Origin of the sequence: Lactonifactor sp. BIOML-A5 (assembly GCF_009677585.1) — a bacterium.
Lineage (GTDB): Bacteria > Bacillota > Clostridia > Lachnospirales > Lachnospiraceae > Lactonifactor.
Genome location: NZ_WKYV01000021.1, coordinates 1 through 57671 on the forward strand (window position 1 = coordinate 1; position 57671 = coordinate 57671).

Below are 57671 nucleotides of genomic sequence, written 5' to 3' on the forward strand. Positions count from 1 at the left end.
ATAATTTTCAGGGGCAGGCGTGATTCGTATGAATCACGCCTGCCCCTGTGTAGGGCTATCTATTTCCCGACAGCCCCAAAATCATCTCAGGGTGTCCCAAAACAAAGATGCCCTGTCCCTAATCACTTTTCCAGCACTATTTCCTCCGAATATAACGCACATGCGGCGGCCTTTTCCTGATCTTTTGCTTTGATGGCCGTAATATCATCTACAATTACATACAGAGATAACTTCGTAATTTCTTTTTCCTTCAGTGCATAGGTTTCATAGACTCCCATATCCTCTACCCAGCGCACTCTCTGTCCATCCTGATCGAAAACAGCAACTCCTATATGAAGAGGCTCGGAACTGTCCAGATAGGCCTCTGTATAGAATTCTTCCGCCTGTTCTTTTCCCAATGCCTCTTCTGCCTGTTTTTGGGCATCGTCATATATCTTCTTGATCTGCTCTGACGGTATTTCAGGTTCTATGGGTTCTACCTTTACCTCATAAGGGGTAACCATAACTTTGCCTATGCCGATACCATCCTCATTGGTGTTGTTTATTTCATATGTCTGAACATTGTCTGAGGTAACAGATACTGGTATGGTAAGATCCCATTCCCCCCGAAAGAAGCATATCCCTTCATTGCCTTCCCCTGCCACATCACTATCTACGGTACCTGATTTATCGCCCCAGTTAATTGTATCCCAGGACACTTTCAGTTCGTAAGGCGTATCTATTGCATGTAATTCTTCCATCAGGTTAATTTTCACGACTCCCAGAAACGTAGTTCCGTTTACCTGTTTCCCCTCCAGGCTGAAATCGTAATCCTTTTCCTCTGAACCGTTAATGGAATAGCTGCCCAAAAGCTGTACCAAATCAGCCTCTCCGGCTCCATCTCCCCATCCTGCATACTGATTATCATACCCCCACATAACTCCCAGAGAATCTTTTCTTTCCATTGCTATTGTGATAAACAGTGAAGTCCCGTCGCAGTATACTTCTGAGGCTGTCAAAGTGATATCTCTGTCTGTGGCAGAATAAGCCTGTGCAGATACCTCCAATTCCTTCTCCCCGCCTTCTGCACCCGGGTCATTGACGGTATTCTCTTCAGGGACCAGCTTTTGCGCTTTATGGGAATAATCGCCTGAAAAAGAAATATCCTTTTCCACTTGTGCAAAGATATCCCCGAGCAGTGGCAGCTTACTGGCCATCACCGGGTTGGCAATGCAGACTACAACGATACAGACAAATACAGCCGCCAGACTCCCCACGCTGACCATGGTATATTTTTGTATCTTCCGCCTCCTTTTCCTTTTTAAAATACCTATACTTTTCTCTATGGTTTTGTCCAGTTTTTCTTCCGGAATCGGAATCTTATGAAATTCATTGTACATATATATAATCCTCCCTGAGATACTCTTTCAGCTCTGACTTTGCTCTGTGCAGATAGGACTTTACGGTTCCCTCAGGAATCTCCATGGCATAAGCAATCTCCTGTATCTGCATTTCGTTAAAATACTTCAAGATAATAACTGTTTTGAATTTTTCCGGCAGAGCATCTATTGCATCGTATAAATCCCATTTTTCCTCCAGTCCCAGCCCTTTTTCCGCTTCTCCTGTATACGAATCCTCATACTTTTCATATCTGTCACTTTTGCGCAGGTGATCCACTGCTGTATGGATTAGAATTCTGGTCAGCCATGTCTTAAAGTATTCAGGCTCCTGTATGTTTTTAACTGATTCAAACCCCTTTAAAATGCAGTCCTGGACAATATCCAGTGCACTCTGCTCTTCTTTTGTATATGTATAAGCCATACGGTATAAATACTTCTTATATATCTCCACCAACTGTCCATAGGCATTCACGTTGCCTCTTGCGGCCTTTTTCACCAGCTTTAACTCTTTCTTATCTATCACCTTACTGGCAACCTTCCTTTCTGCAAGCTCCCGGGTAAGCTTTTGCTTTTTCATTGTACAATAATTAGACGGTACAGGGAGTGTAAAGGTTGCAGAAAAAAAAGATTTTTGCTTCTTTCTGTTAAAATTAACGCCATTGACCCCAAAAGCGTGATGTGATAGGATGTTATAAGATTGGAGGAAATAAAATGCAAATCAGAAAAATTACTCAGTGCTATTTTAGTCCGAGAGGTACTACAAAAAAGGTGGTTACCGCCATTGCCCGGCAATTCAGCGGTCCTAGTGTATCCTTTGACCTGATGGAGCAGCCCTTGACTAAGCAGGAGCAATTATCCAGTGATACCCTACTCATTATCGGCATGCCTGTCTATGCCGGAAGGATTCCCAAGATGTGTGCAGAAATGCTTAAAAATTTGAGAGGTTCCAATACGCCCGCAATTGCAGCTGTGGTATACGGAAACAGAGATTACGATGATGCCTTAATAGAATTAAGAGATCTGCTGAAGGAAAACGGTTTTTCTCTTATCTCCGCCGGTGCTTTTATAGCACGCCACTCCATATTTCAGGATGTGGCTCCCAACCGTCCGGACACCAAAGACAGACGAATCTTAAAAGAATTCAGTGAGAAATCCTCTGTCATTCTAGATAAATTTAAGGAAAATACCGCCACAGACCTTCAGGTGAAGGGGAATTCTCCTTACTGCCAGCCTGGAAATGTACCATTAAAGCCCAGTGGAGATAAAAAATGTACAGCCTGCGGTCTTTGTGTCAAAGTCTGTCCAACTCATTCCATAGATATTGCCAATCCAAAGAAAACAAAAAAAGACACCTGCATCTCCTGCGGTGCCTGCATCCAGATTTGCCCGAAAAACTCCAGGGGATATCATGGACCTTTATATAAAATTGCGGCCAAAAAATTCGGAAAAAAATGTGCGGAATATAAAAAGCCGGAATTATTCTACCTTACATAATCCGGGGGTTAAAAAAGGGGACGTGTTCTTTTTAAAAGGAACACGTCCCAAATTCGATCCGGCCTGTCCCCAATTCAAATTGACCTGTCCCCGGTGCTGTCTTCAAACTTCTTTTCTATCTCCTGAAGCATCTTGGCATAGGATAAGAACTCTCCTGCCATCTTCTCTTTGTCCTCACACGTTCTCTTATAGCAGATTCTGTGCTCCATACTTGCCCAAAAATCCATAGACATTGTACGAAGCTGAATCTCTACGGGGAAATACGCCATACCGTCTTCATAGTATACCGGTACCCCCAGAACAAGGTGATAACTTCTGTATCCGTTGGGCTTTGGTTCTCTTACATAGTCCCTCTCTTTTATGAGCACCAAATCTCCCTGCTTTTTAATGGTGACAACAAGATGGTATATATCCTCTTCAAAATAACAAATCACCCGGATTCCGGCGATATCCTGCAGGTTTTCTTTTGCGTCCTCGGGATGGGATTTTAGCTTCAGCCGCTTTAATTTTCCTTCGATACTTTCCTTTTTCTTAATCCTGTGCTGAATATAGTGAATCGGACAATTCTGGTACTTTTCTTCCAGATTGTGATTCAATGCCTCCAGTCTGGACATCAGAATCTGGCTGGCATCCATATACGGCTGTACTAAATCGTTATACTGCTCTATTGTCATAAATACTCCCCTTTATATGTATATCCAGTGTCCTCACCACAACCACCACTTTATCCCAGAATTGTGTCTATTCTGTGATAAAAACTTAAAACTACTATTAAGAAAAGGCAGGTGCTGTCATACCAAACAGCTCCTGCCTTTCTTCTCAGTAAATGCTAAATCACCTGGATAAGATTCAGTTTGTCATCCACAAGTAACAGATCAGCCTCTTTGCCGACTGTCACTGATCCGGTTCTGTCATAGATTCCTATGCTTTTGGCGGGATTTCTGGTGGCGGCCAGAACTGCCTCTTCCTCCGGTACTCCGAAGGATATTGCCTTTCTCATACAATCAAACAGATTGGTAGCCGAACCTGCTATAGTACCGCTGTCCAGCACTGCTTTCTGATCTTTCACCGTAACTCTTTGGCCACCCAGTTCATAGGTACCATTCTCCATACCGGTTGCCATCATAGAATCACTGATAAGTGCCACACGCTCCGGTCCGAACATCTTAAAGGTTGCTCTCACCACTGACGGATGAATGTGGATTCCGTCACTGATTAACTCCACAACACACTGTGGATCATCCATGGCTGCCCCGATAAGACCAGGTTCCCTATGGGTAAATGGCTGCATCGCATTATACAAGTGAGTGATATGATGCGCTCCCCGCCTCATTGCTTCTCTGGCCACCTCATAATCTGCTGAAGTATGGCCAAGGGAAATACATACTTCATCTTTTACATGATCAATAAACTCCATAGCCCCCTCTGCGGTAGGTGCCAGGGTCACCAAACGAATCAAATGACCACACTTCTCATTACATTCCCTGAAGAATTCCACATCAGGCTTAACAATATATTCCTCTACATGGGCGCCCTTTTTTTTCACATCAATAAAGGGACCTTCCATATTAATTCCCGGAATAGAGGCACAGCCTTCTTTTCCCTCCACTTCTGCTGCTGTACCAAAGATAGCAAGCAGCTGATCTTTGGGCAGTGTCATAGAAGTCGGGCAGTAAGACGTAATTCCATGTTCCCTCTGATACTTTAGGATTATTTCAAGACCTTTTGCATCTCCGTCGGAAAAATCATGGCCATACGCACCGTGGCTGTGGATATCTATCAGGCCCGGAATCACCTTCCTTCCTGACGCGTCTATCTCAGTTACATCTGTCACTTCCTCCCGGGAAGCTACAATTTTATGGTTCTCAATATAAATATCCCGAACCGTGTATTTTCCATCTTCCCCGAAGACAGAACCATTTCTAATTATCATTCCTTACAGCACTCCTTTTTCTCTGCATAAGGAGAGAGCTGCTTCATCTGCAATAATTACTACATCCGTGTGCAGCTGCAGAGCGGAAGCAGGTACTTGAGGGGTAATTGGTCCAAAACAAGAATCATAAACAGCCTGGGCTTTTCCTTCGCCGGAAGCTACCAGCAGAATTTTTTTGGCTGCCATTATATTGCCTACTCCCATGGAATACGCATATTTCGGCACATCATCAATGCTGTCAAAAAATCTGGCATTAGCCTGAATGGTGCTCTCTGTCAATGCAACGCAATGAGTTCCCTTTTCAAATGCATCTGACGGTTCGTTGAACCCAATATGACCGTTGCCGCCGATGCCCAGCAGCTGAAGATCCACGCCGCCTGTGGCTTCTATCACTTTATCATATCTGCCGCACTCATAGACAGCATCCTTTTCCAGTCCGTTTGGCACAAAGGTTTTTTCCTTATTAATATTTACATGGTCAAAAAGATTTGTATTCATAAAATACCGGTAACTCTGATCATTATCGCCCGGAAGTCCTTTATATTCATCCAGATTAACCGTAGTCAGTTCGGAAAAATCAAGATCTCCCTGCTCATACCATTTTACCAGCTGCTGATAAGTCCCTACAGGTGTAGAGCCTGTGGCAAGCCCTAAAACCGCATCAGGCTTCATAAGAATCTGCGCCCCAATGATACTGGCCGCCTTTTTGCTCATTTCCTCATAATCCTTAACTGCATAAATCACCATATTACCCCAATCTCCTTTTCATCATTATTTATTATGATCACCTTTGTAATCATCATTATAAAACCTGTTGATTTTATTTTCAATATTTTATCTTATTTTGAAAATACTTTCAAAATTTGTGCATAATACACGTAAAATATGTAATATAAAGAAATAAAAATAGGCTGTTTTACTTTCTCTCTAAAAGTATTTTCGGCCCGGTTCTACAGATTTTATATTCGTATAACAGTGTAAATATATCATTTTCCTGTGCAAAAAACAAGAAAAAAACTGGCAGGCAGGATTCACTCACCGAAGGGCGGACGTTTAAACAGCCATATTTTACTGAAGAAAGGGCCTGACAATACGCAAGAGGGTGCGGATGTGTCCTTAATGGCAAGGTGCTTACAGGCAATTACGCCCTAGCCTTAACATTTTCGACTGGGTTACTATCTGCCCATTTATTTATGGAATAGTACAACATAACAAGTGCTGTACTGAGCATTATCCCGCCTACAATATCAGTAATCCAGTGAGCACCGGACAGACCCCGTCCAATGACCGTATAACTTGCATAGATGCCACAAACAGCATTTACTATATTCTGCTTGAAATTATGCAATAGAATTGCATCAGAGACGTAGGCATAATGCCCAGCATATCTACTACAAGCAGCGTATGAAAATGTTGGTTGACTTGTGAAAACCAACTGATGAACCCTGTGGGCCGATTGGACGTACATCAATTAACCTAATCACCACTATATATAGGATGAACAAAGCCCACAGCCCTACAGTTACAATAAAATTGCTTTAAATTTTATTCTTTGTTTCTTTCATTTGTCTACTCCTTTTTGTTTAATATGAATGGCTCTTACCTAAACATAATTTAACTTCAGAGTGCAAAAAATGAAAGAATTTCACTGTCACATCTATGATACGCTTCATGTCATAGGCGTTTTAGCAATGGGATAAAAAACAACATCACAACAGAACAATCTATTAATCCAAATACTAAATCACATATATGCTATGTTTTTTGGTTACTATCTTTTTCGGCGATGCAAATCAGTTCTCTATTGGATAACAACGTCCTTATTCCCATTTTGATATGGCAGTCCTTGAAACAAATAACATTTCAGAATACTCTTCTTGTATTAATTTTTTTGTTTCCTAAGAGCTGGCAGCTTTTCATGAAACTCCATAAGCGTTACACCTTGATTTTTAAATACGGCTACAACTATATTTGGTCTTTCAATTTATGGAATAGGGGCAGTGCATACAAAATCTAAACCGCCCTAACTGACTCCAAAGGCCCCTTGCTGAGTTCTCTATTCTACTCGTAACTTAAGCTCCCCTGAAAAATACTTTCCGCTGACACCGATATAGTTGCTGGCTGTCGGCAAGGTGACAGAAACCTGTTTTTTCTCCTCCGTGTTTACCAACACCTGTTTTTCCTCATCCCCAGAGATAAAAAACACTTCTGCTTTTCCGTTCTCAATAGTGAGTTCACAGGTTACCGTCAGTTCATCGCCGTCCTCACGCTCTCTGGCCGACGTCCCTCCAAAGAGCATCTCTGTTCCTGAAAAATCCTCATACACTGCATGATAAGTTCCCACATAACTATCCAGACCTTCTTCCCTTTCCCCTTTCAGCAAATTTGAAGCCGTAAGCTCCAGTGCACCTATTGTTTCTACAGCACTGTGATATTTGTTTAGTGCTGCCTCTTTAGTACAGCCAATAAAGGTGAGAGGCAAAACGGCAAGTACTGCGCCTCCAAGAATTATTATTTGTATCTTTATTCTATTGATCATATGGATTCTCCTTTGTTCTTATATCTCGATGTATGATATACCCAAAGGCGCCTCTTCTCCCACACCCTTTAAGGGACGTACGACATACACCGAACGTTTAAATATATTATAGAGAATCCATTTTTGTTCTGCCATTGATTTTACTTACAATTAGAAAGATTGGCTTACATTTTCGTAAGAAATGTCCCAATTATCTATCTTCAAAAAACTATAATACCGCTCTGATTTCATCCCAACTATTGGCGGTGAAGAAGTTTCTTTTTCAGTACTTTGACTTTATTTATGTGTCTGCTTGTATACATTACAGCCGTTATTAATGCACCCAGGGCCAGACCTTCGCAGAAGTCCGCAAATGCCCCCGGAACTCTTCCCTCTGCCATCCCTGTGCAGTCCAAAGCTAAGAAAATAAGAAAAGATATAACACCTACCCAGGCAAAAACATGCAGTTTTTTCATCAGCTTTATCTTCTCATCGCTGCTATAGTCTGCAACCTTCAAAACCGTCTCTTTAATTTCTTTATCCATAATCATCCCGCCTTTCCTTTCTCCATCAATCAGTTCCCCTATCTCTACCTCATAAAAATCTGCTATCTCAATAAGGAGATCTAAGTCCGGCATATTACTGCCTGTTTCCCATCGTGATATAGTCCTACCTGATACATTTAATTGTTCAGCCAGTTGTTCCTGGGTCAGTCCTTTTTCTTTGCGCAGTTCTTTAAAGAAACTGCCAGTTTTTTTCTGATCCACGGCAAAGCCTCCTTTCAGCCATATAGTAACATTTCACAGTAAGCAATATACACGACACAAAGCGGGAAAAGTCATATATTTGCTGTAAAAAGCGGGTAGACATGGAATGTCTGGTGATACTTTATCCCCTCTCCGACAAAAACGCAGTAATAACCCTCTCATATCCCTCTGTCTCCAGCAGCATGGCCAGATGCCCTCCGCTGATATCTCTGCGGATCACAGGCTCTGGCATGATATCTTCCAGGGCTTTTTTCACAGTATGGTTAAATGTAGTATCTTTCTCTGACAGCATCAGCAGAACCTTTCCTCTGTACTTTAAAAAATCCTCCGGTGTGTGATCCCAGCAATTCTTAAGATCCAGAACCAGCCTGCAGACGTGTTCCACATAGGAGACCGGCAGTTCCTCCATAAGCACACGTACAAACTGTGCCACATACTCTTTCTGGCCCTGGCTGTACCCTGTCAATTTTTTATTCACCATGGGCCAGAGAGCGGATTTTATAAGTCCCAGGGGAACATGCCGGAGGACCTTGGTGATCTGCTGCAGTTCTCTGATCAGAGCCTCCATCCCTTCTTTGCCTTCTCTGTCCATGTCCTTGGCCAAGGTCCCTGTATTTGTCAGGATCAGACCTTCGACTGCCTCAGGATGATTTTTAGCCAATACCTGTGCCATCAGTCCCCCGTAGGACTGTCCGAACAAATAGTTTCGATCCGCTCCGAGCCTGAACAGCAGGGCAGCCACTGCGTCTGTCAGTTCCCGGCAGGTTGCGTACCCCTCCTGATAGTCAAAAGCCAGTACGGAGTATTCGGAAGACAACGACTGAAAAAGCTCCCAGAACAATTCTGTTTTTCCAATTCCTCCTGTAAATAATACGATGGTAATTTCACCGCCGCTGTGATATCTGTAAAAAAACTCTTTTCTTTCTATCTCTGCTCTCTGCAGAGGATATGCATTATGAAATTTTCTTAATTCGTCCTGTATACTCATAAAATCTCCTCACCTGATCCGCTGTCTATTAGATAGTATGATTCTACCACGGAAAACGTCTTCTTAATACCCATATTTCTTCTTATACTTTTCAAAAAAGAAAAAGGACAGCACTGCCGCCATCAGTTCCGAGACCGGCACTGCCAGCCACAGCCCATCCAGTCCCCACAGTACGGGGAGTGTCACGACTGCTCCTATCAGGAATAGAAATGTTCTGCTGAAAGAAATGACTGCAGAAATCAGGCCATTGGACAATGCTGTGAAAAGCATGCTGGAAAAAGTATTAAAACCCACCAAGAGCAGTGCAGCGGAAAAAAGTTTATTACCTCGTATGGCTAACAGGTATGCTTCTGTTCCCGGATGTGCAAATATACCAACCAGACTCTCTGAACCGGCAACTGCACATATTGTTGTAACTGCAGCAACCAGGCCGATAAAGAATAAGCTGATGTTTCTAAGCTTCCTCAGTTTTTCCCTGCTATTCCCCCCATAGAAATAACTGAGAAGAGGAGATACTCCAAACATATACCCCATATACAAGGCACTCATGAACCCGAATACATAAAAAATAATAGTGCTGGCGGCAACTCCAGCCTCCCCTGCGTATCTGAGCATACACTGGTTAAAAAGCAGCATTACAACGCCGCTTACCAGATTTCCTGAGAATTCGGAAAAGCCGTTAGAAGCTGTCTTCAGAAGTATTCCCGGCCGGAATCCGGGCATAGCAAAATGAAGCATATGCTTTTTACGCATAAAGTATACTGTCATAGTGAGGCAGGGAATCATCATTCCCATGCCGCTGGCAATGGCTGCCCCTTTCATTCCCATGGAAAACACTTTTATCAGCAGATAATCAAATAGAATATTAAAGATTCCCCCAAAGATTGAGCTGAACATGGCAAGGCCGGATCCTCCCGAAGCGATAACATACATTTCAAGATTAGAAAACAGCAGATGAAAGACTGCAAAGAACATATATGAAAACAGATATTCTTTGCAGTAAAGGGAAACCTCCGCGGAAGCATGGAAAACGCCCGACAGCTGCCCTGCAAAAACAGTTCCCGTAATTGTAAAAATGCCGCCTATCAGCAGATTGCAGAGCATCAGCATGGTAAAGTCCTCACATGCCTCCCTGTGACGCCCCTCTCCCATCTTTTTCATAACAACAGCGCTCCCCCCGGAGGCAAACATCGCGGCAACTGCTGTGAGTATATTAAAGTAAGGGGAAATCAGGGTCAGCGCAGACAGTGCCGACTCACCTATCAAATTTGCCACAAATATACCATCAACCATAGAATACAGCGACTGCACCAGTGTCATTACAATTGTAGGCAGTGTAAACTTCAGTACACTGCCCATACGAATGGGTTTTTTATAAATTTCATGAATCATTGCGAATAATCCTCCCTGCCTTGACTTGAGTTTTTGGAAACCTGTGCCCTCCCGCAGTACTTGCATTGGGGAGCGCCCTTTGGGTATAATAAAGGATACAGTAACTGTAATGTCAAGAAGAATTTTTTACGGAGGAGGATGCCAATGACCCCCCAAAAGCAATTGTTTACCGCCGGGGAATTCGCCCGGCTGACAGGCGTAAATAAGAGAACGCTGCACTATTACGATGAGATCGGCCTGTTCTCTCCTGCCCAAAAGGGCAGCAACGGATACCGGTACTATACTTATGAACAGAGTCTGACACTGGAAATGCTTCTGGCCTTGCGGGAAGCAGGTATGTCAATCAATGAAATCCGACATTATATGGACCACCGTTCCGCCAGGCTTTTCCACGAGATGGTTCGGCAAAAGACCTCTGAAATTGATGCCTCTGTCAGGAGACTGAAGGCCATAAAGGAGATTCTGGAAGAAAAGGATAAAATGCTGTCTCTCTCCGAATCGGCAAAGCTGAACCAGATAACCATAAAAGACTGCCCGGAAGAATATCTGGCATTAAGTCCGGCGGTCTCTGATCCAGAGCAGGAGATGGCTGCACTCATCCGGCACATGAAGGAAATAACAGCCTATACTCCCTACCGGAAAAGCTTCGGCAGTATGTTGTCGGCAGAGAAGATACAGGCAGGCAATTACACGGATTATGACTATCTGTTTACACGAATCAGCAGGCCCAAGACTAAAAAAGGCCTTTACAAAAAGCCCAAAGGCAGGTACCTTCAGGCTTTCTGTAAAGGAAGCTGGGATGATATCCCTTCTGTATATCAAAAACTTATGTCTTACGCGGATTCCCACGGGTTACTGCTGCGGGGGTATTCCTATGAGATAGGCTTAAATGAGATGGCCATCACCCGGATGGACGAATATGTGACTCTCATATCTATTCTGTGTACAGAGCGTATGGATGCCTGACCCCTACACCTGCAGTATTCTTGCCAGATCTTCTTTCGGGGTACTGATAGGCGCAATGTGATAATTCTCTACCAGATAGTTCAGTACATTTTCAGAGACAAAAGCAGGCAGACTTGGCCCCAGATATATATTCTGTATTCCCAGATGAAGAAGGGTCAGAAGGATACATACTGCTTTTTGCTCGTACCAGGAGAGAATCATAGACAGAGGCAGCTCATTCACACTGCAGTCAAATGCCTTTGCCAATTCCACTGCCACCATAATAGCGCTGAAAGCATCGTTGCACTGCCCCATATCCAGGATTCTGGGCAGCCCGCATACCGTTCCCAGATCCATGTCGTTAAAACGGTATTTTCCGCATGCCAGAGTAAGAATCAGGCTGTCCTTAGGCGCCTCCTGTACAAATTCCGTGTAATAATTTCTTCCTGTTTTCGCCCCGTCACAGCCTCCTACCAGGAAGAAATGGCTGATCTTTCCGGATTTGACACCTTCAATCACAGTGTCGGCAGCGCCTAAGACAGCGTCTTTCCCGAATCCGGTAGTCACCTGGGTACCTCCGTTTATGCCTGTAAAGGTCATATCCTCCGGATATCCACCCAGCTGCAGGGCCTTTTCTATTACAGGTGTGAAATCCTTCTCCCCGCCGATATGGGTCATTCCCGGATAGGCAACTACATCTGTAGTAAACACTCTGTCTTTATAGCTGTCTCTTGGCGGCATAAGGCAGTTCGTGGTAAACAGTACCGGTGCAGGCAGATCTGCAAATTCCTTCTGCTGGTTCTGCCAGGCGGTTCCGTAATTTCCTTTCAGGTGGGAATATGCCTTTAATTTGGGATACGCATGCGCCGGGAGCATTTCTCCATGTGTAAAAATATTGATTCCTTTTCCTTCTGTCTGTTCCAGAAGAAGCTGCAGGTCACGGAGATCATGTCCGCTTACTACAATAAAGGGGCCTTTCGGGACAGAAAGAGGAACGGTTACAGGAGAAGGAATCCCATAGGCAGTTGTATTTGCCCTGTGGAGAAGCTCCATACATTTCAGGTTAACCTCGCCCACCTCCAGGACCAGAGGGAGCAGCTTCTCCATGGGGAGTTCCGCTCCCACCGCAAACATTCCTTTGTAAAAGAACTGGTTTACCTCTTCGTCCGAATATCCCAGCACCATAGCATGATAGGCATAGGCCGCCATTCCTCTTAATCCGAACAGCAGAAGGGATTTTAGGGAACGAATATCCGGTTCCTCCTTCCATAGCTTTTCCATATCGTATTCGTCATTTCTCCCGCAGGGCGTCCTGCACACAGAGCACTGTGACACCAGAGCTTCCTTCTCTCTTCTCACTTTTTTAATTTGTGACTGAATGGATTCCTGGTCAAAATTTACATTCGTCAGTGTGATAAATAATCCCTCAATCATAGCACGGTGGGTACTCTCCTGAGGCATAGTTCCCTCCGCCGCCCTGGACAAGGCTATGAGTGCTCCTGTCAGTTCATCCTGCAGTTTGGCAACATCTGCACTTTTTCCGCAGACTCCGGCTTTTCCTGTACAGCCGGTACATCCGGCTGTCTGTTCACATTGATAACAAAACATGTTTCCCATAGTATTGATCTCCTTTTCTCTATCCCGTTAACGGGTTGTTTTACTTCAGAATGTTACCCTTAATTCCAATTGTTACGGTGTGTACCTGTAAATTTTTCCCGCTGTTTTTCACAGCATCCTCCACTGCCTGCACCATTCCCCGGCAGCAGGGCACTTCCATGCGCACAACCGTAATATCTTTAATCTCATTTTCCATGAGAATAGATGCCAGTTTCTCGCTGTAATCTGTACTGTCCAGTTTCGGGCAGCCGATCAGCGTTACCTTATCCTCCATAAATTCCCGGTGGAAATCTCCGCAGGCATAAGCCGTACAGTCCGCGGCAATCAGCAGCCTTGCGTTCTGGTAATAAGGGGCTGACAGGGGTGCCAGTTTAATCTGTACCGGCCACTGCCGCAGACATCCGTTTAATTTCTGAGGCTGGCTGCCCGGACATCCCTGGAAAGGGGCTGCCTCTCTCTCTTCAAAAGATATGGCGCCTGTAGGACAGACCGGAAGACAGTCACCCAGGCCGTCGCAGTAGTCTTCCTTCATCAGCCTGGCTTTGTTATCTACCATTTCTATGGCACCTTCATGGCAGGCTTTTGCACACAGACCGCAGCCATTGCACTTTTCTTCATCAATTTTAATTATTTTTCTCAGCATAACTTCAGCCTCCCTGAGTCAAAATGTATCGTTACCTTTGGTTTCTTGACTATCTGAGGAAAGCATACTATACTTGCAGTAGTAAATCGGTTGTTTTTACAACAAAAAGAGGGAAAATGAAAAAACAAATAGAAATTCTAAAAGATACACCTCTGTTTTTCGGGGTGCAGGAACATGAGATCGAGGAAATGCTTGGCTGCCTGTCCTCTTCGGAAAAGACTTATAATAAAGGCTCTTATATTCTTACCGCACAGGATCCTCCTGTTAATGTGGGGATTGTACTGGAAGGCAGCGTTCATGTGATCAAAGAAGACTTTTGGGGAAACCGGGCTATCCTGGCCAGAATAGGAGCAGGAGGCATGTTCGGGGAGGCTTTTGCCTGTGCACAAGCGGACCATCTTCCGGTAAGTGTGGTAGCCAGAGAAGACACGGATGTACTTTTCATTGACTATAAACGGATTATTACCACCTGCTCCTCTGCATGCCATTTTCATAGCCGTCTCATAGAGAACATGCTTCACATCCTGGCAGAAAAGAATATCCTGCTCACCCAGAAAATGGAGCATATTGTCAAACGGACAACAAGAGAAAAGCTCCTGTCCTACCTCTCCTGGCAGGCAGTGCAGGCCGGTTCCTCTTATTTTATGATTCCGTTTAACAGACAGGAACTGGCAGACTATCTGTCCGTAGACAGAAGCGCCTTGTCCAGTGAACTGGGAAAGCTGCAAAAAGAAGGAATTCTGGAGTATCACAAAAACCAGTTTAAGCTGATTCATGCCTGAGGTTTCCTCCCGGTCTCTCAGGCATGAACACGCTGCATTATGTGCCAAAATTAGGGAATAAAAGGTATGCATATACCATGGACAAAACGCAGTAAACGATTGTCATAATAATAAAAGCTTTAATAGTCCTTTTAAAAACTTCTCCTTCGGCATTCTTTAATCCCAGAGTTGCATTTACCGCAATAATATTATTCGGACAAATCATATTGCCCAGGGAACCTCCCGCGCTGCTGCTCGTAACCGCTACTATCTGGTTGATGCCAAGTGTAGTTGCCGCTTCCAGATGGAGCATGCAGAACAATTTATTGGATCCCAGGCAGGATCCCGTAATAAACGCTCCGATTGCACCGATAAGGACAGAGACTGCAGGATAAAACTTCCCGGCCAGGTCAGCCAGAAACTGAGCAATCTGGGAGATCATACCCGAACTGTTCATCAGGTTTGCCAAAGCGTAAAGGGAACACAGTGTGATAATAGGTTTGATTAATTTTAAAATTGCATTCTTCTCGCACAACAAAAATTTATCTGCGCACCCCATAAAAAATGAACTGATGAGAACTACAATATGAATAACAGCCCCAATCCAGGTGGCATAGCCGTACTTCGTAAGTGCACTCAGCGGAAAGCTAAAGCGCACCGCAGGCAGTAAAATCAGGAGCAGAAGATAGGGCAAAAAGGCTTTGAAATTTGACTGATTTGTTTCAAACTCTGTGGAAGAATCATTTATGTATGCAGCATTTTCCCTGACGCCCACCAGCTTTAAATAAGCGACGGATATAATCACGCCCACTACACCGGATATTAAATCTGATAGTTCGGCTCCGATAAAGTTAGACACTAAAAGCATAGCTATACTCATGCCTATACATACCGTCGCCAGATATCCCCACATACCTTTTAAACTTTTGGTCCCATACAAGACAATCAAAAGAACAATTGGCACCACCAGGCATCCTACCGCCAGAAATCTTCCTGTCATGGCAACAATATCCTCCAGCGGTACGGTCCCTGTAATCGCGCTCATGCCGGCAATTGTAGGAACTCCCGCACCTCCAAAGCACGGCGGCACCCCATTGCAGATCAGGCAGGCGGCGGCAGCCACCAGGGGCTGAAATCCCAATCCCAGCAGGAATGGGGCCAAAATTGCGGCCGGCGCACCATTTCCTGTGGCTCCTTCAATAAATACTCCCAGACAGAAAGCAATGAGTACAATTTGCACGCGGCGGTCTCTGGTGAGAGAACTAACCGTTGTTTTTATGCGATTCATGCCCGTGCTGACCTGCATTAATTCTAACAGAGAAAATGCGCCCCATACCAGAAATGCCACCTGCAGGGCAGCTATCACACCGCTCCTGGAAGTATCAAGCATACCGGCCGGTTTTCCGGAAAATGCTGTGACTGCAAGTAAAAATGTAATGGCGACGCCTATCAGAGCGACTATCCAGGCCGGTTTTTTCAGTATTACAATTCCAACTAATACGATTAAAATGGGAATTATTGCTAATAATAGAGACAATAAACTTCCCCCTTTCTGCAGAATGCCTGTTCACTAATAATTTGCACTTGCTATCATACCGCTTATTTTTTCCGCAACCTTGTCCAGTTCGAGTCTCCTCTCTGGGGTGAGCTGTGGAATAATCACTTCCTTCACGCCTCCACTTCCCAGTTTCACCGGCAGGCCCATGGCGCATGAGGAATACCCCAGATGCTCACAAAGCGGCGTCGAACATGGGAGGATAAGATCCCTGTCCTTCACAATAGCTTCCACCATCATTGACATTGTTACTCCGGAAGTATAGCCGGTAGTCGTGCCCGTCTCCAAATCCGTCCAATGCCTGAACCATTCACCGCATTCCCTCTCTATCTGCGACTGCTCTTCCTGGGTAAGTTCCAGGGGAACACCTCCATAGGTCATGGACTCATACAGCCGAAGAGCTCCGCCCCCGTGTTCACCGATACACAGTGCGCCGATATTTGCATATTCTTTTCCTGTAATCATTTCAGTGGCCCATTTGAGGCGAATCGTATCATTGCCTGCCAGACCCAGAAATTGTTTTTTATCCCAACCCAGCAGCTTTTGGTAGATGTAGACAAAGACGTCCACCGGATTTGCAGACACAATGACAACCGTTGTCGGCTTACAATGTTTCTTTAATTGTTCACAGATGGGAGCTATAATTTCTACATTCATCTGCAGCTCCTGCGCCCGGTCTTTGATCTCCTTAGAAAACGGCTTTGCTGCAGCACTTAGAATGATGTCACAGTCAGAAAAATCCGAATACTCTTTTGCCAGAGAAACCTTTGTCCGGCTCACCGGAAGAAATGCCTGGTTCATATCCATCACATTAGCTGCCGCAAAATTCTCCTTCACATCCATTAATTTTATTTCTTCCACACAGTCCCGCAAACCCACACAAAAAGCGGTTGTCGCTCCCAGGCGCCCCGCGCCTCCTATTACACCGAATTTCATATTTCTGCTCCTTTCTATCCTTCACTCCATTCCTTATTCTGCCAGCCTCATAAGTATATGGAATCTCTGATCCGCTATCTGCTGAATACTGTAGATATCTTCATCTGTAAGATTCTTGAATTTTCCAATCCCCTGTATAAAATCCTTTACAGATATAGGTGTTTTATTGCTCACATTCATGTGATACCCGTCCTCGTCCATCTCCCATAGAGGAAACATGTTAGACCTTACGGCATTTCTGGCTACCTCAATGGCTTTTTCCGGGGAATATGCCCATCCCGTAGGACAGGGAGAAAATACATGCAGATAGGCAAAGCCTTTTTTGCTGGCCGCCAGCCCTTTCTCTACTTTTCTCACAAAGTCTGCCATGTGGGACGGTGACGCCGTTGCGCAGTAGGTCAGTCCATGCATGGACATAATCAGAGGAAGATACTTCTGCTGCTGCTGTTTGCCGTTTATCACCGTTCCTATGGGGGTTGTGGATGTCCTGGAACCCTTAGTCGTTGTGGAGCTTCTCTGATAGCCGGTATTCATGTACCCCTCGTTGTCATAGCAGACATAGAGCATCTTTTCATTTCTCTCCGCAGCTGCTGAGAGACTTTGAAATCCGCAGTCGGCTGTGGCTCCATCCCCTGCGATTCCTATAATATTCACCTCTCCCCTTCCTTTCCGCTCATACATCTGACTCAGCCCGGTAAGGAAGGATGCTGTATTATCCAGCAGAGGGATATGCACAGGAATCTTAAGGCCGTTGGCGTAATTCCACCCTACCACACCGGCTCCCGCCATGCATCCCGGGGGAATCCCGACAATCGTGTTTTTACCTGCTATCTTCAGAACTGTTCTAAGTATCAACTCTCCGCCGCACCCCTGACAGGCAGACATGCCCGGAGTTACCTGATCTTCTGCTTCTTTTAATATATCAATATAGCTCATTTATCTTCCTCCTATCTAGTCAACCATATACCACTGGGTTTCTCTTTCCCCCGGTTCATTCTTATGGGCGTCCAGATTTCTGATTGTCTCCATCATCATTTCAATGGAAATATCTGCGCCCCCCAGGCCGCCGATTGCGGAAAAATGGCAGTATCTGCTGTCAGCGTCCGCAAGTGCCGCCTTGATTTCCATATGCATAGGTCCCTGGCACCATCCAAAACTTACACTTCTGTCGATCACTGCAAACGCTTTCTTATCTTTCAAAGCATCTCTTATTTTCTCTGCCGGAAACGGCCTTGTGAAGCGCAGTTTAAGCAGGCCTGCCTTAATTCCCTCTTTCCTGGCCAGATCCACCGCATCCATTCCTGTTCCGGTCATTCCCCCGATGGTTACGATGACAACATCCGCATCCTCTGTCCGGTACTGAGAGACTGCTCCGCCGTAATAGCGTCCGAAGGCATCTCCAAATTTCTTGTCCACCTCATCAATAACTTCCAGGGCTTTCTTCATTGCATCCAGATGAGATTTTCTGTATTTCATCAGAATGGGACCTGGTGTAAGAGGATCCAGGGCAAAGGGATGATCCGGATCCAGCACCCCGTGGTGAAAGGAAGGCGGCGGCAGGAATCTGTCCACCTCTTCCTGCAGGGGAAGATCCACGCCCTCTGTGAGATGAGAGCTGTAAAATCCATCGTAGCAGACATTTACTGGGAGTAATACCTCCGGGTGCTCGGCCAGCATATAGCTCTGGAGGATCATATCCACGATCTCCTGGTTACTGTCACAGAACATCTGAATCCATCCCGCTTCACGGACACTCATTGCATCCTGCTGTCCGCTCCACACAGTCTCCGGAGAGGTCATCTCTCTGGTAGCCAGAGCCATAACCATAGGAAAACGCAGGGTAGACATACGAAAGTAGGGTTCATACATCAGTGCCAGCCCCTGGGCGGACGTTGCTGTGAACACTCTGCCGCCTCCGGCAGCTGCCCCCTGAACCACACTCATAGCGGAATGTTCCGATTCTACCTGCACCAGGTTGGCATCTATGGCTCCGTCGTGAACCAGTCCGGCCAGATATTCCACTACAGACGACTGGGGGGTTATAGGATAGGCGGCAATCAAATCCGGATGACACAATGCTGCAGCTTCTGCCGCAGAGTAATTACCTGTAAGAACTTTTATCTTGCCCATTATCTTGAACCTCCTTCCAGTACCATAGCAATCGCACCTTTTTTGCACTCATTGGCGCAGATCCCACATCCTTTGCAGTAATCATAAGTAATCTCAAACCTTTTACCCACGGCGATAACGGCATTGACCGGGCAGCTTGCCAGACACATACCGCAGTCGATACATTTTTCCTTGTTCATCACTGGACGGTATACTCTCCAGCTGGCTGTATCGAGAATATACATTCCTTCATCCCCGATGGGTGTTATATGTAAATGCTTCACCATAAACTTCCTCCTACTCTTTTAAGCCGGCAGCCTGCCGGTAAGCCTTTTGGGCAGCCTCTCTGTTTGCAGCTCCAAAGGATGCCTCCACTTCCTGAAACAGCACATCTTTGTCCACCAGTCCCGAAATTTTGGCGAATGCCCCCAGCATCGCCGTGTTGGGAATATTGCGCCCCAGAAGCTCTTCTGAGATTCCGGTTGCATCAACTACAGCAACCTTCCCTGCACAGGAAGGAACTCTCAATTCCTCCGGGGTTTTGACAGAATTAATAATTACAGTACCACCCTCCTTCAGACCTGCATATGTACTTGGAAGGGATACCAGAGAGTCATCTAGTATCATCAGAATATCCGGTTCATACACCTGCATCTTTCTGCGGATGGGTTCATCGGAGATTCTCAAATAGCCAAATACCGGGGAGCCTTTTCGTTCTACCCCGAAAAACGGAATAAACTGGCCATACTTTTCTCCGGCTACGGCAGCCTTTACCACTATCTGGGAAGCTTTTACAACTCCCTGGCCGCCACGGCCGTGCAAACGGATTTCTTTCATGCGCATTTCTCTCCTTTATAGTTTATTTTACGAGTAACCTTTTGTTTTTCGTTTTGCATGTAAAAACATTGTTTTATATAATAAACACTTTGTATCTTTATAATATATTTAGTTTTTAATTCTGTCAACTATTCTTTAGCTGTAAAAGTGTAACATTTTTCATGTCCATTTTTGTCTATAATATATAAAACATTCGTTTACTATGTGAAACAATCGTTGACGGACAAACTGTTTCTTGTTACACTGAAACCATATTATCCAAAGGAGGAATGCCACTTGAAAGAAACCGCCAATAACGAAAAATATATTCTCCATTCTGTGGAAACTGCGCTTTCCGTTATGGATCTCTTTTTTACTTACGAAGAACTAAGCCCCAGCGATGTAACCCGCTATCTGGGGATTAACCGCAGTACTGCCTTCCGTTTTCTGGTGACTCTCGAGCAAAGCGGCTACATTGTTAAGACAGAAAATTCTAAATACCGTCTCAGTGTCAAAGTGTCAACGCTTGGCCAGATTGCTCACAACCGCATGGAACTTATCGGACTCATACATCCTCATCTTTGCCGTATCTCAGAGGCAACCGGAGAGTCTTCCCATTTGGTCATCATGGACAATCCAACTCATGTTACCTTTGTAGACAAAAGCATCGGATCCCTGTGGCTGAAAATGGATATTCTTCTGGGTTACACACAGTATGCACACCTCACAGCTACCGGAAAGTCCATACTTGCCTACGAGTCAGATCAGTTCATCAACCAATACATCCGCTCTGCAGTCTTTGAGCAGCACACACCATACTCCATTAAAGATGCCAAAGAACTGCTGAACATCCTGGACAAAGTAAAAACCGATGGATATTCCAGTGATAACGAGGAAACAGAGATCGGGCTGTCCTGTTACGCCGTACCAATCCTCTCGTTTTCCGGAAGGCCCGTGGCCGCAATCAGCTCCTCCGGACCGACCACAAGGATGCTGGCCAATAAAGAGAAACATCTGGAAGTACTACACAATGCAGCAGAGCAGATCCAAAAAGGGTTGCAGTAAAAAAGGGGGACGTGTTCTTTCTAAAAAGAACACGTCCCCAAATCGATCAGGGGTGTCCCGAATTCACTTTGCCCTGTCCCCTTTTTATCTTTCTTAATTTTCATATTGACTCCCATACCCTTATATGATATATTCTGATCAAACAAGTTCATATATTAAAACGTCGTTTATTATATTAAACACTTTGTAAATTGCATTAATATCATAAGGAGGCGTTTATGAACTATCGACTGCTAATTATTAATATGGGCTCTACCTCCACAAAGGTAGGTGTTTATACTGACGACACTGCGCTCTGGGTTCAGTCGATTACTCATCCCAGGGAAGTGATTGCAGGATATCTGCATTTTATGGATCAGTATGAGTATCGTATGAAGGCAATCCTCTCTCTGCTGAAGGAAAAAGGTGAACTGCTGGAAGCTTTTCACGCTATTGTAAGCCGCGGGGGCACAATACAGCCTGTAAAGGGAGGTACCTATGAGATCACGCGCAAAATGCTTGCGGATTCCCAGTGCGGCAGATACGGGGATCATCCATGCAATATCGGAGGGCAGATCGCCTATGATCTCGGACAGAAATACAATATCCCGGCATTTACCGTAGATCCCCCGGTATGTAATGAAATGTGTGAGGAAGCAATTTATTCCGGCCTTCCGGAGATTGAAAGGATTGCTTCATTTCAGGCTCTGAACCACCGTGCCACTGCGAGAAAATACTGCCGGGACCACGGAGTGGATTACTCAGAGGCTCATCTGATAGTGGCTCATATGGGCGGTGGAATTACCGTTGCCGCCCATGAGCAGGGCAAAATTATTGATGTGAATAATGGACTTGCAGGGGATGGTCCTTTTGCTCTGGAGAGAAGCGGTGACCTCCCGGTAGGAGAATTGATTAAGCTTTGTTACAGCGGCCGGTACACGCAGGATGGGATGCTCCGCAGGGTAAATGGGCGCGGAGGCATGGCGGCATATCTGGGCACAGTAGACGGACAGGAGGTTCAGCGCAGAATTGATTCCGGCGACAAAAAGGCTGAATCTGTCACCAGAGCTATGGCTTATCAGGTTTCCAAGGAAATCGGAGGAATAGCCACAGTGATGAAAGGAAGGATAGACGCCATAGTTTTGACTGCTGGTCTGGGATATTGGGAATATTTTGTCAATCTTATCAAAGAGAGGGTCTCCTTTCTCGCTCCTGTCGCTGTCTATCCAGGGGAAAATGAGATGGAATCCCTGGCTTTGGGTGCTCTCCGTGTCCTGAGCCGGGAGGAACCTATACAGAATTACGATGAACAGTCTGCCTGAGAAAGGAGGATTTCCATGTATCACAACTTTGAGGAATTCATAAAAGAGATAAGTAAGAATACTGATAAGAAAATCATAGCCGTAGCCGCTGCTCATGACTCAGAGGTTTTAGCATGTGCCGCCTTGGCGCGAAATGAGGGAATTGCCGCTTTTACGCTAATCGGAATCGAGGATAAGATAAAAGAAATTCTCCTGTCTCTAGGAGAAGAACCGGATATGTGGAATATTATCCACGAGCCGGATGACACAAGATCTGCCATGCTGGCTGTGGAACTGGCCGCGAAAGGAAAAGCGGACGCTATTATGAAAGGTCTCCTCCACACTTCAGCCTTTCTGCGTGCCCTGTTTCACAAAGAATACTGCCTGGTACCTCCAAAAGCGCTTGTCAGCCAGATAACCGTCAGTGAATTTCCCCAGGAAAACAGGTTTATCCTTCTGACTGACTGTGCGATCAGCGTATGTCCTTCCTATGAGGATAAGGTTCAGATTATCAGAAATGCCGTATCTCTGGCACATAAACTGGGAATCCATTGTCCTAAGGTTGCCTGTATCGCTCCTGTGGAGGTGATTAATGAAAAAATGCCGGAGACCATTGACGCGGCTATGCTCTGCAAAGCCAATGAGAGGGGCCAGATCAGGGACTGCTGCGTAGACGGTCCTCTTGCTCTGGATAATGCTGTGTCTGCCCAGGCCGCAGCCGCAAAAGGCATTTCCAATCCCGTCGCTGGCTCCGCTGATATTCTTCTTCTTCCCAATCTATGTACAGGAAATGCTCTGGATAAAGCGCTGCGGTATTTCGCCGATCTGAAGACGGGAAGCGCAGTCATCGGCGCACGTGTTCCAATTATAATGACATCCCGGTCAGATTCTGCCCGGAATAAGCTCCATGCTGTGGCGCTCAGTGTTTTATAGCCTTCCAAAAACGGAGTAGAAAAGCCTCTGTAACCTATGGCTTTTCTACTCCGTTTTTTTCACATATATCTGCAAGACAGCACCTCTCGCAATGGGGTTTTGTCCTGGCTGTACACACATCTCTGCCGTGATATACCAGCCTGTGGCAGAAATCACTTCCCTCTTTCGGAGGAATAAGCTTCCACAGTGCCATCTCTACTTTTTTTGGTTCCTTTATCCCATCCACAAGTCCCATGCGGTTTACCAAGCGGATACAGTGCGTGTCAGTGACAATGGCAGGTTCCCCAAAGACATCCCCCATGATCAAATTGGCACTTTTTCTTCCCACACCGGGGAGCTTCAGAAGTCTGTCAAAATCTCTGGGAACCTTTCCCCCATACTCATCCTTTAATATTTTCATACAGGCACTAATATCTCTGGCCTTGCTCCTGCCCAGTCCGCAGGGCTTTACAATGCGCTCTATATCCTCCGGATCCGCAGCTGCCAGGGCATCCACATCCGGATACATGGCATAGAGATCCTCTACCACCACATTTACTCTGGCATCTGTACACTGAGCAGCCAGACGGACACTCACAAGCAGCTTCCAGGCATCATCATAGTCCAGCGTACATCCGGCCTCCGGATATTCGAATTTCAGTCTCTCAACAATTTCAAGAGCCAAGTTCTCCTTTGTCATACAGTTTCCTCTCTATTTTCCCAGTCCTTTCCCCTGCAGGCAGACATTTCCTCCAGCGCCTTTTTCAGCGCCGGATTAAAAAAGTTCCAGTCATGGATCCCTTTCCACTCTTCATAGGCAAAATCGAAATCCATTCCTTTCATTTCTCTCTGAAATCTGTCATTGTCCTCATAGAGAAAATCATTTGTACCGCAATAAGCCCGAATCACAGGCTTTACTTTCTCCCCTTCTATCCTTTTGGCCAGTTCTGTGATATCATACTCCGGCTTATATTCCAGCGATTCTCCAAAAACCAGCCCCAGATCCGGAATACCCGGAATATCAGGAACATCTGCCCCTCTCTGCTCATCCAGGATCTCCCTGATATACAAAAACGCAGAGGAGATAGCGCCACAGAAACCATATTGTTCCGGCCTGGAAAGGGCACACTTGAGAGCACCGTATCCACCCATAGACAGCCCGATAATTGCCGTGTCTTCCCGTTTCAAAGATATACGAAAAATATTCTTACAAATCGCCGGCAGTTCCTCTGTAATATATGTAAAATACCGATACCCATGTACCATATCTGTATAGAAGCTTCTCTGCACCTCGGGCATAATATAGATAGCCCTGCAATTTTTTCCGTAATCTGCCAGCATAGTATAATTCAGATAATCTGTACAACTGCCGCTTAAGCCGTGAAGCAGATAAACTGCCTGATAGCTCTCTGAAGGCAAAAGTTCATCTGGGGCCATAACAGAAAGACCTGTATTCATCTGCAGTGTCTGTGAAAATATACTTCCTGTTACAATCATATATCCTCTCCTCCTAGTTTGTTGACAGTGCATCCTTCAGTTCCGCCACTGTCCGTCCCAGTACCGGATGCCTGAAATACGGAGCAATCTGAGCCATGGGCAAAAGCACAAAGTCTCTCAGGGGGATTCCTATATGAGGAATCTGCAGCGTCTCCGTGTCCAGGATTAAGTCATCATAAAAAAGGATATCCAGATCCAGAGTTCTGGGGCCCCAGTGAAGCACCCGTTTTCTGCCAGCATCCTGCTCAATGCCATGAAGCATATCCAACAGTTCAAAAGGGGTCAGAAGAGTCATCACTTCTGCGGCCCCGTTCAGGAACTTATCCTGATCTGTTACCCCATAAGGCTCTGTAACAATAAAGTCTGATACCCTGCCCACCCGGCAGCTCTCCTGTTCCTTCAGCGCCTCCAGAGCCTGGGTAAGATATTCTTCTTTGTCCCCCATATTGGACCCAAGGGCAATGTAGGCTCTGTGCCACCCTCTGGTAATCTCAATAGAAACCGTATCCAGAGGAAGTCCGATAGGCGCCCAGGGCTTTTTAATCTCCAGAGTCACCTGGGTCAGCAGGGAGAAGTGAAGTAGCAATTCCCTTGCCAAGTTTTCCGCCACTGCTTCTATGAGCTTAAAGGTGTGGTTCTCCATGTATTCCTTCATAAAATGGCTGACTTCTCCGTAGTTAACAGAACGCTCCAAATGATCTGTCAAACCCGCTTCTCTGGTATCCATATATAAGACAGCAGAAATCAAAAACTTCTGTCCCAGCTTTGTCTCCTCCGGAAACACTCCGTGATTGCAGTAAACCTCCAGATTCTGTATCTTAATCTTATCCATTATTCAGCCTTTCTTCCCAGGATCGCTTCCGTCATCTGTATCACCCTGGCATTTTCTTTTATATCATGAACCCGCACAAAGGCAGCCCCCTTTGTCACGCCCAGCACGGTGGTAGCCAGAGTTCCCTCTACTCGCTCACCCGCAGGCAGATCCAGGGCCAGTCCAATCACTGATTTTCTGGAGGTTCCCAGCAGGATGGGACACGCCAGTTCATGGAGTCGTTCCAGACACCGGATAGCTTCCAAATTATTTTCATAAGTTTTACCAAATCCCACGCCGGGGTCCAATATAATTTTGTCCATTGATATGCCGGCTCTTTCGGCAATAGCCAATGTATCTCTCAAATCCCTGCACATATCTGTCATAAAGTCTTTATAGTCCGGCTGGTTTCTGTTGTGCATCAGGCAGCAGGCTGCCCCTGACGCTGCAATCACTCCCGCCAGTTCAGGATCATATTTTAACCCCCAGATGTCGTTCACCAGATCAGCCCCTGCCTCAAGGGCTGCCTTTGCCACCGCACTTTTATAGGTATCCACTGACACCGGAACATCAAATCTGGCCTTGACTGCCTCAATCACCGGTACAACACGGCGAATCTCCTCTTCCTCGGTAATCTGAACATGACCGGGACGGGTGGACTCCCCACCGATGTCAATGATATCAGCGCCCTCCCCAATCATATCCTCTGTGTGCTGTAAGGCCGACTCTCTGTTATTCCATCTGCCTCCGTCGGAAAACGAATCGGGAGTCACATTGAGAATTCCCATAATATAGGTATGATTCGCTGTGTCAAATATTTTATTTCCAATTGTCATCATAACTTCCGTCTCCTGTATTCCATTAGTACTTTAAGATTAAATTTTTTTTCTCCGGGCTCCAGTCACACTGCGCTTCAGCCTGGCATCCGAAGCAGCTCCTGGACATCTTGTCAGCCCGGTATATGATACCTGCCAGATTCTTCTCTCCCTGTACCGTACTGTCCCTATGCCTGATAATTGCTGTGAGAATCATCCTGCGCTCTTCCAGTTCAAAGCCGCAGTCTGTAAGGATCCCATCTGCTATGGGGACGCTCGCTTTCTGATGAGGCGTCTTGTCCCGGTATTGTACATGGCGCCCGATATCATGAAGAAGTCCAGCCGCATAAATCCACTCTTTTTCTATCTTTAATCCTTCTTCCAGACTAAAAAGATAGGCCAGACGAGCCACATCCAAAAAATGCGTCATGTCATGGCCACAGAAAATTCGTTCTTCTTCGTATCCTCTTATCTTTTCAAGACAATCTATGTACGTAGGATGCTGTAAAATCCTGTTTACTCTCTCCATCTATTTCACCAGCTGATAAAAAGTGTTCTGCAGTTCTGTATTGCCTTCAAAGACTCCCCTGGTTACCATGGTGACGGTCTTGGAACCAGGCTTTTTGATTCCTCTCATGGTCATACAGAGATGTTCAGCCTCTATCATCACCATAACCCCTTTGGGGCTCAAATGATCCATGAAAGAATCTGCGATCTGCGCCGTCAGCTGTTCCTGAAGCTGAAGCCGTCTTGCAAACACTTCCACCGTCCTGGCAATTTTGCTCAGGCCTACCACTTCATGATCCGGTATATATGCGATGTGTGCTTTTCCATAGAATGGGAGCATATGGTGTTCACAGAGAGAGTAAAACACAATATCCTTTTCTACTACCATCTCATTATTTGTCACATGGAAACGTTTTTTCAGATGCTCTCCCGCATCCTCCTCCATGCCGCCCACCAGCTCTGTATACATTCTGGCAATGCGATCCGGGGTCTCTATCAGGCCTTCCCTGTTAATGTCCTCCCCGATCCCTTCCAGAATGAGTCTGACTCCTTCTCTGACTTTATCCTGATTTACCATTTCTTTTGTCTCCGTTCAAAAATACTTAGTATACTAATCGATTTCTTATTATATCATGCCTTCGGCATGATCGCCACTCGCCGCTCACCAAAAGTGAGCAAAGCTTCCTATGGCTCGCTAACGCTCATTATATCATATTTTCCGGCAAAAGAAACGATAAATTTATACATCTATCCCTAAAACTGTACATTCTTCTACTTCAAGGCCACACAATTCACCCGCACAATAGTATCCCCTTCGTTCCCTTTGATTATCACCTGGTAATCCGTGTCCATATCATAGGGCTGCATCAGAGGCTGAATGCCATATTTTTGATACATGAGCCTCTTTTCCAGGGCTTTGATCTTTGCTTTGCTGTCTATGGTCTCCCTTTTGATAGATACCCGGCCGTAATCGGTCCAAGAACCGGACTCTTTTTCCTGGGTGACAGCGACAATCTTAAGGATCTCGTAATCACTGAGTCTTTTATCTGCTGGGATCCCTTTCCCTTTCAGGAAATTGACAGTTTCTGTAAAAGAAGGGTAAATATAGCCAATGCCTCCGTTCATACTTCCTTCCTTTGAAAAATTCAGCATACCGAGGGGCACACCCTCCGTAGCCTCCTCCATGGATAAATCCTCCAAATCTCTTCTATAACAGGCGAACAGCTCCATTTTTTCTTCGCCGCTGAGATCAGGCGTCAGCGCAGACACTCCGTTGGACCAGGTAAACTCATAGCCATTATCAATATCCTCTTCCCCATAGGAAATTAGTGACACCGTTCCGGCCTTATACTCCCCGCTCTCATATATGGGCTGAAATGCTTCCAAATCCACGGAAGAGGTTACAGGATACTGCCGATAAATATCGGATCCATTTTTCATATGATAGGCAACCGCAGCATAAGTAATGGCCTCCTGTTTTCCCTCCGAGTGTTCTGACAGACTCCGGATCCATTCCAATGCCGCAGATTTTCTCTCCCCGGTAAGTTCCATATGACGGAAACGGCTCTCCGCCATTAAATCATTCCTTAGATCCTCTTTTCGGAATTCGCTGTAAGAAGCGGTATCATCCATACCCTTAATACTTACCGACACAGAGCTTATCTTTCCTTCCTCCGGCAGATAAGAATCATATCTCCAGAGATCCCAATAAAAGCTGCACGCAATCAATGCACACACACCTGCAGTAAGAAGCATCTGCCGCTGTCTGGACAGCATGGCCCGAAAACGGAACTGAAAAATCACCTCCGCCAGTCCGTGGAAGGTGAACACTGCCACCAGTATTCCCGCCAGCACCCATACCACAGAACTGCTCTGTCCCCCGCAGAGGCGGAAGAAATATCCCCCCATCAGGCCCAAAGGAACTACAAGCAGGAACCGAAGAACTGGCTGCGCGGCAGGAAATGCTATTGCTTTACCTGCCGCTTCTGCGGGGCGGCGGTAAAAGAATACCCTGACCAGAACGTACAGAACAGCTGCCAATCCCAGGGCAGCCGCAAGATACGGGGCATGAGCACGCAGAGACCACCTGCCTGCCCCCGCCCCATATTCCCCGGAACCGGCCATCCTCTGATATAAATCCAGAGGAGAAAGATACAGTTTTATACGCTTCAGCCAGTCGGCCTGATAAAAAGTCTGAAAGAACATCTTACTGTACATCTGTACAATAACCCCAAAGGTCACCGACACGTAAAAAACGAAAAAAGCCAGCAGCCCCCCAGCAATCACAATATTTCCCGTCAGCAGCACGGCCAGCAAAGTAATATGGTAGAACAGAAGAAAGCCTGCGGCTGCAACCAGAAACCCTGCCAGTGCCAGAAAAAGACTGTCCCCCAAGTGCTTTGAATCTTTAATAAACCAGCTTAAAAGATGGGAAAGCAAACAGGGCGCTGCAAAAATCAGAAATCCATTCCAGTAAGCAGCAGAGAATAACGTTCTTCTCCTCACAGGCAGACTGAAGTAAAAGTCTGTCCTGTCCTGGGAAAAGAGATAGGAAAATCCCTGGATACCGCACAGAACAGCCAGGAGAATACTGATCGCCATAACAGTCTGGTTCCCCGGACCAAGTCTGTCATCCCCGGCCCAGAGCAATCCATTCCCCCCGGACGCAGTTTCCAGTACGTACATGCCAAACAAATAGCAGGAAAGTACCATAAGCCATATTCTCCTCTTGAAATCCTCCTTCATTCTTTTAAGAAATGAGAGTCTTGATGTCATATCCAATGGCCTCCGTTTCATTCACAAATATTTCCTCCAGAGTAAGAGGCAGAAATTCCCAGCATTCCGGTTCCAGACCCTCTACCGCTGCCCGAACTTCCTCTTTCCCCCCTCTTGCCAGAAAGGTAGTCAAAAATCCCGTCTGCCTGCAGGACACCAGGGTAAGTCCTGCGGATAACAATTCCTTACCGGAATCTTTAAAAATGCCCTGCACCTTATGAATTTCATATTCCATATTCTGTATATCTCTGGACAACAAAACACCGCCCTTATGCAAAATTCCAATGTAGTCGCAGCATTCTTCCAGCTCTCTCAGATTGTGGGAAGCGATTACCAAAGTTAATTCTCTTCGCCCCATCTCATCCTGAAGGATCCCTGTGACGGACTGACGCACAATAGGATCCAAACCGTCGAATACCTCGTCACAGAGTATGTATTTTGTGTTGGCGCACACAGCACATAAGATGCTTACCTGCTTTTTCATCCCTTTCGAAAACGTCCGAAGCCGTTGATTTTCCTCAAATCCAAAGTATTCCGCCAATTCTAAAAACCGTTCTGCTAAAAAGTCTGGATATGTATTTTTATAAAACCGGGCCATGCTGGCGATGGTTGCATTTGGAAAAAAGTATGGTTTATCCGGCAGGAAAAATATTTTTTCTTTCACAGCGGGAGTATCAAAGATATTTTCTCCATCAGCTGTAATCCTCCCTTTGTCCGGCCGCAGAATACCGGCTGCGATTCTAAGAAGGGTGGTTTTCCCGGCCCCGTTAGTCCCCAGAAGGCCGGTAACGGCCCCGTCCTGAATCGTCAGCGTTACGTTGTTTACCGCTTTGATCTCTTCAAAGCTTTTGCTTATCTCCCGTATCTCTATCATTTTCTGTCAGATTCCCCTTTCTGTCCGGCAGCATTACTGTAAATACAGTCCTATCCTCCCCGCTATCAGCATAAATCTCTCCTCCGTGGGCCTGGACAATTTCTTTGGCAATGGCTAGCCCCAGACCTGCCCCTCCTGTATGGGTTGAACGGGAACTGTCCAGACGGAAAAACTTCTCAAAAATGGTCTCCAGCTGGTTCTGAGGAATCGGATCTCCCAGATTAGAGAACGTGATCTTCACCTTGTCCTTTGCATGGCACGCCCGAATTTCAATGACAGTGTTCTCATAGCTGTAGGCAATGGCATTTTTCAGAATATTATTAAATACTCTGGCCAGCTTTTCTCCGTCCGCCCAAATCCACAGCTCTTCCGGAGTGTGGATCTCGACTTTTTTCCTTTGCTGCTCCAATATGGGATAAAACTGCTCACCCAGCTGTTGGAGAAGAAAACCAAGATTGGCTCTCCCCAGATTGATCTGTATTGCCTGGAGATTGAATCTGGTAATATCAAAAAATTCGTTTATAAGTTCCTCCAGACGGTATGCTTTATCCAGTGTTATCCCAATATATTTTGCTTTTTGCGCCGGGGGCATCTCCGGCACCTCATCCAGCAGGGACAGATATCCGATAACCGAGGCAAGAGGAGTCTTCAGATCATGAGCCAGATACGTAATCAGATCGTTCCGCTTTCTGGTTTCCTTTTCCAGAATCCGAACCTGTCTTACTTCTTTTTCCCGAATCTGATGAAGCTGTGCTTCAATCCTGGCGTAATCTCCTGGAAGAGGAGGGATCTCCTTTTGATTTTCCTGAAATTTTCTGAGGATATCAGCTATTTTACCAATATCCTGCTGATTCTTTTTTTTGGCCATACGGACGGCAAACCATCGCACCAGAAAGACCACTACCAGCACAAATACAAGAAAAGCAGGATACAAAAAGCTTTTCAGCGCATACCAGTTGATTGTCTGGGATTCTATATAATCATTTGTCTCGGCATTCAGAAACGTATCCCGGTAAACAAAAGAATTGGTAAACCAGTCTACAAATATCCCGTTAAATGTTGTATCCAGAAGCGTGTAAAGAAAACTGCAGACTGCAAGCACAAGGATGCCAAGCCCAACTGCCTTTACTGCTCTTACCCAATTATTCTTCAACCTTATACCCCACTCCCCAGACATTCTTAATGTATTTCGGATTTTCCGCGGAATCTTTCATTTTCTCCCGGATATGGCGGATGTGTACCATCACCGTATTATTGCTGCTTGTAAAATATTTCTCTTTCCAAACCACCCGAAACAGTTCCTCAGAGCTTACCACCTTCCCTTTGTTTTTGCAGAGATACCAAAGGATGGAGAACTCAATAGGCGTCAAGCTGATAGGCTTTTCATTGAGCCAGCAGCCGTGCTTTTCTCTGTCCAGAACCAGCCCGGATACAGTAATCACGTCATCCTCTGTCCCCGGACTGCTGTATCTTTTATACCTGCGAAGCTGCGCCTTTACCCGGGCGATTAGCTCCAGCGGGCGAAAGGGCTTTGTCACATAATCATCTGCCCCCAGCGTAAGACCTGTAATCTTGTCCATTTCCTGCTCTCTGGCAGTGAGCATGATAATAGGGTACGTATAGCTCTCCCGGATCCTCTGACACAGCGTGAAACCATCCAAATCAGGAAGCATCACATCCAGAATCGCCAGGTCCAGGGATGTAGTTTGTACACATTCCATTGCCTCCGCACCTGTATAATATTTATATACCTGAAATCCTTCATTTGTCAGAAACAATTCCACCAAATCCGCAATTTCTTTCTCGTCATCTACTACTAAAATCCGTGCCTCCACAGTTCTTCCCCCTATGCTTATCTAAATGTTTTATGTCCTGAGCCATTATAGCAAAATTTACTTTCTTTTCTATTAACGATTTATACAGAAATGCTTAAGATTTGCTTAATCTTTCTTTCCATATTTTTTAGGGACTCTCCACACTTTATTCAAGAAACCATCACAGATATTTCACATTTATCCTTTATAGTTATAAGTGTTAAGAGGCCAACAACCTAACGCAAAACTTTTTCTTTTTCATAAGCCAGTATCCACAGGGTACTGGCTCTCCTTCTTTTATATAGCAAATGGGGGCGGATATGTGTAACTTCCGCCCCCATCGCCGTATTCCCGTGCACAAGTGTCCGGCACCCCGGGCTCTTCTCTTTAAAAACGTCCGGATGCGCCTCCTCCCCCCGAAGAACCGCCTCCTCCTGAGGAACCTCCGCCGCCTCCGAAGCCTCCTCCTCCGAAACCGCCTCCAAAGCCCCCTCCGAAGCCTCCGAAACCGCCGCCGATATAAGGACCGCGGAAACCTCCGCCTCTTCTGCCGCCTCTGCGGTTATTGTTGTTTAGAAGAATCAGGATAATCACTACCAGAATAATCCACAGGATGTCTCCTGTCTTAGAATCATCGCTGCTCTCCCCGCTGTCTGCCTCTTCTTCGGGGAGAAGGCTTTCCGTGTCAAGCTCTGAGGGCGGCTGCAGTCCATATTCCTCATAGACAGCCTCCATTACCCCGGTATACATCATTTTTATTCCTGTATTCCAGTCGTCCTCTTTTAAATACGGAGTTCCCTGGCTGCGTATTATCCGGCCGGCCTTAGCATCATTGATGGCTCCCTCCAGGCCATACCCCACTTCAATCCGTACCTCACGGTCCTGGATTGCCACAAGGATCAGAACCCCGTTATTCTCTTTCTCATCACCAATTCCATACTGCCGGAACATAGTATTCGCATAATCCTCAATCGTGTTTCCGTCCAGACTTTCTACAATGGAGACAACTACCTGGGCCTTTGTCTCCTCAGCCAGAGCTTTGCTTCGCTGTACCACATAGGTTTCTGTTTCTTCACTGAGTACATCCGCAAAATCATTGACATAGAATTCACTGGTCTGCCGGGGAATCTCAGGTGCGCCAAAAACCTGTACGGCCTGTACAGTCAACAGGCAGACCAGAAACACTGGCAGCCATAGTATTTTTCTCTTTTTTTTCATATTCTCCCCTGTTCCCTGTCTTTACTCGTTAAAATTCACTTCCGGAACACTTTCAGCACCTTCCGCAGCCTGGAAATACTCTGCTTTCTCAAATCCGAAAATACCGGCAAACAGATTGGACGGAAACCGGCGGATTCTCTGGTTGTAAGTCTTTACCGCATCATTGTAATCTTTTCTGGCTACCGCAATCCTGTTTTCAGTCCCCGCCAATTCATCGGACAAAGACTGGAACTGCTCGCTGGATTTCAGATCCGGATAATTTTCTACTACCACAAGCAGACGGCTGAGGGCACTGGAAAGCTCACCGTCTGCTGCCGCCTTCTCTTCCATTCCCTGTGCCCCTGACAGCTTTGCCCTAGCATCGCTGACGGCTGTGATGACTTCCTCTTCCTGTTCTGCGTATCCTTTTACAGTGTTCACCAGATTAGGAATCAAATCAACTCTTCTTTGCAGCATCGTGTCAATATTGGCCTGCTGGTTCTCCACATCCTCCCGGATCCCTACCATGGAGTTATACTGGCTTACACAAAGTCCCCCGATCACAATCACACCGACTATGATCCCCAGCAGTACTATCTTACCTGTTTTTTTCACAATGAATCCTCCTCTTCTTTCCCTACTTGGGATACCGTTTTCCCGTAAATGATGACACGGTTACCTTAATAACTGAAATGATAGAGACCAGTCTCTCATTAAAATCAAACTCTTTTCCTGAGATACATTTCATCAATATCTTCATAGCCTCTATCTTCTCCCCGGGATCTTCGATAATTTGGGCCGTGCCGTGTCCTACGATACTGGCGTATTTGTAACCGTACTGGCAGGGAACTTTCCCCTCTACCAGCTGATGATCACAGTCCAGTTCCACGCCCACCCGGCTGTATCTGCGAAGGACATCCAGTTTCTTTCCTTCTACTGCTCCGTGAAGATAAAAAACAAGTTCTCCGTTCTCATAAGTATACCCATAATTCATGGGAAGAATGTAAATCTCCCCGTCATCGTACATTCCAAGACGCAGAACTTCACATCGGTCGATAATATCTATCATATCCTGTACATCTTCAATTTCCCTGTCCCTTCTCACCTACTGTATCCTCCTTTATCATTTGTCTTCAAACGGTATGCCATTATTTTAACACAGCAGCTTCTATTTTTCCTCCAATTTCAAAAATTTTTCGATATATTTAATAAAAGGAAGCCCATGTACCGGCAGATCGCGCCGGCACATGGGCCTCCATTTTTCATCCTTACAAACCGAATTAGGTTGGAATACTGGAAAAACAGCTGGGGTTGACAACCTCCAGACTTCCGTTCTCGGCAGTGACATCCAGAAGAAGCTGTCCCTTTCTCCAGAAACGATATCGAATCACACAGGATAAAGCTTCCTGTATTTTCCCGGACATCCTCCCTTTTACCGGTGAGCGCAGGCTCTGTCCGCCTTTCCACGGATACTGGACCCACAGAAGATCTCTTCCCTGGCAGATCATAAATTCCCCGGAATTCCACCGGAAGATTCTTGCCCCGAGATAAGAGGCCAGCCGGTACTGTCTGCCTCCGTAGTACACGATGGCTATGCACCCTGAGAATTTCCACCTGCCCACAGGTACCTTCGCCACAGCAGCCGTAAAAGCCATATGCCCTTTGTCAAAGACACTGCACTGTGTCCACACATAACCCTCAGGAAATGAAGTTCCCCAATCCTTTTCAATATATCCGCACCCGCCGTTAAAATTATACCGCTCACCATTAATCATAAGACTTCCATGTATCTTATGGCTCAGACTCAGAATACCGTGATTGCATTCCATGGTAAAATAAGACAGAGGGCCCATAATATCCCGGGAAGGGGGCGTCAGGCTTCCATATCTCAAAACCCCCTGTATTTCGGCCGCCTCACTCTTTAGGTTTACCCGGATTCCTTTTTCACAAAATACATTCTCACCGATCTGGCAGTAAAATCTTTTTCTGTCCCCATAGTACTGGCTGGGCAAAAATCGGAATTCCCATGCGTTCTCTTCCGTGATTACCTGAATGAGAATGCTTATCCTTCCGTCTTTTTCTACATGGTACGAGGGAATAAAGCTGATCGTTTTATTCCCCTTCTGGTGTTTCAGATACCATCCCTCAAAATACTCTCTCTTGTCTTTTCCTCCCATAAATGCGCCGAATCTGCGCCCTCTTCTACTGGTCATCCTGCATTCCTCCGATATCATTCTGTGCCGGGTTATCGATAAGTTTCCCCTTATAGCTGAATCTGGAACCATGACAGGGGCAGTCCCAGCTCTTCTCCTGAGCGTTCCATTCCAGCTGGCAGCCAAGATGAGGACAGCGTACTGACACTGTAAATACTTTTCCGTCTTCTCTCTTATATACACCTACCTTCTGCCCCTGCATATCTACAATACCGCCTTCCCCTATTGTAAGATTTTCCAGGACGTGATCAGGCACCGCAAAGGCCCGCTTGAGCAGACCGGCGGCTGCCTTTGTGCCGTCCACTGCCATATGCTTCGCCGTAGAAAGTGTGATTCCTCTCTGGGGGGAAAACACTTCTTCCCATGGGTTTGGCACCTTTCGAATCAAATCACTGATTAACATAGCTGCGACCATGGACGAAGACATCCCCCATTTGCTGAATCCGGTGGCGACATACCAGTAGGGACGGCGGGCGGAATACCTGCCTATATAAGGAATCTGATCGGGTGACATACAGTCCTGTGCCGACCACATAGCCTCCGTCCTGCACTGAGGCCACCAGAGCGCCGCCTTGTCTCTCAGCTTTCTAAGAGAAGCGTCTGTAAGATTTTCTCCGGTTCTGTGGCCCTCTCCTCCTAGAATCAGAAACTCCCCGCTGTTGCGAAAGGAATAATCCCACTTGGTATCCGTGCCCAGATACATCCCGTCCATACAGGCGGCACCGGAGAATGCTACGGCATAGCTTCTCTCCTGATGCATCCGCATAAAATAATATCCCGGACGGTTTATAAATGGATAATGAGTTGCAAAGATAACGTGTTCTGCCTCCACCACCGGACCTGCCTCAGTAATCACCCTGTGCTCCTCTACACGGAGCACTCTGGTTTTTTCGTATATCTCTATATCACGGGCAATCCCCTCTAAAAACAGAAGTGGATGAAACTGAGCCTGGGCGGGATAGCGGATTGCCCCCTCAACAGGAAAGGGCAGCGAGGTAATTGTTGTAAATTCCCCTGCACAGCCCAAATGATTTACTGCCTCTACCTCTTTTTCTATCTTTTCTCTGTCTGACACAGAGTATAAAAATGAAGGCACCCGCTCAAACATACACTCTATATTGTGTTCCGTTATTATCTGTTCGTATTTTAATATTGCCTCCCAATTGGCCCCCAGATACAGGCCCGCTGCTTCCCTGCCAATCTTCTGGATTAGCTTATCATACAAAAGGTTATGTGAGAGCGCTATTTTTGCTGTGGTATTTTTTGTCTGCCCCCACCCGATCCGGTCTGCCTCCAAAAGAATCACTGAGACTCCTCTGTGTTTTAAGAGATAAGCAGTCAAGATACCTGCCATTCCTCCGCCTATCACCACGGCTTCCGTGTTTTTCTCAGAAGTAAGGGACTGAAAGTTCGGGAGTTCCTCCCTGCGCATCCAAATAGATTCCATGATTTCACCTCTTCTTTAAAGTGCGCGGACTGCGGATGTTTTATACTAAAAATTGACACTTCCTTCAGAATTTTGTATGATTACTTTGTAACTAGAAAGGAGAAAAACATAAATGTCTAATTCTATTTATCACATAGCAATATGTGACGATGATCCCATTTTCCTGGAGAATATAGAACAGCTTACAAAATCAATTCTTTCTGAAAAAAATCTGCCCTGCGGGGTCACGTGCTTTCACGACAGCATCCATTTTTTAGATGAAGTCATGGGAAATCCAAAAAACTATCAGCTTATTCTTCTTGACATATTGATGAGGAATTTGGATGGAATAAAAACAGCAGAAAGGATCCGCCAGGAAAAACTGGATATTCCTATTGTATTTATATCCTCCACTGCAGATTTTGCCCTACAGGGATATGAGGTACAGGCTCATCGGTATCTCATAAAACCTATAAATAAGGAAAAGCTGCAGGATGCCATTCTGAGCAGTCTTAGATTAAAGAATGAAGAAAAGATGATCCTGCTGAAATCCGGAACCACCTACAAAAAAGTAGCCTTCTCAGATATTCCGTATCTTGAAATTAAAGGTCATGTATTAAAGGTGTATCTGCAAAATTCTTCTGTCATTCCTGTATCTATTAAAATGTCTGAGGCCGAATCCCGCTTCCCTCAGAACTATTTTTACAGATGTCACCAAAGTTATATGGTAAACCTTGCTTTTATAGAAAATATATCCCGCTATCAGATAACCCTTATTGACGGCACCATTATCCCTGTTAGCAAATCCCGTTATATAGAGACTCGTCAAAGGCTGCTGGACTTTCTGTCCATATAGCGGTTTCGTAAAAATCATGTCAGGAGATACCTATGGAAAAGAAAAAAATTCACTTATTACATAAGATTCACAATAAATTATTATTTATGGGGATTCTTGCCTTCACCGTTATTATGGCAGTTATCTCCTGTCATCTGCTTTTTATATATCTGTTTCCTCTCTCAGGGGAATATAAAAATATCTCGGTAATGGAGCCAGGAAATGAACAGGAATGGGAACTTTATACTAACGAGCAGGGTACAATAAAATCACTTAGCACTGCAGACGGTTACTCTTATACGGGTCTTGACTATGAAGGCCAAACATACTATATGTCCAGAAAAATCCAGGAGAATTACAGCGATATTATACTGGAAATTGATGCTGTCACAAGTCAAATCTCCATTTTCCTGGACGAGGATCTTCTGTATACAGACAACAGTGCAGCAGATAATCGTATCGGATATGTGGCTCTCTCCCATCTTCCCAAAGAGCGCCCCAATGGGCTCAGGCTGTCCCTGCCTCCTGATTGTCTGGGAAAGACACTAACCATAGCTGCCTGCCAGCCCTTTGCAGAGGCTTCCGGGGATCTTATGACCATTTACCCCTGTAACGTTTCTGTGTACAGTACTTACGCCTTAGAAAGCCTAAACGTTTCCAGTGCAACTAAAACTGCCTATCCTGCCATCCTGCTGGCTATCCTGGGCTTTTTTTTGCTAAGTTTGTTTTTATATCAGTGTTTTCACAGGGAAGCAGACTGGGGTCTCTTTTTTCTGGCTTTCTTTTGTCTGCTCTGGATGGCTGATGTTATCTTTCGTTCTCCCTACTTTGGAATTTATTTCGGGTATAAACTGGACTTTGCAGAAATCTATCTTCGTTATGGCAGTGTCAGTTTCCTGATGCTCTTTCTTTTTATTCGTATGAACAGATGCAGGAAAATCTATCTGCCTTTTGTTGTTTTACAGCTGATATCTCTGATATGTCTGTACCTGACTAATAATACGACGATTGTCTTTGAGTATCCTCTGTACGGTGTGCTCCTGAATCTTCCAGAATATGCAGGACTTACAGGACTTTTGGTCATTTTTATTTTTATGATTCCAGAACTAAAAAAGGGGAATGGATTTTACCGCATGCTGGGAATTTTTACTGTCGCTGCCCTGGCGGCAGTGCCCGTTGGCGCAATCCTTTATGCTTTACAGTTTATAGGAAGCTCTGCAGAGATGAATAACTGGATCACACAATATCTTCAAAGTTATACCACAGAAATACGAGGCCCCTACTACTACATGCTGATTGTCAGTTGTTTTCTTTCCTTTTCCAGTTTTATTATCAGCCTCTATCGTTTTATTCTGGGAGTTGTTCGTAAATATACTTCCATAGAGTTACTTCGTTTAAAAAACGAACTGGCACAGGAAAGCTATCGCCAATTGAACCAATATACGGAGCAGGTTATGATGCTGCGTCATGATGAAAAAAAGCACTTCTCACTCCTGGCCACCCTGCTGGAGAAGAACGATAGCGAAAAGGCGCTGGAGTATACTTATGAAATCATTCAGCGGGCTGACGATGTGACACCTATAGTCAACACACAAAACTACATGATTAATACGATTGTCAACAGCAAGCTGTCTTCTGCAATGAAAGAGGGAATCCAGATAACCATACGTCATGCATCGGCCCCAGAGAAGCTGAATATCGCCGATTCGGATCTCTGTTCTCTGCTCATGAATGTTTTGGACAACGCACTTGCCGCCACAAGTCTTCTTGAGGAAAAAGATCGCTATATTACCCTTAATCTCTATGTCAAAAACAATTTCTTGTGTATTTACTGTGAAAATGGTATAGCTGACAAAACCGAATGCAAAGAGGAAAAGGACGTAGAGGGCATTAAAGCTCATGGTTACGGTTTAATTATTCTGGAAAAAATCGTAGATCGTTATAAAGGAATTCTGGATATTAAGCAGGTAAATCAAGCCTTCATCGTGAATATTGCTTTGCCTGTATAATTTAGAATAACAAATAACATCCGCCGCTTCACAGGATATATCACCTGCAAAGCGGCGGATGTGCCGTTTGAATGCTTTAATTTTCCGTGAGAACCCTGGGTGTGCCATAATGATAAACCTCTTTTTTTGCCCTGAAAAAATAAACAGAAACAAATATCGTCATCCCTTCAGCCAGAGGGACTGCAAACCACACGCCGTCAACACCGATCAGATACGGAAGTAATAATACACTGGCTACGATGAACACAAAGGTCCTTAAAAAGGATATCGCAGCTGAAACCTTTCCATTGGAAAATGCCGTGAACATAGCGGACGCAAAAATATTGATTCCGGCAAATACATAGTTAAAAGAAAATAAGAAGAACCCTCTTCTTGCAATCTCATAGATTGCAGAGCTTTTGGGTGTGAAGATCTCTACAATTATAGAAGATCCGGCTAATGCAAAGATGCAGATCAGCACGGAGGAGATCCCGATAAAACTAATGCATATTTTATAGATTCGCTTCAGCAGCTTCTCATTCTTGCTCCCATAATTAAAGCTGAAGACAGGAGCCACCCCAATAGAGAAGCCCAGGTACAGGGCATTAAACAGAAACTGGCCGTATAATACAATGGTAATAGCGGCTACCCCTTCTTCTCCCAGAAGTCTCAGCATAATAATATTAAACAGGAACGTAACAATAGCGGTTGACAGATTCGTCACCATCTCCGAGGAACCGTTCAAACAGCTGTCCCCCAGTACCTTCCAGTCAAGTCTGGGACGGATAAAGTGCAGATCATGGTTCCGGGAAGCAAAGTAGATAAGACCCGAAACCGCCGGGATAAGCTGTCCGAAGCCGGTTGCCAGCGCCGCTCCTGCGATCCCCATCTGCAGAGGCCCCATCAGTATATAGTCCAGGACAGCATTGGTAATTCCTCCTGCCACAGTGACCGCCAGACCTATCCCCGGGCGGCCGGCAGTTACAAAAAAGCTCTGGAACAGCAGCTGAAGCATACAGGCAGGTGCAAAGAACAGCAGAATACTCAGATATGTAATACAGTATTCCATAATCCTCTCCGTTGCCCCCATTGCCGTTACCAGGGGATGGATGAATAGATTTCCCGCCGCCAATGCCGTGGCTCCAAAGAGAACCCCCACCGTAACAATCATGGTGAAATTTTCTTTTGCCTCCTTCTCTTTCCTTTCCCCTATCTTTTTAGCAATGATAGCGCTTCCTCCGGTTGCCAGCATAACTCCTGCAGCAATCAGAATATTTACCGCCGGATATATAATATTAGCTGCAGACAGCGCATCACTGCCTACCAGTCTGGATATAAATACCCCGTCAATAATTGTGTACAAAGACATGAATACCATCATTGCCATAGAGGGCAGCGCAAACTTTAGTAATGTAAAAAATTTAAAGTCCTGTCCGATTGATTTTGTCATAATATCACCTCATTTTCTTGCATTTTGCGCCCTTATTAGATATGATATGGTATAGGGTAACCCGATAGTCAAGAGGAAAAAATCATGAATCAGAAAGAAATGTATTTAACCACCGGAGAGTTTGCCAGGCTTACCGGGGTAACCAAACACACCTTATTTCACTATGATGAGATTGGCCTGTTTTCTCCTGCGGTGAAGGGAGATAACAATTACAGATACTATACCGTATCCCAGCTGGATGTGTTTGATGTCATCTGGACACTAAAAGAACTGGATATGCCGTTAAAAGAGATCAAATCTTATCTGGAACATAAAAGTCCCGGAGCTCTGCTTCAATTACTGGAAAAGGAAGAGGCCATTATTGACGGGAAACTGTCCCAGCTGAAAAAAACGAAAAAGTGGCTCCGCCGCAAAAGACAGTTCATCACCGACGCGCTGGAGCAGGATTACACTAAGATTCAGGAAAAAGAATGCAATGCCCAATATTATATAGCCTCCCATGCAGATGCCGCAGATGATTTTTCCCTGGCTCTGAAAATCGGAGAACTTATCGATTACTGTGAAAAGCTGGGGTTCAAGAGTACTCACAATATCGGATACCTCCACAGCAGGGCTCAGATAGAAAAGGGAATCTATGACGATTACCGGAATATTTATCTGATCCTGGATGCTCCGCCATCCAAAATCAGATACCGGCTAAAACCGGGGGGAAGATACCTTTTTGTGTATCACAAAGGGCATTGGAAAACCATTGGGGACTCTTATGACCGGCTCTTTTCCTATGCACGGGAAAATAAGTTAACGCTTGGGGATTTCTTTTATGAAGACAGTCTATTTGACGAGCTTACCATGTATGGATATGAAAATTATATCACTCAGATATCGGTACAGCTCCTATAGACTGCTTATGGCCGGGAATCCCCAGGTCCTTCTTTCTCCTCCCCCCTTTGGTGACTGAATTCATACTCCTCCTCTTCATTTTTAATTTCCCAGTTAATAAGAACTGCCAGTATGGTCCTAAGAATAATGATTGCGCCAACCATAATAATCTCAGACATATCCCTGATAATAACCGTGCGCAGAATCTCTCCTCCCAGCTTGAATTCCAGTCCCATGGAAAGTCCTTTTGCCAGGATCAGCCTGGTATTGGGTTTTCTGCGTATGTAATTTACAATCCCCTGGAGGCCTGAAAAGGTAATGACACCCACTCCGATGCACTCGAAAATCAGAATTGCTGCCCGCGTTACCAGAATCAGTATATCTTCTAAATATTCCATAGGCACCTCCCTCAACGATTTTTTATATCCAGCCAGCGAATGGTGTCTGTCACTGTATCATACAGATCTCTCGGAATGTACCCCAGTTCACTGGTGGCTTTATCATGAGAAAACCTGTCGTTGCTGGTCAGAGTATACAGAGAATAGCTGGTATATAAGGGGCGTTTTTTTCTGCATCGGGCGTAGAATCCTATTAAAGGTACCGACGCCCTTGCCACCCATACCGGCAGCACCGGGAGGCAGCGTCCTCCCTGAATCTGCCGTATCATTTTAATAACTTCACGGATCTCATAATGGCGGTTAGACAAAATGTAGCATTCCCCGCATGTTCCCTGTTCTGCCGCTGCGAGACATCCTTCTGCTACGTCACGGACATCTACAAAATCATAACCGCCCTTTACTCCTGCGGGAAGGCTTCCTTTCATATAATCGTATATAAACTGGACAACATAGTTCCCCTTTTTGTCATAAGGCCCAAGTATCCCAGAGGGATGCACCACCACGGCATTTGTACCTCGTCCGGCGCTTCTGAGCACCTCCCTGGTGGCCTGTGCCTTAGTCTTGGCATATCCGCCCACTACCAAATCAGGGGAAAATTGTTTTGCTTCTCTTATCACATGCAGCCTGTCCCCCTCCGGAATGGCATGTACAGAACTTACATAGACCAGCCTGTCAACCTTATACTTTCTGCAGGCTGCCAAGATTGTTCTCGTTCCCAGCACATTGACTTCGTACATCCCTCTGGTTAAATTCCCTGAGATGTCTACGATCCCTGCCGTATGCAGCAAAATGATACTGGATCCCTCCGTTCCCTCAAACAGGGGTTCCAGTTCCTGCAGATGCCGCACATCACCGCAGACGTAATCCACTCCCTTCAGAAGGTTCTCTTTTTCCCCTGGAAGTATAAGCCCCCTTACATTCTCGTGCTTTTTTTGGAGCAGTCTGATTAAAGTACTGCCCAGATGGCCATTGGCCCCGGTAACCAGATAAATTCTTCTCTTCATCACCTGTACACCTCCCCGAACACTGTACGCTGTATAAACACTTTTATATTATCTATTATAATGTAAGAATTCAGGGTGTACAACATTATTTTATCTCACGTTTCTTCCTATTGCTCCTGGTTTTCAATATAGTCCTTCAGGAAATCATATACCTGGTTTTCCGTAGGCGGACAGCCCTTTAGGTAACATTTGAATCCCCTGGTACAATTTCCGATCCCCAGCAGCCCATTCTTGCCTTTATAACCCTGTCCGATGGATATTTTCGTATGCAGCTTTTTCAGAAGCCCCTCTTCTTTTAATCTGTCCAGAGCAGGTATGAGATACCCGTAGCAGGCACTGCAGGAGTCCACCTCCTCCACCGCGTCCTGTAGCTCCACGATTTTTCTTGGAGATAATATCTTCTGCGGTTCTTCCTCCTGGCCGCAAAAACGGATGGCGGCTTTAGTAAGATCACAGCAGCCAACCCCCAGCTCAGCCGCCAGTTCAATATACGGCACATCTGATGTGTCATACTGAAGCAGGCTGCACACATAGGCATCACAGAGCACCGGATCTGCAGCTGTGAGAATGCGGTTCATAACTACCGGATTTCCACCATCCTCAAAATCCAAATCCCCGCAGATATTATCCACTACAATGAAATCCTGCCGGATTCCCGCATTCAGATGGGCAATAGGCTTGTGTAGCCCCATGGTATGGAAGCGCCTCTTTTCTTTGTTCGGTATCAGGCCCTTCATGTTCTTCAGGGCACAGGTTATCTTTGTCTGGCAGTGGCCTTTTAGAACCGGTACATTAATTAGAAAATCCAGGGCGGAAACACTGTCGCAGATCTCAAGATTCATCCCTGCGCAGCTGCAGCTTTTGTGTCCGTCCTTCTGGGTATCTGTAAATTCTACCTGGTATTCAGAAAACAGCCTGTCGTAACCGCATGCCTCTACAGTATCCCAGGTTTTATCCCCTACCCAGGATCCTTCCAGAACCACAAGATTTCTATAGCCCCGCTCCTGCAGGTATTCGATGATGCCTGCTACAATCTCCGGGTGAGTGGTAGCTCCCCAGGAAGGCGCAGAAGGAGATACCAGATTAGGCTTTATCCCTATCCGGAAACTTTTATCCGGAATACGGGCTTCAAGATCCGATTCCTCCAGAATACGTTTTGTCATCTCTTTATAATCTTCTCCGCTGATAATCAAGATTTCATTATTTTTCATTTCCTCATCTCCTTGTATAACAACTTACTTTCTAAGTATTGGCGTACTACAGATATATAATCAGAATCCCCACCATCATTCCCACAATGACGGAGAATGCCGGCGATTTGCTTCGGTACATGAGGATTGCCTGGGGCAGAATCTCCCCGAATACGACATAGAGCATGGCACCGCTGGCAAAACAAAGACTTAAAGCAAGCCCCAGAGGGCCTATGTCTCCCAGCCAGAATCCAAGCAGAGCGCCTATAATAGTAGGGGCCCCGCTCAATGCCGTCACTACTATGGCTCTTCCTCTGCTCATTCCTCCGCTTATGAGGGGCACTGCCACTGCCATTCCTTCCGGTATGTTATGCAGTCCGATAAGAACTGCCAGGACTAATGCTGATCCTGTAAACAGACTCTTGGAATTTGCAAAGGATGCCCCTATGGTCATTCCCTCCGGTACATTATGCAGCGCTATCGCACAAGCCATAACCGCCCCTGCAATAAACAGAGATGCCCTGGAATCCTTATTCCTTCTGTGCGCCTCAAGGTGATCGCTGTGAATCAATTCATTCAGGTCATCTGCCGTGTGAGGATGAGCCGCATCTATGTGGGGCACCTCAGAGTTGGTGCGTTTGTCAATGATATAATTTAAAAGAAACACCAGAGCTATTCCCATAAGAACCCCGGCAATAATGATGACAATATTGGTCTTTGTATTGATTGCGCTGATTAATAAATCAAAGCACACAATGCTCAGCATGACTCCCCCTGCAAAGCTTAGCAAAAGGCTCACGGTTTTCGTGGAGTCTTTTTTAAACAAACCGCCGATAATGCCTCCCATTCCGGTGCCCCCGACTCCTGCGGCCGCTGTAATAAGTATCACACTTTCTAATGCACTCATAATCTTTATCTCTCCCTGTCTCCTTATATTGGCTCATAGCTTGTTTTAAACAGTATCTATTTTACACCATTTAATACTGCTTGTCCGCCTATATTTGACATTATTTTCAACGGTGGACATTTGGGGACGTGTTCTTTCTAGAAAGAACACGTCCCCAAATAGGCAAGGGGTGTCCCCTTTTACAACTGCCCTGTCCCCAGTTTCTCTTTTTCTGATATATTAACTAAACTGCTTTTATTTATCATCTGTGCAAATAAAAAAGCAACACCTCCGGGCTGCGAGGTGTTACTTTTTTATTTGCCGTTATTTGGTTGTTCTTCTCCTTTTATAGATGATTGCACCACCAACTGTTCCGGACAATAAGAGAGCTAACATTGCACTGCTAATTGGTGTATTATCTGCTGTCTTTGCGCCTTTCGTCTTGGAGGTTGTTGATTTTTTCGCATTGCTTTTCTTAGGAGAAGCAGGTGATTTTTTTGTTATCTTGAATGTTTTCTTTATCGTTCCCGTATAGTTGCCCTTGAATTTAATTTCTACGGTTCCTGTTCCCACGGATGTGTTTTTACCGTATTCCAGATCATCCGGTTCGCTATGATATCCACTACTTTACCAAAGGGGTCATTATAATGGATGGAATGGCTGGTTTCCCTGTCTCCAATAGTGAGCAGAGGACAATCTGAACAGGTACCTTCCCACAGCTCATGGCACTTCACCCCCAGCTGTACATCTGGGGTAACATCTTTAATTCTCCGGTTAAAATAAAGCAGTCTGTGTGTATTCTGTTCTATGACATATACGCCAGTCTCTTCCAATGAGTCAAGCATTGCTCTTATATTCCAATCCTCCATGTGGCCGCCTCCTGCTCCGCTTCTAAGCCATACACTACTATTATCTAGTCAAATTATACTATAAAACGAACTTTTTATCACTAGAATTCCTTGTATAAACCAATAGAAATATACCGTATATGAAAAACAGCAGCACTGCCCTTTTCTCCACAAATCCGGACCGTACTGCTGCATGCCTGTTATCTGATTTTTTTTATATAGAAGCGGAAGCTCTCATACTCTGTCTTAGCTTTTGGAAGGGGAATCCCCCCCTCCATAAGTACTCCCCCGGGGTATTCCCTGTGATTCACCAGGTATATGCTGTTTTCCTCCAGCCCTTTCAATTTCATCAATACAGACGGACCGTTGGGATGAATCTTTAGCGTCACCACACACAACAGAGCCTCGCTTTTATCTTCTGCGGCGAATTCCCAGGCATGATACCCGTCATTGTATTCCGGGTCCGTCAAGCGGAAATAGCACCCTTCCTGAATCAGTGGATAATAGCTCCGATACTCTTCCACCTGCCGGCGGACAGCCTGCTTTTCTTCCCCTGTCATCTGATTCACATCCAGTTCATAGCCAAAAGTTCCCGCCATAGCTACCGTGGCTCTCGTCTCCAGGGGCGTATTTCTCCCTGTCTGTTCATTGGGACACCTGGATACATGAGAACCCACTGCACTTATTGGGTAGCCGAAGGAAGTACCGTGCTGAATGGTCAGACGTTCGATAGCGTCCGTATCATCGCTGCACCAGCTTTGGGGCGCGTAATAGAGCATCCCTGCATCGAAACGTCCCCCGCCTCCGCTGCATCCTTCCAGAAGGAGATCCGGATATCTGTCCGTAAGCCGCTCCAGAACCTCATACAGACCCAGGATATAACGGTGGGCCACCTCCCCTTGCTTCTCCGGGGGAAGTACGGCGCTGTAAATATCACAGAGGCTTCGATTAAAATCCCATTTTACATATTCAATCCTGGCATTGTCCAAAATACTGCAGAGCCGGCCGAATATATAATTTCTCACATCCTGCCTGGAAAAATCAAGAACCAGCTGGTATCGGCTTCGGACCGGTGCTTTTCCCGGAATACGAAGCGCCCAATCCGGATGTGCCCGGTACAAATCACTGTCCTCTGATACGCATTCCGGCTCAAACCAGATACCGAACTTCATCCCCAGCCTGTGAATCCTCTGTGAGAGTTCTGAGAGCGTGCATCCCAGTTTCTCTTCGTTTACTGTCCAGTCACCCAGTCCGGAAGTATCTGTATCCCTTTTGCCAAACCATCCGTCGTCCAGCACAAAAAGTTCTATCCCCATTGATGCGGCCTCTTTTGCCATGGCAAACAATTTTTCCCCTGTAAAATCAAAATAAACCCCTTCCCAGCTGTTAAGCATCACCGGTCTTCTGACTGTTTTATATTTTCCCCGACAGAGATTCTTTCGATAGGCCCGATGGTAAATCTGGGACAGATTCCCCAGACCCTCTTGGGCATAAGCCATTGCCGTCTCCGGTGCCCAAAAGGATTCCCCGGGTTTTAGATGGTATCTGAAATTGCCGGGATGAATGCCAAGTACAGCTCTTGTCTGATCATACTGATCCAGTTCCACCTCTCCCAGAAAGTCCCCGCTGTACAAAAGAGAAAACCCATAGCACGCTCCATGTTCTTCTCCTGCTGTTTTCTCACAGAGAATATAGAAGGGGTTCTGCTGATGGCTGGATGTTCCTCTGGTGCTTCCTACAGACTGAATTCCGTGTCGGAGACCCATTCTCTGGGGAGTACGCTCTTTCACATGCCTGCCGTAAAAAGTCAGCAGTTCCCAATCCCTGCCTGGGTAATCCACACAGGTGCTCATCACACGCTCCAGACAGATAGGAGCCTTACCTGTATTTTCCACTACAGCTGTTCGGGTAATCAGATCCAGCTCCTCTAAAACTCCGTAATATAAGGTGACCAGCACTTGTCCTGTGGTGTCCCTCATGCACACTTTTAGTGTCTCTGCCCCCGTCTCTTCTTCCCAGTACAGTGCCGGAAGACCGGGAATCCTGTATTTCCCTGGCCTCACTTCAGCCCCTGCAAACCGCAGTTCACAGGAAGTGCTGCCATCCGGAAAGACCACCTTCAAAGCGCTGGTACGGTAGTCCCCGCTTCCAAAAGAGGAATACTCCTGAGGCAGCGCGTCCAGGGAATAGGTTCTGTCGTTCCCCTTATCGTAGGGATTGCCTGAGAACCCCCGGTCTTCACAGATTATTCGGTACGAATAGTCCCAGACCGCCGTCTTTTTTCCATAATATGTGTGCAGCAGTACTCCGGCCTCGTCCACCTTCATCTGATACATGGTATGGGCCGTCAGCAGTGTAAACAGTGTCTGACTATCATTGATCCGGATTGCCATAAAAAACCTCCTCGTCCTTCTTTTATTTTACCGCCCCGTTTAGTATCTGTTTCTGGCAAATCAGTTAAAAAGCCAGTACCGGCAGCAGCTCTTACATATCCTCTTTCCTTATTTAAAATAGTAGCATTTTACCCTTTTTCCGTAAATATTTCTATGAGTCAGCATTTATTCCCTTATTCGTCTTTCCACGGAAATAGTTGAAGTATAGACGCATTTTGGTATATAATAGAACAAAATTACGATTCTCTGCCGGAGGTGAAATATGTCCAATGTTTTATTTTCTATTTTTCCGAACGAACATTTTATGGATTTAACTTTATACCAATTTGGGTATGAAAAATGTGCTCCGCTTCACTCTTTCGGCCCCTTTGTGAGAAATCACTATTTATTTCATTACGTAATCTCAGGAAAAGGAACCCTGCACTCCAATGATGCGCATAACAATGCGGTCGTCTACCACCTGACGGAAGGGTCCGGTTTTTTAATTGAACCGGAATTTGTCAATCTTTATTATGCGGATGAAAAAGAACCCTGGGAATATATCTGGTTAGAATTCGGCGGATTAAGAGCCAAAGAATTTCTGGAGATTGCCGGCCTTTCCAGAGAGCATCCAGTCTTTACCCCGGATACTCCCCTCCATGGGGAAGAGCTCCTGAACGAAATGTTTTCTATTGTCCGGAATACTGCCGCCTCTCCCTTGGGCCAGATTGGCCATCTCTATCTGTTTATGGATCGGCTCATAGCAGGCTCCTCCGTCAGAAGGAAGCTCCAGGGAGGACGGCTGAGCGAATTCTATGCCCGGGAAGCAGTAACTTTTGTCGAACAAAATTATTCCAGGAATATCACTGTCTCAGATATGGCCAAACGCTGCAGCCTGGAACGCAGTTACTTCGGCAAAATCTTTAAAGATGTCATGGGACAGTCCCCTCAGGACTTTCTCATTCACTACCGTATGTCAAAAGCCGCAGAGGCCTTAAAACTGACGGATTCCTCCATCGGTGAGATAGGAAGTTCTGTGGGATATTCGAATCAGCTTCATTTCTCACGGGCTTTTAAAAATGTCTGGGGGATTTCTCCCAGAGAGTACAGGCAGAAGTATAGGCTCATACCCCCCGGGGAACCGTAAAAACCCGGAGAAAAAGCAGCAGGCAGGGAAATGGACGTTTTCCTCTGTCTGCTGCTTTTTTCTATGATTTGTGCAAACTTTTATGTTCTCCTGTATCTGTGCAGTCCGGGTTTCGTCAGCAGCCAGCCCTTTCACATCCACAGGGTTTTACTGTAATTGATGAAATCTTCTGCCGCTCCAGATACCCGCAGGCAGACAGGCCGGCTCTCACCACGGTGTTCCATTTCTGGGCGGAAAGATGGTATACGGTCTCGTCATCAAGCACCACCGTGCAGGCGTCCTCCATAGAACAGTTTTCTGAGTATGCTACTTTATACATGTTTTTTCTGCTGATGGCTCCTATCTCCTCCAGCACATTCACCATGCGGTATACCGTTGCTGCGCCGATTCTCTCATCTACCTTAGACGCCATATAAAATATTTCCTTGCAGCTTGAGCACTCATTCTTAAGGATAATATCAAGCAGAGTCAGGCGCTGTTTAGTAATCCTGCAGCCACGCTCCCGCAATTTTTCTATGATAATCTCCCTCTGCATCTGCGTACGCTGATAGCTTCTGGAATCTGGAAGTTTTCTTTTCTCCTTATTATTTCTTCTATCTGTCACCTCAGCCTCTTTCCCTTTCTAGTGTCTGCAATGACCGCCGCAGTGTTTGCAGTCACATCCGCACTGGAGCGATTTTCCATTCTTTTTACTCCGTATCATACTTCTTACAGCCAGGCCAACCACACCTATGACAATAACTCCAACTACTATGGTTCCCATATGCTCTTGCACCTCCTTATAGTCTGAGCCTGCATCTCTATGCAGGCTCATGCCGGGCTTCATGCTGCTTACTGTTTCGCACTCGCCATTCTTTTGAGATTTACATTCAGTGTCTTGCTTTCTCTGTACGGTCTTACCAGCAGATAGATAAATCCAATCACAAGAAGAATCGCTGTCACAGTTCCGATTCCGAATACTCCTGCAGTCATCCAGTTACCCAGCTGGTATACACAGAGGGATACCCCATAGGCAAGAATAGTCTGATATCCGATGGCAAACCAGAACCATTTCACATTGTTCATCTCTCTCTTGATAGCGCCCATTGCTGCAAAGCAGGGTGCGCACAGCAGATTGAATACCAGGAAAGAGTATGCCGCAGCTGCTGTCATACTGCCGGCAAGGGTTCCCCAGATCTCGGTTCCGTCCTCTGCCACTTCTGCGAAGCCATAAAGGATACCAAAGGTTCCCACTACATTTTCTTTTGCCACCAGTCCGGTAATTGCTGCCACAGCAGATCTCCAATCCCCCCATCCCAGAGGAGCAAAGATCCAGGCGACTCCGTTTCCTATAGCCGCAAGAATACTGTGATTCAGTTCCATGTCTTCCAACATTCTGAACTCGCCGTCTACCCATCCAAAATATGAGGTAAACCATACAAAAATGGTAGAGAGAAGTATGATTGTGCCGGCTTTCTTTATAAAGGACCAGCCTCTTTCCCACATACTGCGAAGTACATTGCCGACGGTAGGAAGATGGTAAGCAGGAAGCTCCATAACAAAAGGCGCCGGGTCCCCCGCAAACATTTTTGTTTTCTTTAATATAATTCCGGAGCAGATAATTGCCGCGATTCCCACAAAGTACGCGCTGGGCGCTACCCACCAGGCTCCCCCGAAGAGGGCCCCTGCAATCAGGGCAATAATAGGAAGCTTGGCGCCGCAGGGAATAAATGTTGTTGTCATAATGGTCATCTTGCGGTCTCTGTCGTTTTCAATGGTTCGTGAGGCCATAACTCCCGGTACACCACATCCGCTTCCAATTAACATAGGAATAAATGATTTGCCGGACAGACCGAATTTGCGGAAGATTCTGTCCATAATAAATGCAATTCTGGCCATATATCCGCAGGATTCCAAAAATGCCAGGAAAATGAACAGCACCAGCATCTGGGGCACAAAGCCAAGAACGGCGCCCACACCGGCCACAATACCATCCAAAATCAGCCCCTGAAGCCAGGCAGCGCAGCCAACCGCAGTAAGAGCAGACTCGATCAGTACGGGAATGCCCGGTATCTCAAGTCCAAATAAGCTCCAGCCGTCTCCAAATACTCCTTCATTCGCCCAGTCAGTGGCCCAGGTTCCCACTGTAGTCACTGAGATGGAATATACAATAAGCATTACCACCGCGAAAATGGGCAGTGCCAGGAACCGGTTTGTAACAATCCTGTCAATCTTATCCGATGTGGTAAGTTTCTCTTTGCTGTGCTTCTTATAACACTGGCTGATAATGGAACCAATGTACTCATACCGCTCGTTGGTAATAATACTCTCTGTGTCATCGTCCATCTCTTCTTCTATCTGCCGGATCTCCTCTGAAACATCAGGTACATGCTTCATCTGGGATTGAATCTTATCATCCTTTTCCAGCAGCTTGACAGCGAAAAATCTTCTCTGTTCCTGAGGAACTGTGCCATCAAGTTTATCTTCTACTGCTTCCAGGATCTGTTCCACCCCGGGTGCAAATTTATGCACTGGAGGGGTTCCCTCCTTTTTACCTGCTGCGGCAATGGCTTTTTCAGCAGCCTTCTGGACACCGTTTCCTTTCAGCGCTGAGATCTCAACAACTTCACATCCCAGCTTCTGGCTTAGTTTTCCGATATGTATCTTGTCACCTGACTTTTCTACTACGTCCATCATATTGACAGCCATCACTACCGGGATTCCCAGTTCCATCAGCTGTGTGGACAAGTACAGGTTTCTCTCAATATTCGTCCCGTCTACAATATTCAGGATGGTATCCGGCCGCTCACTGATCAGATAGTTTCTGGCTACCACTTCCTCCAGTGTATATGGGGAAAGGGAATAAATCCCCGGCAGGTCCATGATAATAACATCTTTATGACCTTTTAATTTTCCTTCCTTCTTTTCTACCGTAACCCCGGGCCAGTTTCCTACAAACTGGTTGGAACCTGTAAGCGCATTAAATAATGTAGTCTTTCCGCTGTTAGGGTTCCCTGCTAACGCAATTTTAATTGACATGTTCTACCTCTTTTCTGCCAAAATGGCAATTCTTTTTGCTTTATCTGTTGTATATTGTAATGTCTGTACACACTAATTATGATTCGCTCAAACTATCTTTAATTAGTTTAAACTAACCAATGGGCAAAAATCATTCCACCTGTATCATTTCAGCATCTGCTTTCCGCACGGACAGTTCATATCCTCTCACTGTAATTTCTACCGGATCTCCCAGAGGTGCTACCTTGCGTACAAAAACCTCCGTACCTTTGGTAATCCCCATATCCATAATTCTTCGTTTTACCGGACCCTCCCCGGCTACTTTAGTCACTTTTACGCTTTTCCCACAGGGAATTTCTTTCAGTGTCATTCTTGTCTCTCCTTCTTTATCCTACCATAATTTTGTTGGCCATATCTTTTCCGATAGCCACACGGGACTCCTTAACATTCACAATCATATTACCGCCAATCTCTGAGACTACAGTAACAATGCTGCCTGTTATAAAACCCAGATTTTCCAAGAATCTTCTTGTCTCTTCTTTTCCTCCAACCTTACGGATTACGTTAGGTTCTCCGGCTTTTACCATTGTTAACGGCATCATATCCCCTCTACTTTCTTAAAGATTGAAATTGATAATAGTTTTCATTTCTGTAGTTAGTATATTCTAACATCCAATTATTGTCAAGAACCTTATTGATACTTTTTCTCAATTACCTTTTGTTTGCTGTTGCGTGCCGGATATGTTATACTAATTGAATCTGACATACAAACAGTGAATATTATGGAATTAAGGTGGGAATACCATGCATGTGAATGAATCTGCTGAAAATTATTTGGAAACTATACTTGTCCTAAGCAAGTCACATCCCGTTGTCCGCTCCGTAGATATTGCGGAAGAATTAGGATTTAAAAAGTCAAGTGTCAGCGTGGCTATGAAAAACCTTCGTCAAAAAGAACATATCGTCATGTCAAAAGAGGGGTATATCACCCTGACGGAATCGGGACAAGAGATCGCTGAGATGATCTTTGAGCGCCATGAACTGTTAACAAACTGGCTGGTCCGTCTTGGGGTGGATGACAAGATTGCTGCAGAGGACGCCTGCAGAATAGAGCATGTGATCAGTAAAGAAAGTTTTGAGGCTATAAAAAGACATATCAAGTGAAGATCATACTTCCATTGCAGGAGGCAGCTGGTTCAAACCAGCTGCCTCCTGTTTCATCATACATAATCAAAGTCATCCGGCGCGTCAAACCATTTGCCTTTTCCCAGATTCAGGATAAAACAGATTACCGCCATCACCAGATAAGCCAGAGCAAAGGGAGAGGTGAGATGCAGCCCCAGCTCAGCGCTGTGGATAAATCCAAAGGCAGACAGCAAAGCACCCACCAGACAGGTGATTCCCACTGCATTTAGCTTTTTCTCAATAATAAACACGGTCATTGTGCCCAGAAGAATCCCTATGATAATTGCCCCTGACTTTACCGCCGGCACTCCGTTCCACATAACCCCGGCATCGACCAGCTGTTGATTAATTTCCGGAGCGTATCCGGAAAGCCCGTTGGCCATTGTTTCTGTATAAGTTCCTGTAAGGCTTACCGCACCTGTAATCTGTGTAAACAGATAATCAGCAACCGGGGGCACCATTGCTATCCCCACTGCTGCATAGTGCCTCACCGGCGTATCCTTGAACGCCTGGGATACCATAACGATGGCACACCAGATATATGTAATAGCACAAACAGCAGGCGGCACCAGATTATTCAGGAATGTAAACAGTCCAAAAATGCCGGCCAGCCCGAATACGATGCCCGAGACTGCCGAATAACCGATTCCTGCCTCTGATTTCTTAAGTCCCGCATGCCCCAGCCACACAGTGTTGGGAACTACGCCTCCAAATAAAGCAGAAAACATGGTACATATGCCGTCAGCAAACTGTGCTTCCCGGACACTGTAATTGTCTCCCGCTGCATTGGCAGCCTCCACATTGTCCATCGTCTCTATAAAATTATAGATTTCAATGGGGATAATAATTGTAAGGTAGGGAGCTACAACAGCAAATCCGCTGACAAGCGCCTGCACTGTAGTAACCGGATTCGGAAAATAAAAACCTATTCCGGAAAAGTCGAAGTGTGTCCGCCCCAGGCAAAGTGCATAGATAATGCCTCCCACAATTGCCACCACCAGAGGAGGAATTTTTTTTGGAAAGAGATATCCTCCAAATACACCGAACATGGCTACTATAAAAATAGGCAGCCCCACCACAGGATCCCGAAACACGTCAAACACACCCTGGGTTGCCATCCAGATAAACCCGATCCCGGCCACAGTGCCGAGAAGAGCTGCTCTCGGCACTTTTTTCTTGATCCAGGGGCCGATGATGCCGCCGCAGAATTCAACAAACCCGCCGATAAAACAGGCCGCCACTGCAGCGGACCAGGCAAGCTGTGGATCCCCCAGCGCATAGTGAAGAGGGGTGATTACCCCGTAGAGCATTACAAACATAGCGGGAGTGGAAACACCGGAAGGCAGCGCTGTTACATCACTGCGCCCTTCCTTTTTAGACAGCTTGTATCCCATATAGCAGTAATACAATCCTCCCAGAAGCAGTCCGATGGACATTCCCGGTATCACCCGGCCATACACAATTTCATCCGGCCACTTAAGAACCCCTGACAGAGTGGCAATTACAATGAGATAGTTCACAATGTTATTGGTCACAATATATGTGATACCGCCCAAATCCCCGCGTTTAAAAAAAGGTACCGTAAGTTTTGTCTGATTCACTTTTTCCCATCCTTTCTCCTGCTGTGGCTAAAAACAGATTCCCATGTTTCTCAGCTCCTCTTTCACTTCCACATACATAGCTTCCCACTCAGGAATTGGAGTTACTGTCTCCATGTCGTACGCCTCGTCAAAGCGTTTTCCTTTATTCTTATCCTCCATCTGGAATATATGCTCATATTTTCCCAGAAGCTTTAACACGATCTCATTTGCCTGCGCCCGGGTCATTCCCTGTCTTGCCACAGCTTTGCCTACCTCGCCCATCAACCTTACTTCAAGCCCTGTGCCGTTGGGCTCTCTTCCGTTTGCAGATCCAAGCCCTTCCAGGTGTCCGCCGCATACGGTTACAACAATAGAATTCGCCGCCACTTCATAGAGAAGCTCTTTGGTGAGCGCGCCGCTGCTGGGCCACAGATCACATACAATAATGGCGGGAGCACATTTTGCAAAGATCTGGCAGAGTACTGCCTGAAGCCACAGGCATCCCCTGGCCGTGGTGGCCACTTCCTTGATATGGATGGGATGACAGAGGTGATAGTCTGCCAGGCACAAAATATTAGCTGCCAGGATAGATGCTGTCATTACAAGGGTGGCACCCGGAGCATCTCCCGCCAGGCCTCCCACCATAGTGCAGGCCAGAGAGGCATTTTTCATTCCATAATCAAGGGAGTTGGCAGCACGTATCAGATTCCCGTTGTCAATAATCAGTTCGTTAAACATCGCCACCAGATGGGAGTCGCATGGACGCAGGCAGCGCTCATAGGAGGCGCTCAGATCCCCCATTTCTGTAACCGCACTCTCAGCCGCCAAAAGCCCCATACCAGGCCTTCCCACAGCTTCCAGAGCCTTGTGGAGATACTGAAGTTCCCGCCTCACGGCAATCACTTCCGTGGGATCCCCGCTTTTCACAGTATGGCCGTCCACATCTACCAGAGATCCGCAGGTCAGCAAATCGACCACTGGTTCCTGGGCAGAGCTTAACACATTGGCATAATACATACGTTCCGGCGTAGGGCATCCCGGATTGCCGGCCCAGACAGCCGGTTCTCTTCTGTCTTCTATGCCTCTGGCTACAAGAGTATACGCGTCTTTGCCTTCTCCCATCACCAGCTCCTGTTTCATGTTCTTAATGCCCTGCTCAATCTCTTCCTCCGTAAATGTGATAATACGGCCTGTGGACATATTGTAGACACCGATTTTCAAAATCAGGGCTTTAGCAGCCGCCAGCATATCCTCCAAGAGACGGTCATCCTGGGGAATGAGAACCTCTTTGTCCCAGCTGAAGCTGTACTCCTCTACTAATTCCCGGACTTCGTCTATCAGATAGTCCATGTCCCACTCATTCTTTGTTACCTTTGTTCCAGTATAGCTCCTGGAACAGATTTCCAGATACTCCTTTGCATTCATCTGTTCATCCTCCTTATCCTATCACCATTTGCCAGATACTTACCGCAACAAGCACCGCCTGTCCCACTTCCAGTCAGTTCTTCCGCAACTCTGAACTGCAGCACTTATGATAATACCGAAATCTGTTTCTGCAGATTTCTATATATCAAAAAAGGACGAAAAACCTTTAAATCTAAAATTTAAATAGGTTTTTCGTCCTTTTATACGGTTGTTATAAAACTATTTGTAATATAATACCATATTTTGTTATTTTTATCAATATTTTCTATTGTTATCAGTATTTATTTCTCCTAATCCTTTTATAAGCCCTGCTGATAAAAGGAACTTTCCGGTAACTTATTGATTTTACAGAACATCTGTACTATACTGTAGACAAGCTTAGAACTGAAAGGAGAAATGATTATGTTAAATAAAAAAGTAGCTGAACTTTTAAATACACAGGTTAATA

Annotated in this window: 59 protein-coding genes (1 of these 59 running past the window's edge); 12 read left to right on the forward strand and 47 right to left on the reverse strand. The window is 45.7% G+C overall.

Annotation, left to right across the window (positions count from 1 at the left end):
- Window positions 1-122: 122 nt before the first annotated feature.
- Both GKG41_RS15470 and GKG41_RS15475 read right to left on the reverse strand, forming a co-directional pair.
- Entirely contained in the window at window positions 123-1379 is a 1257-nt protein-coding gene (locus GKG41_RS15470; RefSeq protein WP_154260247.1) for a DUF4179 domain-containing protein, read from the reverse strand.
- Window positions 1369-1902 (reverse strand): sigma-70 family RNA polymerase sigma factor, encoded by a 534-nt coding sequence (locus GKG41_RS15475; RefSeq protein WP_226904312.1) that lies wholly within the window; start codon window positions 1900-1902, stop codon window positions 1369-1371. Before GKG41_RS15475 ends, GKG41_RS15470 begins: the two co-directional genes overlap by 11 nt.
- Window positions 1903-2090: 188 nt before the next feature.
- On the opposite strand from GKG41_RS15475, the gene GKG41_RS15480 reads away from it, so the two are divergent.
- Entirely contained in the window at window positions 2091-2873 is a 783-nt protein-coding gene (locus tag GKG41_RS15480; protein ID WP_154260252.1) for an EFR1 family ferrodoxin, read from the forward strand.
- A gap of 74 nt (window positions 2874-2947) precedes the next feature.
- Here GKG41_RS15480 and GKG41_RS15485 read toward each other — a convergent pair whose 3' ends face one another.
- The 7 genes from GKG41_RS15485 to GKG41_RS15515 all read right to left on the reverse strand — a co-directional run bounded on the left by GKG41_RS15485 (window position 2948) and on the right by GKG41_RS15515 (window position 10471).
- Window positions 2948-3547 carry a (p)ppGpp synthetase gene (locus GKG41_RS15485; protein WP_154260254.1) on the reverse strand — a complete coding sequence of 200 codons (600 nt, stop codon included), beginning with the start codon at window positions 3545-3547 and terminating at the stop codon, window positions 2948-2950.
- 155 nt (window positions 3548-3702) lie between these two features.
- Window positions 3703-4806, reverse strand: coding sequence for an N-acetylglucosamine-6-phosphate deacetylase (gene nagA, locus GKG41_RS15490; protein WP_154260257.1), 1104 nt, complete (start codon window positions 4804-4806; stop codon window positions 3703-3705).
- A gap of 3 nt (window positions 4807-4809) precedes the next feature.
- Window positions 4810-5553 (reverse strand): glucosamine-6-phosphate deaminase, encoded by a 744-nt coding sequence (nagB, locus tag GKG41_RS15495; protein ID WP_154260259.1) that lies wholly within the window; start codon window positions 5551-5553, stop codon window positions 4810-4812.
- A gap of 1309 nt (window positions 5554-6862) precedes the next feature.
- Window positions 6863-7345, reverse strand: a complete 483-nt coding sequence (locus GKG41_RS15500; protein ID WP_154260261.1) for a hypothetical protein — start codon at window positions 7343-7345, stop codon at window positions 6863-6865.
- Between the two features lie 236 nt (window positions 7346-7581).
- Complete coding sequence (locus GKG41_RS15505) at window positions 7582-8091, reverse strand: helix-turn-helix transcriptional regulator (protein ID WP_256282416.1); 510 nt, start codon at window positions 8089-8091, stop codon at window positions 7582-7584.
- Window positions 8092-8212: 121 nt separating this feature from the next.
- Window positions 8213-9079, reverse strand: coding sequence for an alpha/beta hydrolase (locus GKG41_RS15510; protein ID WP_154260266.1), 867 nt, complete (start codon window positions 9077-9079; stop codon window positions 8213-8215).
- A gap of 63 nt (window positions 9080-9142) precedes the next feature.
- Window positions 9143-10471: an MATE family efflux transporter gene (locus GKG41_RS15515; protein ID WP_173015638.1), complete on the reverse strand. Its 1329-nt coding sequence runs from the start codon at window positions 10469-10471 to the stop codon at window positions 9143-9145.
- Window positions 10472-10615: 144 nt separating this feature from the next.
- Between GKG41_RS15515 and GKG41_RS15520 the strand changes: the two genes are divergently transcribed.
- Window positions 10616-11437: a MerR family transcriptional regulator gene (locus GKG41_RS15520; protein WP_173015637.1), complete on the forward strand. Its 822-nt coding sequence runs from the start codon at window positions 10616-10618 to the stop codon at window positions 11435-11437.
- Between the two features lie 3 nt (window positions 11438-11440).
- Here GKG41_RS15520 and hcp read toward each other — a convergent pair whose 3' ends face one another.
- On the reverse strand, window positions 11441-13033 hold the full coding sequence (gene hcp, locus GKG41_RS15525) for a hydroxylamine reductase (RefSeq protein ID WP_347563341.1): 1593 nt from the start codon (window positions 13031-13033) through the stop codon (window positions 11441-11443).
- Between the two features lie 40 nt (window positions 13034-13073).
- Window positions 13074-13676, reverse strand: coding sequence for a 4Fe-4S binding protein (locus GKG41_RS15530; RefSeq protein ID WP_154260273.1), 603 nt, complete (start codon window positions 13674-13676; stop codon window positions 13074-13076).
- Between the two features lie 116 nt (window positions 13677-13792).
- On the opposite strand from GKG41_RS15530, the gene GKG41_RS15535 reads away from it, so the two are divergent.
- Window positions 13793-14458 (forward strand): Crp/Fnr family transcriptional regulator, encoded by a 666-nt coding sequence (locus tag GKG41_RS15535; protein WP_154260275.1) that lies wholly within the window; start codon window positions 13793-13795, stop codon window positions 14456-14458.
- Window positions 14459-14495: 37 nt separating this feature from the next.
- Here GKG41_RS15535 and GKG41_RS15540 read toward each other — a convergent pair whose 3' ends face one another.
- The 6 genes from GKG41_RS15540 to GKG41_RS15565 are packed head-to-tail and all read right to left on the reverse strand — an operon-like array spanning window position 14496 to window position 19874.
- A complete protein-coding gene (locus tag GKG41_RS15540; protein WP_154260277.1) occupies window positions 14496-15974 on the reverse strand; it encodes an L-lactate permease in 1479 nt (492 codons plus the stop codon).
- A gap of 33 nt (window positions 15975-16007) precedes the next feature.
- The gene (locus tag GKG41_RS15545) at window positions 16008-16928 is read right to left on the reverse strand and encodes a hypothetical protein (protein WP_154260280.1); all 921 of its coding nucleotides are present in this window, start codon (window positions 16926-16928) and stop codon (window positions 16008-16010) included.
- A gap of 33 nt (window positions 16929-16961) precedes the next feature.
- A complete protein-coding gene (locus GKG41_RS15550) occupies window positions 16962-17864 on the reverse strand; it encodes a thiamine pyrophosphate-dependent enzyme (RefSeq protein WP_154260282.1) in 903 nt (300 codons plus the stop codon).
- A gap of 15 nt (window positions 17865-17879) precedes the next feature.
- On the reverse strand, window positions 17880-19058 hold the full coding sequence (locus GKG41_RS15555) for a transketolase C-terminal domain-containing protein (RefSeq protein ID WP_154260284.1): 1179 nt from the start codon (window positions 19056-19058) through the stop codon (window positions 17880-17882).
- Window positions 19058-19324 carry a 4Fe-4S binding protein gene (locus GKG41_RS15560; RefSeq protein ID WP_199884602.1) on the reverse strand — a complete coding sequence of 89 codons (267 nt, stop codon included), beginning with the start codon at window positions 19322-19324 and terminating at the stop codon, window positions 19058-19060. Before GKG41_RS15560 ends, GKG41_RS15555 begins: the two co-directional genes overlap by 1 nt.
- A gap of 10 nt (window positions 19325-19334) precedes the next feature.
- Window positions 19335-19874: a 2-oxoacid:acceptor oxidoreductase family protein gene (locus GKG41_RS15565; protein WP_154260287.1), complete on the reverse strand. Its 540-nt coding sequence runs from the start codon at window positions 19872-19874 to the stop codon at window positions 19335-19337.
- A 276-nt stretch (window positions 19875-20150) separates the two neighbouring features.
- On the opposite strand from GKG41_RS15565, the gene GKG41_RS15570 reads away from it, so the two are divergent.
- From GKG41_RS15570 to GKG41_RS15580, 3 genes are all read left to right on the forward strand, one after another.
- A complete protein-coding gene (locus GKG41_RS15570; RefSeq protein WP_154260289.1) occupies window positions 20151-20918 on the forward strand; it encodes an IclR family transcriptional regulator in 768 nt (255 codons plus the stop codon).
- 218 nt (window positions 20919-21136) lie between these two features.
- Window positions 21137-22219 (forward strand): butyrate kinase, encoded by a 1083-nt coding sequence (gene buk / locus GKG41_RS15575; RefSeq protein WP_154260292.1) that lies wholly within the window; start codon window positions 21137-21139, stop codon window positions 22217-22219.
- Window positions 22220-22234: 15 nt separating this feature from the next.
- Entirely contained in the window at window positions 22235-23131 is an 897-nt protein-coding gene (locus GKG41_RS15580) for a bifunctional enoyl-CoA hydratase/phosphate acetyltransferase (RefSeq protein WP_154260295.1), read from the forward strand.
- A 34-nt stretch (window positions 23132-23165) separates the two neighbouring features.
- Here GKG41_RS15580 and nth read toward each other — a convergent pair whose 3' ends face one another.
- From nth to GKG41_RS15655, 15 genes are all read right to left on the reverse strand, one after another.
- Complete coding sequence (gene nth, locus GKG41_RS15585; RefSeq protein WP_154260297.1) at window positions 23166-23810, reverse strand: endonuclease III; 645 nt, start codon at window positions 23808-23810, stop codon at window positions 23166-23168.
- Window positions 23807-24607, reverse strand: a complete 801-nt coding sequence (locus GKG41_RS15590) for an alpha/beta hydrolase family protein (protein WP_154260300.1) — start codon at window positions 24605-24607, stop codon at window positions 23807-23809. Before GKG41_RS15590 ends, nth begins: the two co-directional genes overlap by 4 nt.
- Window positions 24608-24620: 13 nt before the next feature.
- Complete coding sequence (gene folK, locus GKG41_RS15595; protein ID WP_154260302.1) at window positions 24621-25439, reverse strand: 2-amino-4-hydroxy-6-hydroxymethyldihydropteridine diphosphokinase; 819 nt, start codon at window positions 25437-25439, stop codon at window positions 24621-24623.
- A complete protein-coding gene (gene folP / locus GKG41_RS15600) occupies window positions 25439-26254 on the reverse strand; it encodes a dihydropteroate synthase (RefSeq protein ID WP_173015640.1) in 816 nt (271 codons plus the stop codon). The genes folK and folP overlap by 1 nt, the downstream gene beginning before the upstream one ends.
- A gap of 25 nt (window positions 26255-26279) precedes the next feature.
- Window positions 26280-26762: an HD domain-containing protein gene (locus GKG41_RS15605; RefSeq protein WP_154260307.1), complete on the reverse strand. Its 483-nt coding sequence runs from the start codon at window positions 26760-26762 to the stop codon at window positions 26280-26282.
- On the reverse strand, window positions 26763-27317 hold the full coding sequence (gene folE / locus GKG41_RS15610) for a GTP cyclohydrolase I FolE (RefSeq protein WP_154260309.1): 555 nt from the start codon (window positions 27315-27317) through the stop codon (window positions 26763-26765).
- A gap of 194 nt (window positions 27318-27511) precedes the next feature.
- Window positions 27512-29515: a DUF6449 domain-containing protein gene (locus GKG41_RS15615; protein WP_154260312.1), complete on the reverse strand. Its 2004-nt coding sequence runs from the start codon at window positions 29513-29515 to the stop codon at window positions 27512-27514.
- A complete protein-coding gene (locus tag GKG41_RS15620) occupies window positions 29490-30389 on the reverse strand; it encodes an ABC transporter ATP-binding protein (RefSeq protein WP_154260314.1) in 900 nt (299 codons plus the stop codon). The genes GKG41_RS15615 and GKG41_RS15620 overlap by 26 nt, the downstream gene beginning before the upstream one ends.
- On the reverse strand, window positions 30355-31542 hold the full coding sequence (locus GKG41_RS15625) for a HAMP domain-containing sensor histidine kinase (RefSeq protein ID WP_226904296.1): 1188 nt from the start codon (window positions 31540-31542) through the stop codon (window positions 30355-30357). The genes GKG41_RS15620 and GKG41_RS15625 overlap by 35 nt, the downstream gene beginning before the upstream one ends.
- Entirely contained in the window at window positions 31532-32224 is a 693-nt protein-coding gene (gene vanR, locus GKG41_RS15630) for a VanR-ABDEGLN family response regulator transcription factor (RefSeq protein ID WP_226904295.1), read from the reverse strand. The genes GKG41_RS15625 and vanR overlap by 11 nt, the downstream gene beginning before the upstream one ends.
- A gap of 366 nt (window positions 32225-32590) precedes the next feature.
- Window positions 32591-33421: a TPM domain-containing protein gene (locus GKG41_RS15635; RefSeq protein ID WP_154260320.1), complete on the reverse strand. Its 831-nt coding sequence runs from the start codon at window positions 33419-33421 to the stop codon at window positions 32591-32593.
- 21 nt (window positions 33422-33442) lie between these two features.
- The gene (locus GKG41_RS15640) at window positions 33443-34015 is read right to left on the reverse strand and encodes a LemA family protein (protein WP_226904293.1); all 573 of its coding nucleotides are present in this window, start codon (window positions 34013-34015) and stop codon (window positions 33443-33445) included.
- Window positions 34016-34037: 22 nt separating this feature from the next.
- Window positions 34038-34505 carry a pyridoxamine 5'-phosphate oxidase family protein gene (locus GKG41_RS15645; protein ID WP_226904292.1) on the reverse strand — a complete coding sequence of 156 codons (468 nt, stop codon included), beginning with the start codon at window positions 34503-34505 and terminating at the stop codon, window positions 34038-34040.
- 175 nt (window positions 34506-34680) lie between these two features.
- Complete coding sequence (locus tag GKG41_RS15650) at window positions 34681-35613, reverse strand: tocopherol cyclase family protein (RefSeq protein ID WP_173015636.1); 933 nt, start codon at window positions 35611-35613, stop codon at window positions 34681-34683.
- The gene (locus tag GKG41_RS15655) at window positions 35603-37060 is read right to left on the reverse strand and encodes an FAD-dependent oxidoreductase (protein ID WP_154260325.1); all 1458 of its coding nucleotides are present in this window, start codon (window positions 37058-37060) and stop codon (window positions 35603-35605) included. The genes GKG41_RS15650 and GKG41_RS15655 overlap by 11 nt, the downstream gene beginning before the upstream one ends.
- A gap of 112 nt (window positions 37061-37172) precedes the next feature.
- Here GKG41_RS15655 and GKG41_RS15660 point away from each other — a divergent pair, with 112 nt between their 5' ends.
- Together GKG41_RS15660 and GKG41_RS15665 are read left to right on the forward strand one after the other, a co-directional pair.
- Entirely contained in the window at window positions 37173-37895 is a 723-nt protein-coding gene (locus GKG41_RS15660) for a LytTR family DNA-binding domain-containing protein (RefSeq protein ID WP_154260328.1), read from the forward strand.
- Between the two features lie 32 nt (window positions 37896-37927).
- The gene (locus tag GKG41_RS15665) at window positions 37928-39883 is read left to right on the forward strand and encodes a GHKL domain-containing protein (protein ID WP_154260330.1); all 1956 of its coding nucleotides are present in this window, start codon (window positions 37928-37930) and stop codon (window positions 39881-39883) included.
- A gap of 76 nt (window positions 39884-39959) precedes the next feature.
- On the opposite strand, the gene GKG41_RS15670 is transcribed toward GKG41_RS15665, so the two are convergent.
- Entirely contained in the window at window positions 39960-41312 is a 1353-nt protein-coding gene (locus tag GKG41_RS15670; RefSeq protein ID WP_154260332.1) for an MATE family efflux transporter, read from the reverse strand.
- Between the two features lie 84 nt (window positions 41313-41396).
- Here GKG41_RS15670 and GKG41_RS15675 point away from each other — a divergent pair, with 84 nt between their 5' ends.
- Window positions 41397-42212: a MerR family transcriptional regulator gene (locus tag GKG41_RS15675; RefSeq protein WP_154260334.1), complete on the forward strand. Its 816-nt coding sequence runs from the start codon at window positions 41397-41399 to the stop codon at window positions 42210-42212.
- A gap of 5 nt (window positions 42213-42217) precedes the next feature.
- On the opposite strand, the gene GKG41_RS15680 is transcribed toward GKG41_RS15675, so the two are convergent.
- The 7 genes from GKG41_RS15680 to GKG41_RS15710 form a co-directional block, all read right to left on the reverse strand.
- The gene (locus tag GKG41_RS15680) at window positions 42218-42589 is read right to left on the reverse strand and encodes a DUF1622 domain-containing protein (protein ID WP_154260336.1); all 372 of its coding nucleotides are present in this window, start codon (window positions 42587-42589) and stop codon (window positions 42218-42220) included.
- 11 nt (window positions 42590-42600) lie between these two features.
- A complete protein-coding gene (locus GKG41_RS15685) occupies window positions 42601-43593 on the reverse strand; it encodes an NAD-dependent epimerase/dehydratase family protein (RefSeq protein ID WP_154260338.1) in 993 nt (330 codons plus the stop codon).
- Window positions 43594-43700: 107 nt separating this feature from the next.
- Window positions 43701-44804: a DUF362 domain-containing protein gene (locus tag GKG41_RS15690; protein ID WP_154260340.1), complete on the reverse strand. Its 1104-nt coding sequence runs from the start codon at window positions 44802-44804 to the stop codon at window positions 43701-43703.
- Window positions 44805-44850: 46 nt separating this feature from the next.
- A complete protein-coding gene (locus tag GKG41_RS15695) occupies window positions 44851-45690 on the reverse strand; it encodes a ZIP family metal transporter (protein ID WP_154260342.1) in 840 nt (279 codons plus the stop codon).
- A 303-nt stretch (window positions 45691-45993) separates the two neighbouring features.
- Window positions 45994-46242: a hypothetical protein gene (locus GKG41_RS15700; protein WP_154260344.1), complete on the reverse strand. Its 249-nt coding sequence runs from the start codon at window positions 46240-46242 to the stop codon at window positions 45994-45996.
- Window positions 46224-46538, reverse strand: coding sequence for a hypothetical protein (locus tag GKG41_RS15705; protein WP_154260347.1), 315 nt, complete (start codon window positions 46536-46538; stop codon window positions 46224-46226). Before GKG41_RS15705 ends, GKG41_RS15700 begins: the two co-directional genes overlap by 19 nt.
- A 179-nt stretch (window positions 46539-46717) precedes the next feature.
- Window positions 46718-48910, reverse strand: coding sequence for an alpha-galactosidase (locus GKG41_RS15710; protein ID WP_154260349.1), 2193 nt, complete (start codon window positions 48908-48910; stop codon window positions 46718-46720).
- A 262-nt stretch (window positions 48911-49172) separates the two neighbouring features.
- On the opposite strand from GKG41_RS15710, the gene GKG41_RS15715 reads away from it, so the two are divergent.
- Window positions 49173-50036, forward strand: coding sequence for an AraC family transcriptional regulator (locus tag GKG41_RS15715; protein WP_154260351.1), 864 nt, complete (start codon window positions 49173-49175; stop codon window positions 50034-50036).
- Window positions 50037-50151: 115 nt separating this feature from the next.
- Here GKG41_RS15715 and GKG41_RS15720 read toward each other — a convergent pair whose 3' ends face one another.
- The 5 genes from GKG41_RS15720 to GKG41_RS15740 form a co-directional block, all read right to left on the reverse strand.
- Window positions 50152-50640 carry a transcriptional repressor gene (locus tag GKG41_RS15720; protein ID WP_226904368.1) on the reverse strand — a complete coding sequence of 163 codons (489 nt, stop codon included), beginning with the start codon at window positions 50638-50640 and terminating at the stop codon, window positions 50152-50154.
- An 18-nt stretch (window positions 50641-50658) separates the two neighbouring features.
- Complete coding sequence (locus tag GKG41_RS15725; RefSeq protein WP_154260353.1) at window positions 50659-50799, reverse strand: FeoB-associated Cys-rich membrane protein; 141 nt, start codon at window positions 50797-50799, stop codon at window positions 50659-50661.
- A gap of 68 nt (window positions 50800-50867) precedes the next feature.
- The gene (gene feoB, locus GKG41_RS15730; protein WP_154260355.1) at window positions 50868-53054 is read right to left on the reverse strand and encodes a ferrous iron transport protein B; all 2187 of its coding nucleotides are present in this window, start codon (window positions 53052-53054) and stop codon (window positions 50868-50870) included.
- Window positions 53055-53184: 130 nt separating this feature from the next.
- Window positions 53185-53403: a FeoA family protein gene (locus GKG41_RS15735; protein WP_154260357.1), complete on the reverse strand. Its 219-nt coding sequence runs from the start codon at window positions 53401-53403 to the stop codon at window positions 53185-53187.
- Window positions 53404-53419: 16 nt separating this feature from the next.
- Window positions 53420-53635: a FeoA family protein gene (locus GKG41_RS15740; protein ID WP_154260359.1), complete on the reverse strand. Its 216-nt coding sequence runs from the start codon at window positions 53633-53635 to the stop codon at window positions 53420-53422.
- A gap of 202 nt (window positions 53636-53837) precedes the next feature.
- Here GKG41_RS15740 and GKG41_RS15745 point away from each other — a divergent pair, with 202 nt between their 5' ends.
- Window positions 53838-54197, forward strand: coding sequence for a metal-dependent transcriptional regulator (locus GKG41_RS15745; RefSeq protein WP_154260361.1), 360 nt, complete (start codon window positions 53838-53840; stop codon window positions 54195-54197).
- A gap of 56 nt (window positions 54198-54253) precedes the next feature.
- On the opposite strand, the gene GKG41_RS15750 is transcribed toward GKG41_RS15745, so the two are convergent.
- Both GKG41_RS15750 and GKG41_RS15755 read right to left on the reverse strand, forming a co-directional pair.
- Entirely contained in the window at window positions 54254-55819 is a 1566-nt protein-coding gene (locus tag GKG41_RS15750; protein ID WP_226904366.1) for a xanthine/uracil/vitamin C permease, read from the reverse strand.
- A 27-nt stretch (window positions 55820-55846) separates the two neighbouring features.
- Window positions 55847-57223 (reverse strand): monomethylamine:corrinoid methyltransferase, encoded by a 1377-nt coding sequence (locus GKG41_RS15755; RefSeq protein WP_154260363.1) that lies wholly within the window; start codon window positions 57221-57223, stop codon window positions 55847-55849.
- Window positions 57224-57625: 402 nt separating this feature from the next.
- Between GKG41_RS15755 and GKG41_RS15760 the strand changes: the two genes are divergently transcribed.
- On the forward strand, window positions 57626-57671 hold the 5' portion of the coding sequence (locus tag GKG41_RS15760; RefSeq protein WP_154260365.1) for a ferritin. It continues 467 nt past the right edge of the window; 46 of the gene's 513 nt are visible here — the first part of the coding sequence; the start codon lies at window positions 57626-57628; its stop codon lies beyond the right edge, outside the window.

Coding starts and splice junctions, on each gene's coding strand:
- GKG41_RS15470 (WP_154260247.1), bottom strand. CDS start 1,379: ATGTACAATGAATTTCATAAGATTCCGATTCCGGAAGAAAAACTGGAC.
- GKG41_RS15480 (WP_154260252.1), top strand. CDS start 2,091: ATGCAAATCAGAAAAATTACTCAGTGCTATTTTAGTCCGAGAGGTACT.
- GKG41_RS15485 (WP_154260254.1), bottom strand. CDS start 3,547: ATGACAATAGAGCAGTATAACGATTTAGTACAGCCGTATATGGATGCC.
- nagA (WP_154260257.1), bottom strand. CDS start 4,806: ATGATAATTAGAAATGGTTCTGTCTTCGGGGAAGATGGAAAATACACG.
- nagB (WP_154260259.1), bottom strand. CDS start 5,553: ATGGTGATTTATGCAGTTAAGGATTATGAGGAAATGAGCAAAAAGGCG.
- GKG41_RS15500 (WP_154260261.1), bottom strand. CDS start 7,345: ATGATCAATAGAATAAAGATACAAATAATAATTCTTGGAGGCGCAGTA.
- GKG41_RS15510 (WP_154260266.1), bottom strand. CDS start 9,079: ATGAGTATACAGGACGAATTAAGAAAATTTCATAATGCATATCCTCTG.
- GKG41_RS15515 (WP_173015638.1), bottom strand. CDS start 10,471: ATGATTCATGAAATTTATAAAAAACCCATTCGTATGGGCAGTGTACTG.
- GKG41_RS15520 (WP_173015637.1), top strand. CDS start 10,616: ATGACCCCCCAAAAGCAATTGTTTACCGCCGGGGAATTCGCCCGGCTG.
- hcp (WP_347563341.1), bottom strand. CDS start 13,033: ATGGGAAACATGTTTTGTTATCAATGTGAACAGACAGCCGGATGTACC.
- GKG41_RS15530 (WP_154260273.1), bottom strand. CDS start 13,676: ATGCTGAGAAAAATAATTAAAATTGATGAAGAAAAGTGCAATGGCTGC.
- GKG41_RS15535 (WP_154260275.1), top strand. CDS start 13,793: ATGAAAAAACAAATAGAAATTCTAAAAGATACACCTCTGTTTTTCGGG.
- GKG41_RS15545 (WP_154260280.1), bottom strand. CDS start 16,928: ATGAAATTCGGTGTAATAGGAGGCGCGGGGCGCCTGGGAGCGACAACC.
- GKG41_RS15550 (WP_154260282.1), bottom strand. CDS start 17,864: ATGAGCTATATTGATATATTAAAAGAAGCAGAAGATCAGGTAACTCCG.
- GKG41_RS15555 (WP_154260284.1), bottom strand. CDS start 19,058: ATGGGCAAGATAAAAGTTCTTACAGGTAATTACTCTGCGGCAGAAGCT.
- GKG41_RS15560 (WP_199884602.1), bottom strand. CDS start 19,324: ATGGTGAAGCATTTACATATAACACCCATCGGGGATGAAGGAATGTAT.
- GKG41_RS15565 (WP_154260287.1), bottom strand. CDS start 19,874: ATGAAAGAAATCCGTTTGCACGGCCGTGGCGGCCAGGGAGTTGTAAAA.
- buk (WP_154260292.1), top strand. CDS start 21,137: ATGAACTATCGACTGCTAATTATTAATATGGGCTCTACCTCCACAAAG.
- GKG41_RS15580 (WP_154260295.1), top strand. CDS start 22,235: ATGTATCACAACTTTGAGGAATTCATAAAAGAGATAAGTAAGAATACT.
- nth (WP_154260297.1), bottom strand. CDS start 23,810: ATGACAAAGGAGAACTTGGCTCTTGAAATTGTTGAGAGACTGAAATTC.
- GKG41_RS15590 (WP_154260300.1), bottom strand. CDS start 24,607: ATGATTGTAACAGGAAGTATATTTTCACAGACACTGCAGATGAATACA.
- folK (WP_154260302.1), bottom strand. CDS start 25,439: ATGGATAAGATTAAGATACAGAATCTGGAGGTTTACTGCAATCACGGA.
- folP (WP_173015640.1), bottom strand. CDS start 26,254: ATGACAATTGGAAATAAAATATTTGACACAGCGAATCATACCTATATT.
- GKG41_RS15605 (WP_154260307.1), bottom strand. CDS start 26,762: ATGGAGAGAGTAAACAGGATTTTACAGCATCCTACGTACATAGATTGT.
- folE (WP_154260309.1), bottom strand. CDS start 27,317: ATGGTAAATCAGGATAAAGTCAGAGAAGGAGTCAGACTCATTCTGGAA.
- GKG41_RS15615 (WP_154260312.1), bottom strand. CDS start 29,515: ATGACATCAAGACTCTCATTTCTTAAAAGAATGAAGGAGGATTTCAAG.
- GKG41_RS15620 (WP_154260314.1), bottom strand. CDS start 30,389: ATGATAGAGATACGGGAGATAAGCAAAAGCTTTGAAGAGATCAAAGCG.
- GKG41_RS15635 (WP_154260320.1), bottom strand. CDS start 33,421: ATGAAAAAAAAGAGAAAAATACTATGGCTGCCAGTGTTTCTGGTCTGC.
- GKG41_RS15650 (WP_173015636.1), bottom strand. CDS start 35,613: ATGACCAGTAGAAGAGGGCGCAGATTCGGCGCATTTATGGGAGGAAAA.
- GKG41_RS15655 (WP_154260325.1), bottom strand. CDS start 37,060: ATGGAATCTATTTGGATGCGCAGGGAGGAACTCCCGAACTTTCAGTCC.
- GKG41_RS15660 (WP_154260328.1), top strand. CDS start 37,173: ATGTCTAATTCTATTTATCACATAGCAATATGTGACGATGATCCCATT.
- GKG41_RS15665 (WP_154260330.1), top strand. CDS start 37,928: ATGGAAAAGAAAAAAATTCACTTATTACATAAGATTCACAATAAATTA.
- GKG41_RS15670 (WP_154260332.1), bottom strand. CDS start 41,312: ATGACAAAATCAATCGGACAGGACTTTAAATTTTTTACATTACTAAAG.
- GKG41_RS15675 (WP_154260334.1), top strand. CDS start 41,397: ATGAATCAGAAAGAAATGTATTTAACCACCGGAGAGTTTGCCAGGCTT.
- GKG41_RS15680 (WP_154260336.1), bottom strand. CDS start 42,589: ATGGAATATTTAGAAGATATACTGATTCTGGTAACGCGGGCAGCAATT.
- GKG41_RS15685 (WP_154260338.1), bottom strand. CDS start 43,593: ATGAAGAGAAGAATTTATCTGGTTACCGGGGCCAATGGCCATCTGGGC.
- GKG41_RS15690 (WP_154260340.1), bottom strand. CDS start 44,804: ATGAAAAATAATGAAATCTTGATTATCAGCGGAGAAGATTATAAAGAG.
- GKG41_RS15695 (WP_154260342.1), bottom strand. CDS start 45,690: ATGAGTGCATTAGAAAGTGTGATACTTATTACAGCGGCCGCAGGAGTC.
- GKG41_RS15705 (WP_154260347.1), bottom strand. CDS start 46,538: ATGGAGGATTGGAATATAAGAGCAATGCTTGACTCATTGGAAGAGACT.
- GKG41_RS15710 (WP_154260349.1), bottom strand. CDS start 48,910: ATGGCAATCCGGATCAATGATAGTCAGACACTGTTTACACTGCTGACG.
- GKG41_RS15715 (WP_154260351.1), top strand. CDS start 49,173: ATGTCCAATGTTTTATTTTCTATTTTTCCGAACGAACATTTTATGGAT.
- GKG41_RS15725 (WP_154260353.1), bottom strand. CDS start 50,799: ATGGGAACCATAGTAGTTGGAGTTATTGTCATAGGTGTGGTTGGCCTG.
- feoB (WP_154260355.1), bottom strand. CDS start 53,054: ATGTCAATTAAAATTGCGTTAGCAGGGAACCCTAACAGCGGAAAGACT.
- GKG41_RS15735 (WP_154260357.1), bottom strand. CDS start 53,403: ATGACACTGAAAGAAATTCCCTGTGGGAAAAGCGTAAAAGTGACTAAA.
- GKG41_RS15740 (WP_154260359.1), bottom strand. CDS start 53,635: ATGATGCCGTTAACAATGGTAAAAGCCGGAGAACCTAACGTAATCCGT.
- GKG41_RS15745 (WP_154260361.1), top strand. CDS start 53,838: ATGCATGTGAATGAATCTGCTGAAAATTATTTGGAAACTATACTTGTC.
- GKG41_RS15755 (WP_154260363.1), bottom strand. CDS start 57,223: ATGAATGCAAAGGAGTATCTGGAAATCTGTTCCAGGAGCTATACTGGA.